The 45,998-nt window shown below is 44.9% G+C and carries 35 protein-coding genes (1 of these 35 only partly in view); 17 read left to right on the top strand and 18 right to left on the bottom strand.

Annotation, left to right across the window (positions count from 1 at the left end; genetic code table 11):
* Positions 1 to 758 precede the first annotated feature (758 nt).
* Positions 759 to 2,003, bottom strand: coding sequence for an NAD(P)-dependent oxidoreductase (locus MJ612_RS18010; RefSeq protein WP_187033945.1), 1,245 nt, complete (start codon positions 2,001 to 2,003; stop codon positions 759 to 761).
* A 282-nt stretch (positions 2,004 to 2,285) separates the two neighbouring features.
* Between MJ612_RS18010 and gcvP the strand changes: the two genes are divergently transcribed.
* From gcvP to MJ612_RS17995, 3 genes are all read left to right on the top strand, one after another.
* Positions 2,286 to 5,204: an aminomethyl-transferring glycine dehydrogenase gene (gene gcvP / locus MJ612_RS18005; RefSeq protein ID WP_187033944.1), complete on the top strand. Its 2,919-nt coding sequence runs from the start codon at positions 2,286 to 2,288 to the stop codon at positions 5,202 to 5,204.
* 435 nt (positions 5,205 to 5,639) lie between these two features.
* Positions 5,640 to 5,927 (top strand): hypothetical protein, encoded by a 288-nt coding sequence (locus MJ612_RS18000; protein ID WP_250419239.1) that lies wholly within the window; start codon positions 5,640 to 5,642, stop codon positions 5,925 to 5,927.
* 81 nt (positions 5,928 to 6,008) lie between these two features.
* Positions 6,009 to 6,626, top strand: a complete 618-nt coding sequence (locus MJ612_RS17995) for a DUF4136 domain-containing protein (protein ID WP_187033942.1) — start codon at positions 6,009 to 6,011, stop codon at positions 6,624 to 6,626.
* A 2-nt stretch (positions 6,627 to 6,628) separates the two neighbouring features.
* On the opposite strand, the gene MJ612_RS17990 is transcribed toward MJ612_RS17995, so the two are convergent.
* The 6 genes from MJ612_RS17990 to MJ612_RS17965 form a co-directional block, all read right to left on the bottom strand.
* Positions 6,629 to 8,926: a TonB-dependent receptor gene (locus tag MJ612_RS17990; protein ID WP_187033941.1), complete on the bottom strand. Its 2,298-nt coding sequence runs from the start codon at positions 8,924 to 8,926 to the stop codon at positions 6,629 to 6,631.
* A gap of 155 nt (positions 8,927 to 9,081) precedes the next feature.
* Positions 9,082 to 11,058 carry an OmpA family protein gene (locus MJ612_RS17985; RefSeq protein ID WP_187033940.1) on the bottom strand — a complete coding sequence of 659 codons (1,977 nt, stop codon included), beginning with the start codon at positions 11,056 to 11,058 and terminating at the stop codon, positions 9,082 to 9,084.
* A gap of 18 nt (positions 11,059 to 11,076) precedes the next feature.
* Positions 11,077 to 12,012 (bottom strand): PorP/SprF family type IX secretion system membrane protein, encoded by a 936-nt coding sequence (locus MJ612_RS17980; RefSeq protein WP_187033939.1) that lies wholly within the window; start codon positions 12,010 to 12,012, stop codon positions 11,077 to 11,079.
* A gap of 37 nt (positions 12,013 to 12,049) precedes the next feature.
* Positions 12,050 to 15,253, bottom strand: coding sequence for an ice-binding family protein (locus MJ612_RS17975; protein ID WP_187033938.1), 3,204 nt, complete (start codon positions 15,251 to 15,253; stop codon positions 12,050 to 12,052).
* 448 nt (positions 15,254 to 15,701) lie between these two features.
* Positions 15,702 to 16,613, bottom strand: a complete 912-nt coding sequence (gene lipA, locus MJ612_RS17970; protein WP_250419238.1) for a lipoyl synthase — start codon at positions 16,611 to 16,613, stop codon at positions 15,702 to 15,704.
* Positions 16,614 to 16,719: 106 nt separating this feature from the next.
* The gene (locus tag MJ612_RS17965; protein ID WP_250419237.1) at positions 16,720 to 17,460 is read right to left on the bottom strand and encodes a hypothetical protein; all 741 of its coding nucleotides are present in this window, start codon (positions 17,458 to 17,460) and stop codon (positions 16,720 to 16,722) included.
* 66 nt (positions 17,461 to 17,526) lie between these two features.
* Here MJ612_RS17965 and MJ612_RS17960 point away from each other — a divergent pair, with 66 nt between their 5' ends.
* Positions 17,527 to 17,937: an OsmC family protein gene (locus tag MJ612_RS17960; RefSeq protein ID WP_187033937.1), complete on the top strand. Its 411-nt coding sequence runs from the start codon at positions 17,527 to 17,529 to the stop codon at positions 17,935 to 17,937.
* A 21-nt stretch (positions 17,938 to 17,958) separates the two neighbouring features.
* Here the strand turns inward: MJ612_RS17960 and ytxJ are convergent, their stop codons facing one another.
* The 4 genes from ytxJ to MJ612_RS17940 are packed head-to-tail and all read right to left on the bottom strand — an operon-like array spanning position 17,959 to position 20,928.
* On the bottom strand, positions 17,959 to 18,306 hold the full coding sequence (gene ytxJ, locus MJ612_RS17955) for a bacillithiol system redox-active protein YtxJ (RefSeq protein WP_187033936.1): 348 nt from the start codon (positions 18,304 to 18,306) through the stop codon (positions 17,959 to 17,961).
* A gap of 28 nt (positions 18,307 to 18,334) precedes the next feature.
* Positions 18,335 to 18,667: a hypothetical protein gene (locus MJ612_RS17950; protein ID WP_187033935.1), complete on the bottom strand. Its 333-nt coding sequence runs from the start codon at positions 18,665 to 18,667 to the stop codon at positions 18,335 to 18,337.
* Positions 18,668 to 18,711: 44 nt separating this feature from the next.
* Complete coding sequence (locus MJ612_RS17945; protein ID WP_187033934.1) at positions 18,712 to 18,921, bottom strand: hypothetical protein; 210 nt, start codon at positions 18,919 to 18,921, stop codon at positions 18,712 to 18,714.
* Between the two features lie 27 nt (positions 18,922 to 18,948).
* On the bottom strand, positions 18,949 to 20,928 hold the full coding sequence (locus tag MJ612_RS17940) for an alpha-ketoacid dehydrogenase subunit alpha/beta (RefSeq protein WP_187033933.1): 1,980 nt from the start codon (positions 20,926 to 20,928) through the stop codon (positions 18,949 to 18,951).
* A gap of 209 nt (positions 20,929 to 21,137) precedes the next feature.
* On the opposite strand from MJ612_RS17940, the gene MJ612_RS17935 reads away from it, so the two are divergent.
* A complete protein-coding gene (locus MJ612_RS17935; RefSeq protein WP_187033932.1) occupies positions 21,138 to 22,403 on the top strand; it encodes a M16 family metallopeptidase in 1,266 nt (421 codons plus the stop codon).
* A gap of 643 nt (positions 22,404 to 23,046) precedes the next feature.
* Here MJ612_RS17935 and MJ612_RS17930 read toward each other — a convergent pair.
* Positions 23,047 to 23,805 carry an OBAP family protein gene (locus MJ612_RS17930; protein ID WP_187033931.1) on the bottom strand — a complete coding sequence of 253 codons (759 nt, stop codon included), beginning with the start codon at positions 23,803 to 23,805 and terminating at the stop codon, positions 23,047 to 23,049.
* Between the two features lie 188 nt (positions 23,806 to 23,993).
* Here MJ612_RS17930 and ispF point away from each other — a divergent pair, with 188 nt between their 5' ends.
* The 3 genes from ispF to MJ612_RS17915 all read left to right on the top strand — a co-directional run bounded on the left by ispF (position 23,994) and on the right by MJ612_RS17915 (position 27,565).
* Positions 23,994 to 24,479: a 2-C-methyl-D-erythritol 2,4-cyclodiphosphate synthase gene (gene ispF, locus MJ612_RS17925; RefSeq protein ID WP_187033930.1), complete on the top strand. Its 486-nt coding sequence runs from the start codon at positions 23,994 to 23,996 to the stop codon at positions 24,477 to 24,479.
* Between the two features lie 32 nt (positions 24,480 to 24,511).
* A complete protein-coding gene (locus MJ612_RS17920; RefSeq protein ID WP_187033929.1) occupies positions 24,512 to 26,062 on the top strand; it encodes a M28 family peptidase in 1,551 nt (516 codons plus the stop codon).
* Between the two features lie 132 nt (positions 26,063 to 26,194).
* Complete coding sequence (locus MJ612_RS17915) at positions 26,195 to 27,565, top strand: LutB/LldF family L-lactate oxidation iron-sulfur protein (protein ID WP_187033928.1); 1,371 nt, start codon at positions 26,195 to 26,197, stop codon at positions 27,563 to 27,565.
* A 78-nt stretch (positions 27,566 to 27,643) separates the two neighbouring features.
* Here MJ612_RS17915 and MJ612_RS17910 read toward each other — a convergent pair whose 3' ends face one another.
* From MJ612_RS17910 to sdaAA, 4 genes are all read right to left on the bottom strand, one after another.
* Positions 27,644 to 28,903 (bottom strand): pyridoxal phosphate-dependent aminotransferase, encoded by a 1,260-nt coding sequence (locus MJ612_RS17910; protein WP_187033927.1) that lies wholly within the window; start codon positions 28,901 to 28,903, stop codon positions 27,644 to 27,646.
* A 176-nt stretch (positions 28,904 to 29,079) separates the two neighbouring features.
* Positions 29,080 to 30,255 (bottom strand): DUF4407 domain-containing protein, encoded by a 1,176-nt coding sequence (locus tag MJ612_RS17905; RefSeq protein ID WP_187033926.1) that lies wholly within the window; start codon positions 30,253 to 30,255, stop codon positions 29,080 to 29,082.
* Positions 30,256 to 30,412: 157 nt separating this feature from the next.
* Positions 30,413 to 31,147: a hypothetical protein gene (locus tag MJ612_RS17900; protein WP_187033925.1), complete on the bottom strand. Its 735-nt coding sequence runs from the start codon at positions 31,145 to 31,147 to the stop codon at positions 30,413 to 30,415.
* Between the two features lie 333 nt (positions 31,148 to 31,480).
* Positions 31,481 to 32,386, bottom strand: a complete 906-nt coding sequence (gene sdaAA / locus MJ612_RS17895) for an L-serine ammonia-lyase, iron-sulfur-dependent, subunit alpha (protein WP_187033924.1) — start codon at positions 32,384 to 32,386, stop codon at positions 31,481 to 31,483.
* A 187-nt stretch (positions 32,387 to 32,573) separates the two neighbouring features.
* Between sdaAA and MJ612_RS17890 the strand changes: the two genes are divergently transcribed.
* The 7 genes from MJ612_RS17890 to MJ612_RS17860 all read left to right on the top strand — a co-directional run bounded on the left by MJ612_RS17890 (position 32,574) and on the right by MJ612_RS17860 (position 42,045).
* Positions 32,574 to 33,722: an App1 family protein gene (locus MJ612_RS17890; RefSeq protein ID WP_187033923.1), complete on the top strand. Its 1,149-nt coding sequence runs from the start codon at positions 32,574 to 32,576 to the stop codon at positions 33,720 to 33,722.
* Between the two features lie 10 nt (positions 33,723 to 33,732).
* Complete coding sequence (locus MJ612_RS17885) at positions 33,733 to 34,023, top strand: acylphosphatase (protein WP_187033922.1); 291 nt, start codon at positions 33,733 to 33,735, stop codon at positions 34,021 to 34,023.
* A gap of 58 nt (positions 34,024 to 34,081) precedes the next feature.
* Complete coding sequence (locus MJ612_RS17880) at positions 34,082 to 35,014, top strand: exonuclease domain-containing protein (RefSeq protein ID WP_187033921.1); 933 nt, start codon at positions 34,082 to 34,084, stop codon at positions 35,012 to 35,014.
* Positions 35,015 to 35,331: 317 nt separating this feature from the next.
* The gene (locus tag MJ612_RS17875) at positions 35,332 to 37,986 is read left to right on the top strand and encodes a TonB-dependent receptor (protein ID WP_187033920.1); all 2,655 of its coding nucleotides are present in this window, start codon (positions 35,332 to 35,334) and stop codon (positions 37,984 to 37,986) included.
* A gap of 10 nt (positions 37,987 to 37,996) precedes the next feature.
* A complete protein-coding gene (locus MJ612_RS17870; protein ID WP_187033919.1) occupies positions 37,997 to 39,052 on the top strand; it encodes a DUF4249 domain-containing protein in 1,056 nt (351 codons plus the stop codon).
* Between the two features lie 17 nt (positions 39,053 to 39,069).
* Complete coding sequence (locus tag MJ612_RS17865) at positions 39,070 to 41,490, top strand: MG2 domain-containing protein (RefSeq protein ID WP_187033918.1); 2,421 nt, start codon at positions 39,070 to 39,072, stop codon at positions 41,488 to 41,490.
* A gap of 3 nt (positions 41,491 to 41,493) precedes the next feature.
* On the top strand, positions 41,494 to 42,045 hold the full coding sequence (locus MJ612_RS17860) for a Crp/Fnr family transcriptional regulator (RefSeq protein ID WP_187033917.1): 552 nt from the start codon (positions 41,494 to 41,496) through the stop codon (positions 42,043 to 42,045).
* An 81-nt stretch (positions 42,046 to 42,126) separates the two neighbouring features.
* Here the strand turns inward: MJ612_RS17860 and MJ612_RS17855 are convergent, their stop codons facing one another.
* Positions 42,127 to 42,816 (bottom strand): hypothetical protein, encoded by a 690-nt coding sequence (locus tag MJ612_RS17855; RefSeq protein ID WP_187033916.1) that lies wholly within the window; start codon positions 42,814 to 42,816, stop codon positions 42,127 to 42,129.
* Between the two features lie 225 nt (positions 42,817 to 43,041).
* Here MJ612_RS17855 and MJ612_RS17850 point away from each other — a divergent pair, with 225 nt between their 5' ends.
* On the top strand, positions 43,042 to 43,596 hold the full coding sequence (locus MJ612_RS17850; protein ID WP_187033915.1) for a DinB family protein: 555 nt from the start codon (positions 43,042 to 43,044) through the stop codon (positions 43,594 to 43,596).
* Between the two features lie 121 nt (positions 43,597 to 43,717).
* Here the strand turns inward: MJ612_RS17850 and MJ612_RS17845 are convergent, their stop codons facing one another.
* The gene (locus MJ612_RS17845; RefSeq protein WP_187033914.1) at positions 43,718 to 45,145 is read right to left on the bottom strand and encodes a thioredoxin-like domain-containing protein; all 1,428 of its coding nucleotides are present in this window, start codon (positions 45,143 to 45,145) and stop codon (positions 43,718 to 43,720) included.
* A 756-nt stretch (positions 45,146 to 45,901) separates the two neighbouring features.
* Here MJ612_RS17845 and MJ612_RS17840 point away from each other — a divergent pair.
* Positions 45,902 to 45,998, top strand: partial view of an NADH-quinone oxidoreductase subunit A gene (locus MJ612_RS17840; protein ID WP_187033913.1) — the 5' portion only. It continues 419 nt past the right edge of the window; only the first 97 of its 516 coding nucleotides appear in the window; its start codon is at positions 45,902 to 45,904; its stop codon lies off the right edge, out of view.

Genomic DNA, 45,998 nt, shown 5'->3' with positions numbered 1-45,998 from the left:
CTTTTCTCAACTACCTACCACACCTGTCGTGCGGAAAGCTTTGTTGAAAGTGCCCTGCTATTAAGCAGGCAGGCTATTCTGTCAATAACCCTGTGTTATATACTGTGTTGTTTTTGTTTCCCTTCCGACCGTCTGTCCGATTGGGAGTGCAAAGGTAAGAAGCTTTTTACAATCTGCAATACCCTGCCCGTAATTTTTTTTCTTTTTTTCAGCCCCTATAACTCTTGCAAACTCATGGCGTGCTAGAAGCTTTCCGCTGTCAGCGGCGGCGGCTCTCTGTCAGAACCGGGTTGCAAAGGTAACACCGTTCAGGTGATGTTTGCAAGTACTGGCAGAAAGTTTTTGAAAGTTTTTTTTCAGCGGCCGGCTGCCCTAAAGACCGCCTGAAAGAACATAGAAGGGATTCCCCGCTAACAGCTTTCTTGTTTTTCCTACCCTTTCTTTCCTACCCTTCCTGCTGAACGGGTTGCAAAAGTAGCTGTTTCTTTGCTCTTTGCAACACCTGTAGCCAACCTTTTTTATTCAAGCTGCTTAAGTGGCTGAAACTGTGGTGGAAAAATTTCCTGCAGCCCCTGTTAGCAGTTTCCGCTGCAGCTGACGGGCTCTTCTTCCGGTAGCTTGTCCCCGGCCCTGTTGGCCGGACGCAGAGTAGTAACAGCCAGTCCAGGCACGGAAGTTCCCGCACGTGAAAGGTTTTTTTGATGATACAGCTCCTAATTATTAAGTTTTGGATGGATCATTCTTTATAGCTTTTCGTTCTATACTTTCTCCTGCTCCTCTTTCACATTCACTGCACTACCTGCATACTCCTGCAGGTATTTGAATTTCTGAGTTAATTCTCCATCCCTGGCTATTGTTGCGCGCTCCAACATACCGCCCTCATCGTTGTTAAAGAACTGTGGGAATACATAATCTATAATATTGCGTCCAAAATCGCGGGAGGCATTGCGAGGTAGTTCGCATGGGAGGTTGTCTACCGCCATTATAGTTATGTTATCTTTTGACGTATAAGCTGACTCTAGTTCTCCTGTTTTGCGGTTGTAGTCATAAACAGGGTCTGGTATAGTGGTAGAGCGCTTTGTTGTAGGTATAGATCCATCTACATCACAGGTGATGTCGGCAATGGTGTCTATTTTAAAATCTGCCTGACTAGTTTCCTCTTCTGTGAAAAGCTTTGGTGCTTTTGGATTCCAGTAGGCGCAGGCCATTAACAGATCTGTTACTTTCGTAAATTTCCGGAAGGTACTATTATATAAGTGTGGATTGGCGTAAAAATCTGGCGAGTCCCATACTTCCACATCTGGCCTTACATTATAATCTCCTGAGTGTAACTGTGCATAAACCGGCTCTGTGAACTGTTTATATAAGTAATCGAACACACTTACCTTCCGGATCCCCATTTTATTAAGTACCTCCATGGCACCACCTGCCACACGACCGCCTCCGGTTACTGCTATTTTAATGGGAGGAAGCTTTACTTTAAAAAACTCTTCCTGCATGTCGTCCATGTCGTGGCAAAGGTAGGCTGGTTTAAGGTCGAAGAGTTTATGCTTTTTGCCATAGGTAAGTATACCATTATATGCACCCACTATTCCGGCATATCTGCCAAAAGCCACAACACGGTGTCCTTCTTTGTCGGTCAGCAGCTCATAATCTATTAGAGTAATTTTTTTGTCAAGTATAGCCCGCAGCAGTTTGGCGTTGTGGGGCTGCTTTTTTATAGTATGCGAGAAAAAGAAGTAAGTTTTGTTCGGGATCAACAGTTCAACAGGTACTTCCTTTACTCCCATCAGCACATTGCAGTCACTAAGGTCATTTTGTAACGCTATACCTAGCTCAGCATATTCTTTATCAGAAAAGCACCTTACCTCACTTGGCTGCACAACCAGTGTAGCATCCGGGAACTCCTGCATGGCTTCCACACACTTTTTTGGTGTTAGTGGCACCCGTTTATCTACAGGCACTTTCCCTTCTTTTATAATGCCTATCTTAACTTTATTCATCTGCAGGTTCTTGAATTGTTCTTTACTTTTTAGTGTTAAGCTGTATACTTTCCACAAATCGGAGACATGATTAACTACTTCTGCCGGAAGACTTTTGTCTGAAGTTCTACTTATATAATATATATAGTGTAAACGGCACCGGAAGTGCGCATAAGTATTTACCTTTCATGGTTCAATATAAAAACAATTACTATTACTTTTGTGGAAAATCATAAAAGGCTTAACTACCTTTTACTTACTTTGAAAAATTAACCCAAAGTTCCCAATCAATATTTCATCGTTATGATATTTAAAACCAAACCTGCAGACGTGTTTAAGGAGCGCCATAACGGCCCTGACAAAGAGCAGATGCAGGACATGCTTAAAACCATCGGGGCAGACTCGCTGGACCAGCTGATTGAGGAGACCGTACCGGCCGCCATTAGACTTAAGAGACCTCTGGACCTGCCAGCAGCCCTGACAGAGACAGAGTTCCTGAACCAGTTCTCGCAGATCGCGAAGCAGAACCAGATATTTAAGTCGTACATCGGCTTAGGATACAACGATACGATTATACCTCCGGTTATACTTCGTAATATTATGGAGAACCCGGGTTGGTATACAGCTTATACTCCTTACCAGGCTGAGATCGCGCAGGGCCGCCTGGAGGCGCTGATCAATTACCAGACAATGGTAATGGACCTGACAGGTATGGAGATTGCCAACGCATCGTTGCTGGACGAAGGTACTGCCGCTGCTGAAGCAATGGGTATGTTCTTTGCAAACCGTAAAGGTGCACGCAAAACTGCAAACCGCTTCTTTGTATCAGAGCTGGTATTACCACAAACTATAAATGTACTGCTTTCGCGTGCTATTCCGATCGGTATAGAGTTGGTAATTGGTGACCACCGCGAAGTAGACTTCTCTGATGAGACCTTATTCGGTGCCCTGGTACAGTATCCTGCTGCCGATGGTGCTATCTTCGACTATACAGACTTTATCGCGAAAGCGCATGCTAACGAAGCATTTGTAGCTGTTGCTGCCGATATCCTTTCGCTTACATTATTAACACCTCCGGGTGAGATGGGCGCTGATGCTGTAGTAGGTACTACGCAGCGCTTTGGTGTACCAATGGGCTACGGTGGTCCGCACGCAGGTTACTTTGCTACAAAAGATACCTTCAAACGTGTTATTCCGGGTCGTATCATTGGTATTTCTGTGGATGCTGAAGGTAACAAAGCTTACCGTATGGCCCTGCAGACACGTGAGCAGCACATCCGCCGCGAGAAAGCTACTTCTAATATCTGTACTGCACAGGTACTACTTGCTGTTATTGCTGGTATGTATGCCGTTTACCATGGCCCACGTCGCCTGAAGTATATCGGCCTTAACACACACGCCCTGGCGCAGCAGTTAGAGAAAGGCTTAAAAGAATTAGGCTTTGAGCAGCAGAACGAGCAGTATTTCGATACGTTGAAGATAGCTGTAGAAAGTGCTGACATGCAAACGGCCATCCGTACTGAAGCTGAAGCAGCGGGTATCAACTTCCGTTATTTCGGTGAGAATAACATCGGTATCTCGCTTCACCAGAACACAAACCTGGCAGATGTAAAGGCTATACTTGCTGTATTTGCGAAAGTAGCCGGCAAGTCTGCGGATGTATTAACTATAGATGCCCTGCCGGAAGAGACTGAAGTAACCTGGGCTGACAGCCTGATCCGTAAGAGTGAGTACCTGACACACGAAGTGTTTAACAAGCACCACTCTGAGCACGAGATCCTGCGCTACATGAAGCACCTAGAGAATAAAGATATTTCTTTGGTTCACTCGATGATCTCTCTGGGCTCTTGTACTATGAAGCTGAATGCTACTGCCGAGATGATTCCGGTAACATGGCCAGAGATCGGGCAGTTGCACCCGTTTGCTCCAGCTGATCAGACAAAAGGTTATGCACAGATATTTAAAGACCTGGAAGCATGGCTATGCGAGATCACCCGTTTCGATGCGGTATCGCTGCAGCCTAATTCAGGTGCGCAGGGCGAGTACGCTGGCCTGATGGTTATTCGTGCTTACCATGAGTCTCGTGGCGATCATCACCGTAACATTTCACTTATTCCATCTTCTGCACACGGTACTAACCCAGCTTCTGCGGTTATGGCCGGTATGAAAGTGGTTATAGTTAAGTGCGATGAGAAAGGTAACATTGATGTAGCTGACCTGCGTGCGAAAGCTGAGCAGTATAAGAATGAGCTGTCTTGCTTAATGGTAACGTACCCATCTACACACGGTGTATATGAGGAGAGCATCATCGAGATCTGCCAGATCATACATGACAACGGTGGCCGTGTTTACATGGACGGCGCCAACATGAACGCTCAGGTAGGTTTAACTTCGCCGGCACACATTGGAGCTGACGTTTGCCACCTGAACCTGCACAAGACCTTCTGTATCCCTCACGGTGGTGGTGGTCCTGGCATGGGCCCAATCGGTGTGGTAAAAGATCTTGCTCCTTTCCTGCCGGGTCACGCTGTAGTTGATTTAGGTCGTAAGGATGCTATCAATGCAGTTTCTGCTGCGCCTTGGGGTTCTGCATCTATCCTGCCTATCTCTTATGCTTACATAGCTATGATGGGCGGCGAAGGCTTAACAGAGGCTACGAAGATTGCAATCTTGAACGCGAACTATATCAAAGCTCGCCTGGAGCAGCATTACCCTGTACTTTACGTTGGCTCTAAAGGCCGTTGCGCACACGAGATGATCCTGGATTGCCGTGAGTTCAAGAAGTATGGCGTAGAGGTTGAAGATATTGCTAAGCGTTTAATGGACTATGGTTTCCATGCGCCGACTGTATCGTTCCCGGTAGCTGGCACGCTGATGGTAGAGCCAACTGAGTCTGAAGCACAGGAAGAACTGGACAGATTCTGCGACGTGATGATCTCGATCCGTGAGGAGATTCGTGAGATTGAAGCGGGCAAAGCTGACCAAAAGAACAACGTGCTGAAGAACGCACCACACACGCAGAAAGTAGTGCTGGTAGAGAACTGGGAAAGACCTTACTCTCGTGAGAAGGCGGTGTTCCCGATGCCGTTCCTGCGCGACAACAAAGTATGGCCAACTGTTAGCCGCATCGACAGCGCGTACGGCGACCGTAACCTGGTTTGCTCTTGCGCACCAATAGAAGCATATAATGAAACTGGTAATGAAATGGTAGCCGTAGGTTAAACCATTCTAATTATACTTCTAAAGCCTGACCATGTGGTCAGGCTTTTTTATTTTAACACCTTTATAAAATTCATCGACAAAGCCCTGAAATTCATCGACTAATCGTTGTAAATCTACAGAAAGTGTATTTTTTTAATAAAAGTTTAGCCATTAAATCACAAGATTTAACTTTTTTGAAATTTTTTTAAAAAAATTTTGCATTCAAAAACTGCGTTTATGGACACTAAATGCACTTTTATCACTTTGCCAATAAAAATATTAAAAAAATATTAGGGTATTTAGATTTTTGTATATATAAAATCCATAACTTTGCGACCGTCAAATCGTAATAATAGACAAAAATTTATAAATGATATGAAAAAAACAGTATTACTACTTACTCTTATTACAATTTCGGTATTTAGTTATACTTCTGCGTCAGCACAAGTAGCTACTATGGGAAGCCTAGCCCTAAGACTAGCTCAAGGTGCTGCACAAGCTCCATCAGGAGCAGCAATGCTTACTTCAGGTGGTATAGTTGCTACAGCTGCTGCCAAAGTTCATGTTGCAGTTCTTCCAATTTTTGCTCAGCCTGCTCAGGGTGCGATTGTAACACCTGCAGCAACTCCATTTACAGTTGAAAACACTTCTACTTCTACAGCTACAATGGCACAGGAGTTAACAGTTTTTATTGAGCAGGAGCGTGCTCTTAAACAGCGCAGCTGGTTCCGTAAAAAGAAATAATCCGGCATAAGCATCAGGCTTATGCTACCATTGCAGCAGGAGTGCGTATAGTGAAAAAATATCGCCACAAACTCCAAAGCAATGCACCACGCCACAAGAATTACCTTTCACTTATTGCGGCAGTTCCTTCCAGCCTTTTTGCTGCTGCTTCTCACAGATTGTACAGTTGGGCCAGTTATTAGCAGCAGCTACGACCGGACTGCCAATTTCGGATCTTACCAAACCTACGCCTGGCATAAAGCCGAATTACCTACCAGGCTAACAAACAGCGGTCTTACTTATAGCACCCTGATAGACCAACAGGTAAAAGCAGCCGTAGAAAGCGAACTTGTAAAACTGGGCTTCCGCCCCTCAGACACTACCCCTGATCTTATTATTGCTTATGACTTAGCATTACCGGCGAACCAGGCAGCGGAAACTGACACAGCCTTTGCTCCGGGTTTTGGGTATGGCTATAGTTACTGGTATGGCTACAGGTACAGGTATAATACAGGAGCATTACCCGGATTTAGAAGTATAACCGACATGCAGCCCGGCACATTGGTTGTAGATTTAATTAACGCTTCCAGTAACCAGCTTGTGTGGCGGGGTTGGCACGAAGCCGAAATTGACCCTAGTGCAGTAGGGGAGCATGACATAAATAAAGCGGTAGCCAATATTCTGTCGCGGTATCCACCAGTTCCGGTAACTACACAATAACTTTACTGTAAACTATACTTCAGACTGATGCCCGTATAATAGTTACGATCCGGAGCCGGTTGATAAAAACGACCACCGAAAGCATTCATGTCGTTACCCAGGCTATACTTTTCATCGGTGAGGTTATCCACTCCAGCAAAAACATCTAGTTGCAGTTGCTTTGCTATACTTCTGCGGATACCAGCTTTAGTGCCTATAACAAGATACTTATCTGCATAAGCTGTGTTCTCATCATTCAGGGGGATATCATCAACATAATTAGCTATAGCGTTTAAGTATAAACCAAAATTAGTTGCTGCATCTATACCTACTGTGGCACTGTGTGGAGCTACGCCTGTTAAGTGGTTTCCGCTCAGGTCAATTTCTTTTTGCTGAGCCTCTCTGTATATAGTATAATCTTTAAACCGAAAATGATTATAAGTATAGCTTCCCCATACTTTAAACAGGCTCAACCAATCTTCAGGCGCATCTACAAACGTATAACTTAATGCGGTTTCTATACCTTTTTGTGATGTAGACCCAACATTTCGGAAAACAGCCACACTGGATGCATCCTGGCGGCTAACAATCGTTTCGTTTAACCTGAAATAAAAGCTTACCACATCAAAGCTCAACCTGTTTTGTAAAGAGTAGCCACGGATACCCAATTCGTAATTTGTTCCTTTCTCAGGTTCCAGCGCTGTATTCAAAGATCCATTTGATGTCAGAATTTCTTCTTCGGTAGGAGGCGAAAAGCCAGAGCTTATACTTGCATGTGCTGATAGCTGGTTGGTTAATCTTTTGAGTAATGCAATTCTGGGCGAGAGTACGGCATCAAAATCTTTTGTATAGGTATAGTTTCCTGAAGTGGCCTGTGCCAGCCGGATGATCTCATATTGGGTATCGTTCAGGCTAAGGGCTGTGGTAAGTATAAAATCGGCGGGTAGCTCAAACTCTGCCTGCCCGAATACAAATCCGGTTTTAGCCGTTACTTCATCATCGGTACGCAGCGCACCTACCGCACTACTGTTGTTATCATAAGTACGGGCTGCTTCAAACCCATGCTGAAACTCCCCACCAAAGATATACCTAGCACCTACGCTACCAATAGTTGTGTTATACTCTAGACTGCTGCGCACTCCATATTCCTGGTTGGCATTACGCTCATAATCAGTATTAAAAGGATGATCGCGAAAGCGGTGCGAAGTATAAACAGCAGTAGTGTTGCTCCAGTTATCTGTAAACTTGTATTCTTGCTTCAGGCCAATATTTATACTTTCCTGATTCATGGATGCATTTTGCTTCACACTGCCAAACTCCCCGCCGCGTGCCTGCCGTGGGTTTTCGTTGTACTGCTCCAGTGTTAAACCACCCGGTAATTCGTAGTATAAATCAGAGTAGATAATGTGGGAGTTGATGGTTTGCTTATCAGAAATGTAGAATTCCGGGGAGATAAGCAGCACCTTACGGTCCAGAGCAGATTGCTCGCGGTAGCCATCGTATTGCTGATGGGTATACTGTACCAATACATTGCTTTTGGCCGAACCTATACTTGCTGCTGCTCTATACTTTTGATAACCATACGAACCTATAGTTGCCCCAGCCTGTAGTTCTGTGCCCACGGTGGCGCGCTTTGGTTCTAGCAAAACGGTTCCGCCGGTTCCGGCTCCATACACACTGGCTGTTGGTCCTTTCAATATTTCTATACTTCCTATACTTGCTGCGTCCAATAAATTAAGCGCTGTGGTACCGTTTGCTTCTGTTAGTGGTATACCGTTAAAGTATAGCTTCACGTTACGGATACCATAAGGCGAGCGCAAGGTACTCCCGCGGATAGAAATGCGGTAACTGGCAGGAGCGCGTTCATCCATTCTTACCCCAGGTACGGTATTCACGGCACGCACTAACGAGCTCTCATCTGTACGCTGTATCACTTCACTATCCAGTATACTTATGGCGCCTGCGGTCTGCAACAAGGGCCGGTTGGTTTCATAGCCCTGCACCTGTACCTCCCGGAGCATGTTTTGCTGTGGCTGCAGCGGGGTCATGTACTCAATTCGCTGGTCTTTAAGTATAGCTACCGTATCAGGCACGAAACCAACATGCGAGATAACAAAATATAAAGCCTCTGCTGATACCGTTAGCTGATACCTACCGTCGGAAGTTGTTTGAGTGGTTTCGCCAGTATTGGCACGCACCACTGCGCCCGCTATAGCTTGCTGTGATTGTGCATGATACACCTTACCGGTAACTATAGTTTGGGCCACAGCCGCTGCTGGCAGGTAAAGTATAAACAGGCAGAAGAATAAAAGCTTTTTCATGTGCAGGTATAAAACAGAATTGAGAACGTGCAGGCGCACACAATGTTTATAATTTTAGGGGCAAGTATAAAAGAAAAAAGGCTCCGTAGATACTGCGGAGCCTTTCCAAACTATGAAAGCTAATGAGATTTTTATATCAATTGAATTGATCTGCCTTATTTGATCCTGAACTCGGTTCTGCGGTTCAGCTGGTGCTCTTCTTCAGAACATTCCACGTTATCACTGCAACCGTTTACAAGCTTGGCTTTACCGTAGCCTTTTGCTTTCAGGCGGCTTCTGTCTATACCTTTCGATACCAGGTAATCTACAGCGGCATTGGCACGTTTTTCTGAAAGCACCTGGTTATAGTTCACGCTCTCGCGGCTATCGGTGTGGGAGCTCATTTCTATTTTAATCTCCGGATTGTTCTTCAGCACTGTTACCAGTTTGTCAAGTTCGGTGGCAGCATCCGGGCGGATATCCCACTTATCCAGGTCGTAATAGATGTTTTCGAGCACCACTGCGCGGTCCAGTTCATTCTTATCGAAAAGCAGGGCTACCTGCACAGTATCGCCGGCTGTTTCCGGTATTTTAGCAAGCGCCTCCTGGGTTAGGTAACCGGCTTTGGTACCAAGCAGCGAATAGTTGTTGCCTTTAAAGCCATCCATAAAGTACTGGCCGTTCTCGTCAGATACAACCACCAAAGAATCGGCTGAGTTCTCCTGCGATACCACAACTTTTACCTGTGGCAGCGGCACTTCCATGTTCTTCTTCTTATCGTTCTGTTTACGCTCCAGCGTTTTGATAGCAATTACTACCGGCTTCTTCAGCACTTTAAAACTATAGATGTCGTCAGTACCGTTATTAGCATCGCGGTTAGAAGACAACAGGCCACTTTCGCCCGGCTGTGTGAACATGATACCGTAATCGTTTTTAGCAGAGTTGATCGGCTGGCCCAGGTTGCGTACACCTGCCCAGTTGCCATGCTCGCCTTCGGCAGAGAAAATATCCAGGCCGCCCATACCTGCATGGCCATCCGATGCAAAGTATAGTTTACCGTTGGCATCCACATACGGGAAGCTCTCGCGGCCCGGCGTGTTTATAGTTGCACCTGCGTTTACAGGCTGGCTCCAGCTACCATCCTGCTGGCGCGTGGTATAAAAAATATCAGTGTCACCCAGGCTACCAGGCATGTCAGAGGCAAAGTAGAGGATTTGCCCGTCACGTGACAGCGCCGGGTGACCTACTGAAAATTCAGTAACATTGTTGTAGGTAAATGGCTGGATGTTGCTCCAGTTGCCATCTTGTTTCTGTGCTGAAAAGATCTCCAGGCGGTTAATGTATTCCTGTTCTTCTTTTGGTGCTTCTACCCAACTGGTAGGGTCTGGGTTAACGTTGTTGCGCTTGCGCACCATGTGGGTGCGAGTAAAGTATAGCATCTGGCCATCTTCGGCAGCCGAGGCGGTAGCATTGTGGTATTCTGAATTTACAACATCCTGTAGCGCTGTTGGTGCACCCCAGTTGCCCTGCTCGTCCTGCTCAGCAGTAAACAATTGCAGGTATGGGCGACCTGTCCAGCCATACACATCTGTTTTTTTATCAGAAGAAATGCCACGGTCAGAAGTAAAGATGATGCCCTTACCTAACTGCATCGGGCTGAAGTCTGAGAAATCTGTGGCATTTATACCTGCCAGTTGCTGTACTTCTGCTGTCGGCTCCTGCTGCATCCACTTTTCTGACTGCTCTGTAGCTGCTATCAGTTTCTGTGCTTTTTCAGCATTTTCAGGAGTTGCTTCGCCCCACTTCATATACTGGTCTTTTGCCTCCGCAAATTTACCATTGCTACGAAGTGCTTCCGCATAGTAGTAATGATTCATGGGGTTGCTACCCGGCAGCTGCACAGCTTTGGCATACCATTCTTCCGCTTCTTTTGTCTGGCGGGTCATGCGGTAAGCATCGGCTATGCGTTGTGTTGTTTCAGCATCCGGTTCGCGTTTGCTGATAGCAGATTTGTAATGCTCCAGCGCCAGGGCATAAGCATAGTTATCAAAATGCCGATTGGCTTTACGTAAATCTGATTGTGCCTGCGCCACAGAGCCGAAGCTTAACATGGCAGCTGCAACTAAGTATAAGGGTGTAAATTTATAGTTCATATGCTTTCAGGCTATCGGTTAAAAGTATTGTGGAGTAAGCATTCTGGTATCAGACTTCTTAAAGAAGTAATAGCCAACAGATATTTCGTGTGTGTTAAAAGAATCCAGGCCATTCAGCATCTTATCATAGGCATACCCTAAGCGCAATGACTTGTGAATCTGTAGTTCACCGATAAGGGCAATGGCTGTGCGGTTCTTCATACCATTCATATCCGGAGATTCGTTGAACAGGTGCATACTGGTGCGGTAAGATCCACCTAACCATAACCTGTCGGCTAGCAATACAAAGGCATTCAGGTCTACGGCCGTTGGCGCGTTAAAATCCTCTTTTACAAGCATGCTTGGCTTAAGCTTTACAAAAGGACCTATGTCAAACACATATCCGGTTGTAAAATAGTAGTGGCGCTCCGGTTCAATAGTTTCCATATCCTTATACTGCAGCAGGTCTGATGCTGAAAGGCCTGCATAAAAGCGCTGCGTATGGAAGTAGGCACCGATCTTTATATCCGGACGGATATTGCTCTCAGAACCAGAAGGTATAGAAGGGTCGTTCTCTACCTCCAGCTCGTTACCGTCGATCTTGGTTTGCACTAGTCCCGGCGCAAGGCCCAGGCTAAATACACCAGTTGCACTAACCGGTAGCTTTACGGCAACATTCGCATATCCTGAAATTACCGATTGTGCACCGATCTGATCGCGGGTAAGGGCAAGGCCTAAGCCAAGCTTGTTGCTGGCCGAGATGCCATCTATGCTTAGCGCCTGGGTGGTAGGCGCCCCTTCAATGCCTGTCCACTGCGAGCGGTGGAAGGCATTTACGTTGAGCACATTCTTACTACCAGTATAGGCAGGGTTAATGCCCATACTGTTGAAGATGTATTGTGAGTACTGTGGGTTTTGCTGGGCGCTAGCCGAGAAGGCTAAAAGCAGGGCCAGCAGGGTGTAAACTATTCTCATTTTCTTAAATGTTTTTATCCTTTTTATGGCCTGATGCTTAGCGGAAGATGGTTACGTAACCTGTAAACACCTGATCTTTACCGTCGCATAGTTTCACGTTTACTTTATAGAAGTAAGTACCTTGTTCCAGTCCGTTACCGGCCCAGTCGTTCTGGTAGTTTTTCTTCTTGTATACTTCCGTGCCGTAGCGGTTAAAGATTACTACTTCGTTGCTGGTGTATTTCTCCAGGTTAGCAATCGTCCAGGTATCGTTGGTACCATCACCGTTCGGGCTAAAGGCTTTCGGGAATTTCAGGCTACCATCTACTTTAGTCATATCCAGTGCGATCAGCGCTTCAGGGCTGCTGCAACCACCAGTCATCGCGATCACTTTAATGTCACCGATGATGTTTGCGTTAGCTGCTGTTACTTTGATGCTTGTTGTACCCTGGCCTGAAGTAATGGTGCAGCCCGCTGGCACTGACCAGGTATAGCCTGTAGCTCCTGCTACTTCTGCAATGCTGTAAGTAAGACCTTCGCAAAGCGTGCTGTTATCTGTAATTGGTCCTGCATTTGTTGGCGGTGTAGTTATTGTAGCGTTAAATACTCCTGCTTCGCTGTCGCCGCAAGCATTTGTAACAATCACGCTTACTTCACCGCCTGATTCGCCGGCATCTACAGTTATGCTGTTTGTGTTATCACCTGCTGTTATTGTCCAGCCGATTGGTACTGTCCAGGTATACTTAGTAGCACCTTCTACAGCTGGTATACTGTACACATTGTCTTCGCTGCCTGCACACGTTTCAGCTGGGCCGCTTATAGTTGGTGTAGCTGGTTTAACAGTTGGCGCTACCGCTAATTTTGCTGTTGCACCGGCTCCGCAGCTATTGCTTATAGTTACTGTTACATCACCTGCCTGGTCGCCTACAGTTACTTCTATAGTTGGAGTGTGGTTTCCGCTTACTATAGTCCAGCCTTGTGGCACTGTCCATTCATAATCTGTAGCACCATCAACAGGCGTTACACTATAAGTTAGTGGAGCTCCGATACATGCACCTGCACTTCCATTTATAGTTGCTGCTGCCGGTGTGCTGCTGGCCGCTACTGTAAAGATTGCTGCTTCGCTGCTTCCGCATTCGTTTTCGGCTGTTACCGTTACGTTCCCAGAAGTCGCACCTGCAATTACTGTTATCTTGGTTGTGTTTTGACCTGATGTGATCGTCCAGCCTGCTGGTACTGTCCAGGTATAGCCAGTGGCACCTGGCACTTCAGCAATCTCATAAGTTGGAGTGCTGCCTGCGCAAAGCTCGCTTGCACCTGCCAATGGTGTTGGCTTAACAGGAACCGGAAGTATGGTTATAGTTGTAGTTGCCGGGTCGCTCTCGAAGCAGCTGTTCTTTACTTTAACTGAGATCGTACCGCCTGTTGCGCCTACATTTACAGTTGCCGTTGCTGCGCCTGGCTGGCTTACTAAGGTAACACCACCTGTTACAACCCATTCATATGTAGCGCCTTCACCGGCACCAACTACGTTATAAATCAGGCCTTCTGAGTTAGCACAAGCCTGCGCCGGGCCGTTTATAGTTACTACTGGCTTAGCTGTTACAGCTACTGTTTTAGTTACTGTGTATTCGTTGCCGCACAGGTCTTTTACTTCAACTTTCAGCACACCACCAGCATTTCCTGCTTTTATAGTTATAGATGTAGCTGTTCTGGATACTTCTGTAAAGCCGGTTGGCAAAGTATAAGTATAAGTTGCGCCGATAACTTCTGTTATAGTATAAGTAGTTTCTTCACCCTCGCACAGATTGCCGTTGCCATTTATAGCTAATGTTGGTGCATCGCAGGTTACGTCAATCGGTTCTTCGTCTGTGTTGTCGCCTGGGTTAGGGTCCGGAAGTGTAGGGCTTGTAATGGTAGCTACGTTTACTATATTACCTGCTGCTACTATTTTAGCAACTATAGTTAAGGTTACACTCTCGTCTTTACCCAGATCACCTACCAGATAGATTCCTGTTATTGGATCGTAAGTCCCTTTGCTTGTGGTGTGGCTCTGGTACTGCAGTCCAGCTGGCAATACATCGGTCACAATTACACCTGTAGCTGCATACGGGCCACTGTTGCTGGCAACTATAGTATAGGTTACTAATCCACCAACTTTATATGGTGCACCGCTTGCTGTTTTAGTGATGCTCAGGTTATGCGAAGGCACTGGCACGTCAATTGGTTCTTCTTCAGTGTTATCGCCTGGGTTCGGATCCGGATCTTTACCAATTACTGTTACTCCGTTTTTGATCTCGCCGGAAGCTGTTACTTTGAAGACAAGTTTCAGGGTTGCAGTGCCTGTGTTTACTAAAATGCCTACGTTCCAGGTATGGGTGGTTGCATCATAAGTACCCTGTGAAGCCGACTCAACGCGAACAAACTCCAGACCAGCCGGAATGTTCTCTTTTACCTGCACATCAGTTGCTGTGCCTGGTCCGTTGTTTACTGCTGTTATAGTATACGTTACTTCAGAGCCTATCACATAATCGCCTTCGGCTGCTTCTTTGGTAACTCCCAAGTCTGTAACCACCACGTTTGGCAGGAATACGTTATTAGAGTTCAGGTTTATCTGTCCGTTAAGAGACATTATTCTACCGATCACAACCACGCCTGCATCAAGTGTTATATTGTTTTGGGCTATAATGGTACCCTGAAAACCAGTTGAACCACCCAAGTGTACATTACCTGTTACGATCCAGAAAATATTGCTGGGTTGAGCACCGTTCATAGCAAGCACACCCGCCGCCGGAGCATCCGTTAGCAGGTCACCATCAATTATAAACACGAATACGGAGTTTACATCTCCGCCACCATCAACCGTAAGTACCCCTTTAAAACTGGCATCGCCGGTAATTTTATAGGTGCCGGGCCCTAATGGCAAAGCACTTTCTCCGAGGTTACCACCTATATTTTTTACAGGCGTGCGGGCATACAACGCATTATAAGCTACCAATGCATCTTGCGCAGCGCTGGTAGCTGATGGCGTATTATTTTCAATCTTTCCAGATTTCACAACAAGCCCCGACTCGCCGTTAATGGTGTTACCGGGGCTAACGCCTACGTTTCCGGTAATACCTGTCTGGCCGGTGTTGTTGATTTGGGAGGAGGCGAGCACTGCATAACTACTTGCATTGCCCAGCACATCTTGCGTCTGCCCATAGCTAAGGGTGATGCCGACAGAGAAGATGGCATAAATCAGCAGTAGAAGTTTATTCATGTGGTTATATTGAAATGAGATATTCGAAGAGTATTATATATAGACATTCGACTATACATATTGAACAATTTCATTTACTCAAAACACATAAATATGTTGTGCTCAATTCAAAAAATTATATCATAATATATAAAAAATTACAAATATATGTCTTAAGTTATATTTTTAGCTAAATTTTATTAATCCGGTTATATATAACACACCATGCACTTCAGTCAAAAAATATATAGTAATATTACCATATAATTAAGATTGTTTATTACTCTATAAGCTCGTTAACAATCTGGTAACTAGCCTGAAATGGATTTATGCCGGAAAGAAATTCGCAGAATAATGTCCGGTAGAAACGAACAACAGAGTGTCCTGCCAGAAATTAAATAAGCTATACTTACAAAAAAAGCCCTGTTACCATTGGGCAACAGGGCTTAATTAAATTTCTTAGTTAGAACTATACATGCACATGGCGCTCAGCATGGTATGATGAACGCACCAGCGGACCTGACTCCACATACTTAATGCCTCTGCTTAAACCTTCTTCACGATAATGGGCAAATAGATCCGGATGTATGAATTCTGCCACCTCAATATGCAGTTTGGTTGGCTGCAGGTACTGGCCTAAGGTTAAAATATCACAACCATTAGCAGCAAGATCATCCATCGCCTGGTATACCTGCTCACGGGTTTCGCCAAGGCCCAGCATTATACCTGTCTTCGTGCGTTTGCCATACTCTTTGGTACGCTTTATCTGCTCCAGGCTACGCTCATACTTGGCTTGCGGACGTACCTGACGGTATAGTTCCTTCACTGTTTCCATGTTATGCGATACTACTTCCTGGCCCGGCGAGATCATCGTGATCAGGGCGTCCCAGTTAGCCTTCACATCCGGAATAAGAGTTTCTATAGTTGTAGCAGGAGAGAGTTCTTTTACCAGCCTTACTGTTTCATGCCAGATGGCAGCACCACGGTCTTTCAGCTCATCGCGGTTAACAGAAGTTATAACGGCGTGCTTTACACCCATTAGCTGTATCGCTTCCGCTACACGGCGTGGCTCGTCTTCATCATACTCATTAGGTCGGCCTGTAGCTACAGCGCAGAAAGAGCAGCTGCGCGTACAAACGTTACCCAGAATCATGAAGGTGGCTGTACCTGCGCCCCAGCACTCACCCATATTCGGGCAATTGCCGCTTTCGCAGATGGTATGCAGTTTATATTCAGATACTATGTTGCGTACTTTAGTATATTCCTGCCCTACAGGCAATTTAACACGAAGCCAGTTTGGCTTACGGATTTTGCCATTTTCACTCAGCTCTGCGGGTGTTGTATTAGGCTGTATTACCGGAAGTGATATTAATTCATCCATGTTGCAAAGATAGGAAGTAATGTGTTAAGAGACATTAGCGTACAGCTAAGTTTTACACATCTTCTACTTGCAACAGACAGTAAGGCGGATTTGTTCGGAGATGATATTATTTACGGCGACCGTAGTAGATATTAAGATATACAGAAGTAAACCGGCTGTAATTTTTAGCATCAGGAATCATAACCAGCTTCTTGGTATAAGCTTCTACCATTACACCAACTTCTATACCGGCTATACTTTCGTTATACCGGCCATACTCAAAGCTCAAACCGCCTTTTAAATGGGCACCTAAGTTTATGTCACCTTCACCTAAGCCTGTAAATACGCCTGCACTACCCTGTACTTTTTCTAAACTTTTATGATCCTGCGGATCATACTGCTCTGTGCGCACATCGTTTGGCGTGCCCAGCTGGCCATAGTTATACCGGATGTAATAAGGAACCAGGAAACCCAGAGAAGGGCCTATGGCGCCTAAGGCATTTACCTGAACGCCAGACTCAGCAGCTTTTCTGAACAGTACCAGCTCGCGGCCATAGTGCGGGCGAACCACAAAGAGGTAATTCTGTTTTCCAATGATAAACGAATCGCCTGTTTCGGAACTGTAACCACGCATCTCTCTCGGGTGCTTTACTTCAACTATCTCCACGGCACCAAACTGCAGCATGTTGTGGTCCATGGTATAAGCCGAACGAATAAAAGCGCCACCAATAAGGCCACCGTTAGAGTTCAGGTTCACACCATAGCTGAGCTCATTCTCGAACTCTTCTTCCTCTTCAGATTGAGCAAGCGCAGGCAGGGCTATACTTGCAAAAGCGAGTGTCAGCACGAAAGCGATGTATCGTATCACTTTAATTAATTTATAGTTTGTTTAAAAGTAACTAATTTCACGTTCTGTTCAAATATTATAATTCTAATGGCAACTATCCAAAATAAATACCAGGGCGAACTACGTACAACCGCTCAACACCTGGCTTCAGGCAACACCATTATTACCGATGCCCCTCTTGATAATAATGGTCGTGGCGAAGCTTTCTCTCCTTCTGATCTTGTATGCGCCGCATTAGGCAGCTGCATGATGACCATTATGGGAATTGTGGCACAACGCAACAATATCGCTATTGAAGGAATGGAAATTGAAACCACTAAAATTATGGCTGCCGAGCCACGTCGTATTGCTGAGGTAGTACTAACGTTTAAAATGCCGGCAATAACCTATTCTGAAAAAGAAAAAGCTATGTTGGAGAACGCGGCACGCACCTGTCCGGTTGCGCTAAGCCTTCATCCGGAAATAAAGCAATCGGTAAGTTTTATTTACCAGAACTAAAAAATAAAATTGCTGCTTCTGTTAATTGGAAGCAGCAATTTTTTTCTTCAGCTCGTCAACGCTTATACTTAAATGTGACGCATTATACGTGCACATGCCATCCTGTACCAGTAATAACTGCGGCGACTGGTGCTGCACATGCAATACTTCGGCTATTTCATTAGAGACCGGGCGGTAAGCCAGCAGGTCGAGGTAATAAGGTTTAATATGATCCAGCCCTTTGCCATCCCATTGGCGCTCCAGCCGGCTTTTAGCTGTTGAACTGATCGAGCAGGCTGTGCTATGTTTAAATATAACGATAGGCGTCTGCTTCGATTCTTCTAATATTACATCTAACTGCTCTGTACTGTTTAGTGGGTGCCAATTCATTGTAAGCGTAATTTGGTTGAGTAGTATTTTACCCGGTAGCCTGCTTCTTGGTTGCCTTCTTCCGGATTAATGATTTCTTTTTAAGCGGCTTACCTGTTTCATCAAACTTGTATTGCCTGCGCTCGTCACGTTTTTTTACTCTTTTACGGGCAGCTTCACCTTTTTTAAAAGTATAGGCATCCGTATTCAGATGTGTTTCTTTGTAAGTAGATTCTGTTTTTTCAGCTTCCCTTAGATATTGATTACGCTCCTTTTTATGCTTCTCTTCTGTTTGTTGCTTTATCTGCGACATGGCAGGCATTGTACCTATAAAAAGCATAATCAAAAAACATAAAGCCCATTTTACAAAAATCTTCACCATACGCTCTCTTTTAAATTATACTTTTTATTCTACGCAGACAAGCATTAGAAGAACAAGAATCTTTTGCGTTTCTGCACCCGCCCATCTTTGTTGTAAGGCACCTTAATGGCTTCCATACTTCCGGAGCCTTTTGCTGACACCTTCATACTTTTACCATTAGGCGACGGGCAGGGTATGCCTTTTTTACCGCAGCCTGTTGCAAAAGACAGCGCCACACAAAGTAATAAAAGGTAAAAAACACGGGTATATGCCATAACTGTTAGGTTAATTAATGGAGCTGTTTAATATGCAAGTATAGCTTCAACCTTTTCGCGGAGACGCTGTTTTGGCAAAAACTCTGCTTCGAGCGGCGGCGCAAAAGGCACGGCAGTATCCAAGCTGGCTACACGGGCTACTGGTCCATCAAGGTGCTCAAAGCAATTCTCCCCGATCCAGGCTGCTATTTCGCCGCCAATACCGCCCGTTAACGTGTCTTCGTGTAGTATAATAACGCGACCTGTCTTGGCTACAGTATTTTTAACAGCTTCTTTATCCCAAGGCAACAACGAGCGTAAATCCAGTATTTCTAAACTGATCTCCGGCATTTCCTGCTGCAGTTGCTTGGCCCAATGCACGCCCATACCATAGGTGATGATTGAAATATCATCACCTTCTGCCACCGTTTTCGCTTTGCCAATCTCTATAGTATAATAATCGTCCGGAATATCCTGCGAAATAGAACGGTAAAGCAATTTATGCTCGAAATACATCACCGGGTTCGGATCTTCGATAGCGGCATTCAACAGGCCTTTGGCATCGTATGGAGATGACGGGTAAACTATTTTTAGGCCAGGTGTGTGGAAGAACCACGCTTCGTTGCTTTGCGAATGGAACGGCCCGGCCGCTGTGCCAGCACCTGTTGGCATACGCACCACTACATCGGCATTCTGTGCCCAGCGGTAATGGCTCTTGGCCAGGTTATTCACGATCTGGTTAAAGGCGCAGGTCACAAAATCAGCAAACTGCATCTCTACCATGCTTTTCTTGCCCTTAACAGACATACCCAAACCAATACCAACTATAGCCGACTCGCAAAGCGGCGTGTTACGCACCCGGTCTTTCCCGAATTTATCAACAAAGCCTTCTGTAATCTTAAATACACCACCATACTCGGCAATGTCCTGGCCCATAAGTACTAACTCAGGATAACGTTCCATGCTCTGGCGCAAACCATCCGAGATAGCGTCTACAAAACGTTTTTCGGTTTTTGCTCCCGAGGCTGGTGCTACCGGCTGCTGCACGTATGGCTTATACATGTCGGCAATTTCTTCCTGACGGCTGGCAACTGGCATTGGTGTTGCAAAAGCTGCCTGCAATCCTTCTTCAATTTCAGCCTTCAGTTCTTCGCGTATACTTTCTACGGCCTTTTGTGTAAGTATAAGTTCATCCAGCAGATACTTCTCGTAATTCTCTACCGGATCTTTCTTCGCCCACTTCTCGAACAATTCCTGTGGCACATACTTGGTACCACTGGCTTCTTCGTGTCCGCGCATTCTAAAGGTCATCGCCTCGATCAGAACCGGGCGCGGGTTTTTGCGCATGCTGGCAGCTGTTTGCTTTACGGTATGGTATACTTCCAGCAAGTTGTTACCATCTATCTGTAAGGCATCCATACCATAAGCAGGGCCTTTATCTATAAACTGATTGAATTTGAATTGCTCGTTGCTTGGCGTAGACAAACCATACCCGTTATTCTCTATCATAAAAATAACCGGCAAACCCCACACCGCCGCTACATTCAGTGCTTCATGAAAATCACCTTCCGAAGCTCCGCCATCGCCACTATACACCAGTGTTACCTTTTCTCTTTTATCCAGCAGGTCAGCCAGCGCTATACCGTCCGCTACAGCCAGTTGCGGGCCCAGGTGCGAGATCATACCTACAATGTGATGCTCGTTTGACCCGAAGTGGAACGAACGGTCGCGACCTTTGGTAAAGCCGGTCTTCTTACCCTGAAACTGTGCAAACAACTTATCTAAAGGCACATTCCGGCTTGTAAAAACACCCAGGTTACGGTGTAGCGGAAGTATGTATTCGTCCTGCTCCAAAGCCATTGCCGACCCTACAGAAATAGCTTCCTGGCCTATACCTGAAAACCATTTACTTACTTTGCCCTGTCGCAGTAGCACCAGCATGCGCTCTTCGATCATGCGGGGCTTAAGTATGCCTCTGTAAAGAGAGATTAGTTCGTCTTCGGAATATTCTTTGCGGTTATAGTTCATCTCAGAAATTAGAAACTTCGTTATAGGTAGGCAAGTTACTATATTAGCCGTAGCTACAAAATAGCTCGCTAATTTATACTTTTGTTCTTAAAGCAGATATTAGAATTTAGACAATAGATGTTAGACTTTCCTTGGTCTGGACTATTAAAGAAAGGTCATACATCTTAATCTAAAATCTAACGTCTATAATCTAACGTCTTAAACAAACAATGATACAGTTTAAAGAATTTACGCTTGATAACGGATTGCGCGTGATCGTGCACGAAGACCATACATCGCCAATGGCAGTTTTAAATGTGCTGTACGATGTAGGTTCGCGCGATGAAGTGGAAGAACACACCGGTTTTGCCCATTTATTTGAGCACCTGATGTTCAGCGGTTCTAAAAATATACCTGTGTATGATGAGCCCTTACAGCGCGTAGGTGGTGAAAATAACGCCTTTACCAGCCCCGACATCACCAACTATTACCTGACTGTGCCGGCCCAAAACATTGAAACTGGCTTCTGGCTGGAATCGGACCGCATGATGGACCTGGCTTTTAGCGAACATGGTTTAGAAGTGCAGCGCAAAGTGGTGGTGGAAGAATTTAAACAGACTTACCTGAACCAACCGTACGGCGATGTATGGCTGAAACTGCGCCCGCTGGCATATAAAAATCACCCGTACAAATGGGCAACGATTGGTAAGGAGATCAAGCACATTGAAGATGCGACTATGGATATTGTAAAAGCTTTCCATAAAAAGCATTACTCGCCAAGCAATGCTATACTTGTAGTTGCCGGAAGTATAACTTTTGACCACGCCAAAGAACTGACCGAAAAATGGTTTGGCCCCATACCGGCCGGCGAAAAGTATACCCGCCATATCCCGAACGAGCCAAAACAGACAGAGCCGCGCGTACTCGAAACCAGCTCTGATGTGCCGCTTAGCGCTATCTATAAAACCTACCACATGCCGCACCGAACCCACCAGGACTATTATGCGATCGACCTGATCAGCGATATTCTAGGCCGTGGCAAGTCGAGCAGGTTATATGAGCAACTGGTAAAAGAGCAGAAGCTGTTCAACTCAATCTCGGCATCGGTTACCGGAAGTATAGAGCCAGGCTTGCTGATCATACAAGGTAAACTGAACGAAGGTGTAGACCTGCAGGATGCCAACGCTGCTATCGAAAAGATAAACCAGGAACTGATGGATACTTTAGTAGATGAGCACGAGCTGAACAAGGTAAAGAACCAGGCCGAAACCAGTTTAGTATTCTCGGAAATCGAGCTATTGAACCGCGCCATGAATCTGGCCTATGGTAAATTGCTTGGCGATGCCAACTTTGTGAATACCGAAGGTGAAAAGATACAGGCCGTAACGCCACAGGATATTCAGCGTTGTGCCAAACAGGTACTTGATCCGAATAACTGCTCTACACTACTTTACAAAGCCGAGAAAAAGAAAAAAGAAGCAACTGCAGAAGTGTAAACTATACTTGATGTAAAGTATAAAAAGGCGTGCAGGCTTAGGTTTGCACGCTTTTTTATTAGCTTGTAGTGCGCGCAGCTCCTACGATTGTCTTATCTTCTATAGTTTTATCTCTGTCATTTAGGGCATTACCGAGAAACCTATCTTGGCTCACATCTTATACCTTTTTTGAAACAAGCTATACTTTCATAATTGCCTTTATTCCTAGGAGCTTTACTTGCCTATAGTTTCATTTCAAGCTTTGGTGCGCTCACGGCGGGGGCAGGGGCCCTCTTTAAGCGAGGCCTCGTCTTCGGGCATCCCGCGGTGTACATTTCCTTTGCTCCTTACGTTGCCATGCCTGCGGCACCAGATATTTACAAGGCGCTCAACCCAAAGACTGTGATCATTTCGATAGCAGAAGGTATAGTTGTTTAGAGGTATTATAGCTCTTCCTGATGAATGTTCCCGTTGGGACAGGTAAACCTGTCCGTTCGTAAACTGTAACTATAAAATTAAAGCTTCTAATAAACCTGTATTGGGATTGTCCCCTTGAGGGGACTATAGGGGTGTTGAAATGGAAACTATAGAACTATAATGCCAACTATAGCAACAACTCACCCTACTAATTCACCTAATCCTATTAATCTATGGCCTTGACAGTTCAATGCCCCATACTCTTCATATCAGGTTCTTTATTGGTGATCTGAAACTGGCGTATCTCTCCTTTTTCCCAGGCATTGGCTCCGGGCACTACCTGCGGCATCGGTATGTCTTCGCGCTGCTTTCTCTTTTCTGCTGTAGATACATCAAAATTTTTATCCCGCTCTGCCACTAATTCAGGTTTCAGTTGGCCATCTTTAGTGAAGCCCATCATTAGCATAGGGGCACCCATAGGTAGTTCTAAGCCCTGGTCGGTGTTCCAGGTATGTATGGTTTTACCATAAGTGCTCACTAGTTTTTCCATCAGTTCATGCTCTGCCACATCAGGTATACCCGGCGCAATAAGGGTTCCGGACTTTACTTCATGATGATGGCTGTGCCATAGTTTCTTCTCCTCTTCTGGCAGCTGCTTAAACAATCTTTCTGATATGATGTATTCCACTCCCATTAGCTTGGCATTTTCACCGTTGCCATCAAAGATCACCGCCTGGTGCATATCTTCGTTTAGCTGGGTTACATAATGGTGCGCCTCCATCTGCCCTTCCATATGGCCATTATAAAAGTGGAAGCCATCCAGGTACATGTCTATCTTTTTTAGCGGAGTTTTATCCTGAAGCAGATCGGCTCCAGCCTCCAATACTTTAGATTTTCCTGTTTTCTCTGTTCCCGGAGCCTGTTCATTAGAACTTGTATTTTCACCTCCGCAACCAGTTGACATCAATCCGGTTAACAGGCAGATATTCAGTACAATTATTTTCATAGTGTTATAGTTAAAGCATGTTACAGGTTTTACGCCGCACTAGTAGCGTAGTTTGAATTATACTTCCGTTAAACCAAAGGCAGCTACAAACGTCAAAGAAACGGCATCTATAGTAGCACATAATCGTATTTTTCGATTAGATTTACCTTTACGATACTTCGCTTTGCACAAAGCGCTTACCTATACCTATGAAATTAAAGATCAGAACCGGCTTCGGCTACGATGTGCACCAACTGCAGGAAGGGCTTGACTTCTGGTTGGGCGGCATTAAAATTCCACACACACATGGCGCGCTGGGCCACTCCGATGCCGACGTACTAATACATGTTATTTGCGATGCCCTTCTGGGTGCTGCCAATATGCGCGACATTGGCTTTCATTTTTCAGACAAGGACCCGAAGTATAAAGGCATCGACAGCAAGATTCTGCTGAAGGAAGTGGTGCACATGCTGGCCCGCGAAGGCTACGACATCGGCAACATCGACTCCACCATTTGCCTGCAGGAGCCTAAAGTAAATCCGCACATACCGGAAATGAAAACCTGCCTGGCAAAAGTGATGGGTATACCAGAAAACGACATCTCTATTAAAGCCACTACAACAGAGCATCTCGGTTTTGTTGGCAAAAAAGAAGGTGTTGCTGCCTTCGCCACTGTACTGATAATCAAACAATAACCTGACTAAACTATAAACTTCACCTTTATCAAATGAAACATCTCCATACCTATGGTTTTGTGTTGGCTGCACTGCTCGCTTCGGGTTGTGCCTCTACCAGCAGCACTACTTCTAAAGCACCTGTTACAGATGCTGAAAAACTTCGCGGGTTAGCAACAACCTATGGCCAGACCATCACAGCCGCCGACCTGTCTAAACACCTGAACATTATAGCTTCGGATGCATACGAAGGTCGTAACACAGGCGAAAAAGGCCAGAAAATGGCTGCAGAATATATCTCGAAAGAGTTTAGAGAAGATGGCCTTACAGGACCTGTAACAGCAAACAGCAACCCATATTATCAGCCTGTTAGTTTAGAAAAAGGCACCTGGGGCGATGGCCACATTATGGTAGGAACAAGAAAATTTGCCATGATGCAGGATTTCTTCCCGATGGGTTCGTCGGTTTATACAACCGAGCAAAGCGCTATGCCTGTATTTATTGCTGATAATGCTGCCATAGATACTGCCAGCCTGAAAGGTAAAATGCTGGTAGCGATGGTTACCAACCTGGCAGAAGCCGAGAAGAAAATGAACGACATTGGCCAGCTCGCCCGTAAAGCAGAGGCAGCCAGCGTGATGTACGTACTTGGCGCCGATGCCTTCACCATGATGAACCAGCGCTATGCAGGCCGTCTGCGCCAGGCTTCGATTTCATTACCTGGTAAAACCAACAGCCGCCGTACCACCACTTTTATAGCATCACCGGCGCTTGGTGCAGCAATTCTGGGTACTACTCCTGATAAGTTGACCGCTACCACTACCAACTATAAACCAGTAGCCAGCATACAGGTATTAACAAAACGCAACACTACACCACTGCCCTCTGAAAACGTACTGGGCTTTATTGAAGGCTCGGATAAGAAAGATGAAGTAGTAGTAGTAACAGCACATTACGACCACGTAGGTATAGAGCAGGACGCCGAAGGCGAAGACAAGATCTTTAACGGTGCCAACGATGATGGCTCTGGCACTGTGGCTGTAATTGAATTGGCAGAAGCATTTGCACAGGCTAAAAAAGCGGGTCATGGCCCGCGCCGCAGCATTTTGTTCATGACAGTAACTGCCGAAGAGAAAGGCTTGCTTGGTTCTGAGTATTATTCTGAGAACCCAATCTTCCCGCTGGCTAACACAGTAGCTAACGTTAACATCGACATGATCGGCCGCATGGACTTTGATTATGAGAAAACCAACGACAGCAACTATATTTATGTGATCGGAGCAGACAAGCTTTCTTCGGAGCTGCACGCGATAAACGAAGAAGCAAATCAGAAATACACCAACCTGAAGCTGGACTACAAGTATAATGACGAGAACGATCCGAACCGTTTCTACTATCGCTCAGACCACTATAACTTTGCTAAAAACGGCATTCCGATCATTTTCTACTTTAACGGGGTGCACGCCGATTACCACAAGCCAAGCGACTCAGTAGACAAGATCTTGTTCGACAGCGCTGAAAAAGTGGCTCGTCTGGCATTTTATACTACCTGGGAGCTAGCTAACCGCGATAACAGAATTGTTGTAGACAGCAATAAAAAATAATACGAAACCAGCGGTACAAGCCGTTAGTTTATAAAAAAGCTACAGTTTTCAGAAAACACCCTAACTTTAGGGTGTTTTCTTTTTTATAGTTGAGGCAACTATACTGGCAAGAAGTCAGTAGGCGAAATAGTTATGAGTAAACTTAAACAGTTTCTGCTGGATGCGGAAACAAAATCATTCGACCCTAATCACCGCGCTACCATCAGGTTTAACATCGGCAAGTATAATGCCGCTGTGCAGCGTGGCCTCACCCAATATTCTGACCATGAACTCGCTCGCGAGCGTGCTTCCTATATCAAAACCAACACCATTAAGGACCTGGATAAGTACCTGATGGAGTTTGAAGCCAACTTTACTGCCCGTGGCGGTAAGGTTATCTGGGCACGTGATGCGCAGGAGGCTTTAAAAGAGATTGGCGAGATCATGAAACGTAAACGCGCCCGCTCTGTTGTTAAATCCAAGTCGATGATAACAGAGGAGATCCATATGAACGAGTTCCTGGAGAAGAACGGTGTGGAAGTAGTGGAAACTGACCTTGGCGAGTACATTGTGCAGCTAGCCGAGCAGCGCCCTTACCACATTGTAACACCGGCTATGCACATGTCTAAAAAAGATATTGCCGAGCTGTTTGTACGCAAACTTAACATAGCCCCTACCGACGATGCCCAGGAACTGGTAAGTGTAGCCCGCAGACTTTTACGCGACAAGTATACTTCGGCTGAGATAGGAATAACCGGTGGTAACTTTTTGCTTGCCGACGTAGGTGGCGTGGCTGTAACCGAGAACGAAGGTAACGCACGACTTTCTACTACCTTTCCTAAAACGCATATTGCTATAGTTGGTATCGAAAAGATGTTGCCGTCTATCATGGACCTGGACCTTTTCTGGCCACTACTAAGCACCAGCGGAACAGGACAGAATGTAACGGTATATAATACCATATTTACTGGTCCGCGCCAACCACACGAAAAAGATGGCCCGGAAGAGATGTATGTAGTATTGCTGGATAACGGCCGCACCGAACTTCTGGCCCAGCCTGAGAAGCGCGAAGCCCTGAATTGTATCCGTTGCGGTGCCTGCCTGAACATCTGCCCGGTTTACAAAAACATTGGTGGCCATACTTACGAAAGCACCTACAGTGGCCCGATCGGGTCTGTGCTTACGCCACATTTTAGTGGTATGGCCGAGAACAAACACCTGAGCTTTGCCAGTTCGCTGTGTGGTGCCTGTACCTCTGTTTGCCCGGTTAAGATCAACATACACAACCTGCTGTTGTTAAACCGTAAGCAAAGCGTGGACATGGGGTTGGCTGATAAGCAGGAAAAGACAGCCTTTAAGTTCTGGTTAAAAGCCATGAAGAGCCGCAAACTGATGAATCTGGCACCCTCTGGTATTAAAAATTATGTGGTTAAGTATATTCTGAAAGATACCTGGAGCAAGCGCCGCGAGCCAATGAAAATAGCTCCTAAATCCTTTAACCAACTTTGGAAGGAGAGGAAGTAATTGTTGATTGCTGACTCAGCAACTATAAAAAACAAGAGCCTGCTAAAGTTAGCAGGCTCTTGTCTTTTATAGTTATTCTTACTTTAGTTTCTCCAACGCAACACGTAATCTGCCAAGCGAGTTTTTAATTTCCTCTAAAGAAGCACCGCCAACCGATAACCGGAACCAGTTAAGATCAGGTGCAGAACCGAAAGCAGAGAATGGTACGACCGCCAGTTTTGCCTCTGAAAGAATATAGAAGGTAATGTCTTTACTGGTTTGTAGCACATCGCCATCCGGAGTTGTTTTACCCGCCAGGTCCATCTTCACCGACAGGTAAATGGCACCCATCGGCTCAATGACATCCACGGCAAAACCACCTGCTTTCAGGTCCTTAAAACCTTTGTAAAGCACATCCAGGCTCTCCTGAATTTTGTGCTTCAGGTTAGTCATAAAGGAATTTACATGCTCCGGTTGTTTCAGGTAGGCGGCAGTTGCTATCTGCTCTGCTTTTGGTGCCCAGGCGCCAACGTGGCCAAGTATAGCTTTCATTTTATCCATTACTATAGCCGGGCCATAAGCATAACCAACACGCACGCCAGTTGCTGCAAAGCTCTTCGAGATGCCGTCAATGTAGATCACATAATCGCGCAGCTCAGGGCGCAGGTTCACCGGGTCGTAATGCTGGTGCTCTGTACCGAAAGTCAGCATCCAATAGATCTGGTCGTATAGTATGTAAAGTGGCTTTTCGCCTTCGCTGCGGCTCTTGTTCTCTTCTATTACCAAGTCGCATATTTCCTGCAGGTCTTTTTTAGAGAACATGGTGCCAGTCGGGTTCAGCGGAGAGCAAAGTGCCAGCATAGTAGCTCCTTTCAGGTGAGGGGCTATGTCAGCAGCAGTCGGCATAAAGTTGTTCTCTGCTCGCGTTTCTACCATTACAGGTGTAGCTCCCGATAAGTGGCAGTAATGGTTATTGTTCCAGGATGGCGTCGGGAATACGACTTTATCACCCGGGTCAACTAAAGCCAGGTATGTTGCATAGATCAGCGGACGTGAACCACCGGCTACCAGTATATCATTCTCGGGGTACTTCAGGCCCAGGTTGTTTTCTGTAAACTCGGTTACGGCTTTGCGCAGCACGGCTACCCCGTTTGCCGGTGGGTAATTGGTATGTCCTTCGTTGTACGCTTTGGTTATACCTTCTTTCAGCTCTTCCGGTATTGGATAGATGCTGGGGTCAAAATCCCCGATGGTCAGGTTACAGATCTGTTCTCCACGTGCGATCATGGAGTTTACCTCGCCGGCTACCTTTATAATTTCGGAGCCGATCAGGTTTTGCGCCATTTTTGAAACGGTCATGCTACTTTGGGTTTGGTTACTGCAAGTTACGATTTCCGGAAAAGTATAGCTCACATTACCAGCAAAAACCTGCAAAAGCAAACCGCCCGGAAAAGCAGCCTATACTTATCCGGGCGGTTAGTTTATACTTTAAACTGGATGGCACAAGCAAAGATACTCGCATAATTTATACTTGCTTACCACTTATAGTAGCCGTTCTCTTCACCATCATTCAGTATCTCGGAGGCGGTGTTAGGGCTTCGGTTAATGTCTGCCAGCTTGCGATGCTTCCATACAGCTGCCGATTCGCGAACAGCATCCAGGTGTGCATCAGATTTAAGCTTTTCCTCTTCGCGCTTGGCTTCAATTTCAAACTCTTGCCGGGATGCGAATTTAGCTTCGGCTACGGCTAACCGTACATCGTACTGCTTCTGTCGCTCAGCTACGCGCTGCATTTCCTGGGTAGTTCGCTCATGTTCTACCCCTTTCAGAATATCATCATAAGGACCTTTGTTGGTAATAAGTTTGGTAAAGATCGGAGCTGTTTCGAGGCAGATGAACAGTAAGGTAATAAAGAATACCGGCAGCCAGGGCAGTTTATCCAGTGCATCAATTCGCGCCATCAGGCCATCATAGTTCGAGAAGCTTTCCTGCCCTTCCGATACCGTCTTGTCATACTGTTTCATCAGCTCCGCTATGCGTTGCTCTTTCAGTTTAATACGGTCGCCTGCACTTGCCTGCAGCATTTTCAGCTCTTCGTCTACTTTATCATACTGGCGTTTCTTTTCTTCGTAAATAGGGCCTTTACCTACTTTACCTGTACCTCCGGTTCCATCGGCTTCGGCTGCTACCAGCTCGTATAGTTTGTTACGCTCCTGCATCTTGGCTTCAATTTCTGCTCGGATGCCAGCAATCTCAGATTTTACAGAATCTACTTCGGCAAATTGCTTACCTACCAACGTTTTATGCTGAATAGCAAGCTCGGCCTGCTTCTCCTTAAGTATAGCCTGTATCTCTTTGTCAAATATCTTCAGCTCCAGTGGTTTTGAGATAACCACAGCCAAAACCAGCGCCAGCAGTATACGCGGTGTTACCATCAGCAGCTCTTTCCAGAAACGGCCTTCCTTGCGGATGGTGGAAACTATAAAACGGTCGAGATTGAAAATAACCATACCCCAGAGCAACCCGAAGGCCACCGCCATTAACGCAGAATCGAAAACAGTAAATAGGGCGTAGCCACCCGAAATACTGGCCAGCAGTCCTGTAAAGAAAACAGTAGCGCCCACGCCGGCATATTTTATGTGCTCCGATTTGGAGCACTTTTCAAGGATGGTGTCGTCGGCGCCGGCGCACCACCAAAAAAAATTCTTCATGAAATAATTACCTGAACAGATTAAAGCTGACCTCAGCTAATGTCAGAGATTTTACAGGCTGCAAGTTACTGACTTTTATACTTTTAAAGCCTAATTTGTGATGAAAAGCCTGCAAAATGTGATGAATTTGCTGTTACTGCGGCAACAGCAACCATACTTAATTAAGTTCAAAGCTTTCCACTGATTCGTTTAGCTTGTCGTAGAGCAGCAAAGAGGCCATAGCACTTGCCAAAACCATACGGGTGTCTGTTGTTAATTCCGGCTTCATCCATGCTTTACCATTATTAACCACCTGCACTGCTCCTGCTACACCGTTTTCATCCCTGAACTCATACCCGATAATCTCAGACATGGGCAGCGTTTTACCTTCGAACTTGTAAACAGGAGCTATTTTATAGGTGGTTTTCCCGTTCGACAGCTCGCCTTCAAACTTTTTACGCTCCAGGTAATGGCGCGGGTCTATGGTTAGTAAATGCCATTGCCCGCTCTCCGGCGATGTAAAATGGCTGGCATAATACTCCATGTTCGGGGCTACTTCTATGGTTACCCCGGTGTTATCCTTTAAAGATTTCTCCTGCAGTTTACTTGCTCCAAAAACAAACCATTCATTGCCCTCTGTGCTCTGCAGGCTAAACTGGTACTGCTGACTTGCTTTCACATTGTTGTAACTGAAGATAGAGAAGCCGCCCATGTTGACCCAGCCACGCTTTACATTTGCCACCGTATAGTTTCCAAGCCTAAAGCTGCCATTGGGTTTAAATACTTTGCGTCCTTCAACAGGTAGTTCTTCGGCCTGCTGCTTAAAATCTGAATCTACAGCCATAGGTGGTACAGAGCAGGAAGCAAACGCAAGTATGCCCGCCAAGGAGGCAAGCAATAGATATTCTTTCATGGTTTTATAGTTAGCGGGTAATTGGTGTTGTTAGAAATTTATAGTTAGGGTGACTTTCGGGGAAGGTATTAACCCACCCCGAACCCCTGCGAGGAGGGGAATTTCTGTTTGTCATCTCGACGTAAGGAGATACCTATTAAGAACACTCCTATACGTATCTTACTTAGATTTCTTACTGTGTTCGAAATGTCAATAATGAACTATAGTTACCTACTACAAAGAGCCCTAAACTATAAGAACCGTTGCCTGAACTATAAAATAAAAAAGGGCAGAAAACCGATTGGCTCTCTACCCCCTTTAATTCTTTAACTCACTAACTCTTAAACTCCCAAACTATTCACTGTCTTCGTCAGGTAGTATCTCCACATCCTGCACCAGCACAAAGTTTTCTATCTCGCGGGCTTTCGGTGTGTTGGCCAGTCCGCCTTCGGCTGTTTCTTTATACTTGCGTTCCATACTTTCGCCTACTTCGCCGAGGGCTGCTACGCACTGGTCTACAGGTATAACAGGGTCTACGCCGGCAATGGCCAACTGCGACGATGAATAAGCAATAGCTGCCGCACTGGCATTTCGGACAATACAAGGCACTTCTACCAGGCCGGCTACCGGGTCGCACACCAGACCAAGCATACACTGTATAGTTATGGCCACAGCATTAAATACCTGCTGCACATCGCCGCCCAGGCAATAAACTATAGCACCAGCCGCCATGGCTGCCGCACTACCTGTTTCGGCCTGGCAACCACCTACGGCACCGGCCAAAGATGCATTTTGCTCGATAATTAGCGCGATGCCAGCAGCAACCAGTAAGCCTTCGTGTATCTTTCTATCCTCAAGCCCGTGCAGTTCCTGCAGTGTAGTAAGTGTACCCGGCAAAATGCCCGATGCGCCAGCCGTAGGAGCAGCTACCACACGACCCATACACGAGTTTACTTCCTTTGCACCCAAGGCACGCGATACCAGCATCTGGAACTCCGGCGACAGCACGGTAACCGGTGAGTTGGCTACTTTTTTAGCACCATTGTTTACCATGCCCGAGCGCGACGTCATGTTTTCGGTGAGGCCGGTTTTCACGGCATCTTTCATCACTTCATAGGCTTTGGCTATGTTTTCCCAGATAAATTCTTCTGTGCGACCTTTCTGCTCAATTTCGTAGCCGAGCACTGGTTGGTATAGTGGTTCGCCGGTTTCAGCGCAATGCTTTTCCCAGCTCTTAAAATCGTTGAATAATAATGACATAGTTCTGATTCTGTTCTAAACTGGCTCCCATAGAGCGCCAGGGCGTTAAAGATAGCTACAATTTTTACACGCAGCTATACTCACCCCTCCTTAACATCACCTGGTACCTTAATTGTTCTAAATTCCCAACTTAGTTTAAGCTAACTCCTTCTGTTATCATCCGTTTTTAAAGAAGATATAAAAAGCCATGGCAGACCTAACAGAAAAACTGAAAGCAAACCTCCTGATTGCGCTTGAACGGGTAGAACACAGCATTCTTAAGACAAAACTTAAGGTAAAAGATGCGTCACAAGCCTTCGATCCGATAAATATTATGCCCTACCATGGCTTTGGCAACCCAAACTATGTTTTTGTAAAAGGCAGGGTGCTGGAAGATGAAAAAGTAAAACAACCCCATAAAGGCGATGGTATACTGCACCACCTCAAAGACACTTACAAACGGTACGAATCAGATGAGATACCGGGTATTAAGATAAAGGCAAGCTTTGCAGGCCAGGAAGTAGAGACAGAGACTGACGAGGAAGGTTATTTTACCATTGAGTTCAAATCCGACACTCCTATTGACTTTAGCACCGCCGGCAACAAGGTAAAATTACAACTACTGGGCCATAAAACAGATAAAGACCGACTGGAAGCAGAAGCCAATGTGTTTGCACCAGGCAAGGATGTAGAGTTTGGTATCATCTCGGACATTGACGATACAGTTTTAGTCTCTGATATCAAGCATTTTCTGGGACGGCTGAAACTGATGCTGATGAAAAATGCGGTAGAACGCAGCCCGTTTCCGGGTGTTGCCGGTTTGCTGAGAGCATTATGCAAAGGCTCCGATGCAAAAGGAAATAACCCGCTCTTTTTTGTATCCGGCAGCGAGTGGAACCTCTATGACCTGCTGATCAGCTTTTTCCGCTCGCATGACATTCCGGAAGGCCCTCTGCTGCTCCGCGACAAAGGCATTGGCCAGGGTAGTTTAAAAAAGCATCTTATAGCGTATAAACTGGATCAGATACGGCATATCTTAAATACTTTCCCTGATCTTAAATTTATCTGCATCGGAGACAGCGGGGAGCATGACCCGGAAATTTATGAGAAGGTAGTACAGGAATTTCCGGGCCGTATACTTGGCATCTACATCCGTGATGTGTCTGCAGAGGAGCGCGACAAGGAAGTAAAAAGTATAGCAGCCAGGTTAAAAAAACAGCATGTAGAAATGGTGTTGGCAGAAGAAACACTTTCTGTAGCCAAACATGCTGCAAAAATGGGATGGATAAACCAAAACCAGTTAGAGGATGTGCGGAAGGCATGCGAAGCAGATAAGCAGGCAAAACAGACCGACTAAACTATAAACTATGAGCAGCAACTATAAACGGGTATCCATGAAAGTTTATGGCAAAGTACAGGGCGTATTTTTCAGGGCCAGCACCCAGGAAAAAGCCGAAGAACTTGGCCTGAAAGGCTTTGTACAAAATGAGCCTGACGGCACTGTTTACCTGGAAGCCGAAGGCAATCCCGAAACTATAAAACAACTGGAAGCCTGGGCACACCAAGGGCCAACCCATGCAAGAGTAGACAAAGTAGAAGTGAAGGAGTTTAGTAAGTTGGAAGGATTTGAGAAGTTTGAGCAGCGGAGGCAGGGTTAGTATTATATGGCTTTTTATATTTTATTTAATATATTTATAATATAAAGTATTGAAAGCTATGAAACCTAACTATATACTTGACTTACTCTCCGAACTCAATTTCACTGCCATTGACTTTGAGACAGCTAATGAAAAAAGAGCTAGTATCTGCTCCATCGGATATGCAAAAGTTCGTAAAGGCGAGATTGTAGAAACAGATAATATTTTAGTAAAGCCGCATGAGTTAAGGTTCTCTACTATAAATATAGACATTCATAATATCACCGATGAGCTAGTTTCTTCACAGCCTGAATTCTGTGACTTATGGCCTTCTATAGAGCCTATCTTCAAAGATGAAATTTTGGTTGCACATAATGCTGATTTCGATATTAGTGCTTTAACACAAACTCTAGATCTATATAACTTACCACATCCTAACTTCAAATACATTTGTACACATAAGCTTGCACAAGAGGCTTTCGAAGACTTATTAGATTATAGGCTAAAAGATATTGCAAAATATTTTGGATTAGAATTTGAACATCATAATAGTCAAGCTGATGCTGTAGTTGCCGCTATTATTGCAATCACAGCTATACCACGTTTTCCAATCTCTACCTTTCAACTTCATCATCAAGAGCTAACATCTTCTATCACTAAAAAAGGATCTTTAAATTCACAGTCATCTTTTGATATTATTTATCAGGATAAAAGAATAGAGAAGAACCTTCTTAAACCTGTTCTTGATGTAGCAGAAAAAGACGATATTTTTTACAATCAAAAGCTTGCTTTTACAGGAGATTTAAAGTCTATTAGCCGAGGAGAAGCAGCCAAAATTGTGCAAAGCAAGGGTGCAGACATAAATACTTCAATTAGTGCTAAAACTAATATCGTAGTTGTGGGATCTAATGCTGGTCCTTCTAAAATGGCTAAGATTGAGAGCTTGATATCAAGTGGTAAAAGTATTAGGCTTATCTATGAAGAAGAATTTCTTACTTTGATAAATTATTAAATCAGAGAAGAAGTTTACCCCATGCTCCGCACCCTCCTTCAGCAGATTCCATACTTTACTCCGGACGACATAGCTGCGTTTGAGCTGCTCGGCCCCAAACAAGTATAGATAGCAAATCATTTTTCTATTCCTATAATATTAACATAAATTAATATTATTAAATTTAGGCTGCTTATACTTTGGCAGAAGACTAATCTTTTATAGCCTTTATACTTGCCGGCAAGGTAAACCCAAATTATAGCTGCTTATGCCGTTCCTTTCAGCTCCTGTTGGTCAGTTAAATAGTTCATAAATAGGATTCTTAAACATCGTTATAAATGAGGTATATTTTTACCGCTTTACTGTTTTGGTGTATTACTGCAAATAGCGCATCTGCACAGCAAATACCTGAAAAATTGGTTACCGGCACGTATGCCCAAACACCGTTAACCCAGGTACTGCAAGCGTGGCAAGCACAGCAAAACGTCGCTTTTTATTATAACCCCGAATGGACGGACACAGTGCAGGTGGCTGCCAGCTTTACCAATGAGCCACTACCGCAAGCCCTGGAGCAACTACTGAAAAACTCTGGGCTGGAATTTATACTTTATGATGAAGGCTCTGTGGTGATTTTACCTTCCAGAACGAAACTGGCACAACAAAAAGCGAAGGAAGAAGCGGCAAAAGCTGTTGCCCGCAAAATAAAAGTAACCGGTACTATAAAAGACGCTAAAACCAACGAAGCCATTGCAGGAGCAAGCATTTTGCTCGAAGGCACACAAAACGGAACGCTTTCGGATGCCAATGGCAGATTTAGCTTAACTATTCCTGCCGGTGAGAGTAACCTGATTATTACTTACCTGGGGTATGAAAAAGATATCCGGAATGTATATTCACAAAAAGACGTAGACCTGCCAATTGGCATATTTACCACTTCAGAACAACTTAAAGAAGTAAAGATATTTGGCGACCGAGCCCCTGACCAGAATATAGAAAGTGTACAGTCCGGCATTACCAAAATGGACATTGCCGGCTTTAAGAAGATCCCTGCTTTTTTAGGTGAAGTAGATGTAATTAAAGGTATAAAACTGCTGCCTGGTGTTAGCTCTATTGGCGAAGCGGCAACCGGCTTTAACGTACGCGGCGGCAGCGTAGACCAGAATCTGGTGCTCTTAGATGATGCTCCCATCTTTAACAGTTCGCACCTTTTTGGCTTTTTCTCGGTGTTCAACCCCAACGCCGTAAGCGATGTTACTTTATACCGTGGTGGTATTCCGGCACAGTATGGTGGGCGTATCTCTTCGGTGCTGGATGTAAAACAGAAAGAAGGTAACTATAAAAAATTTGCAGGCAATGGTGGCATCGGTGTAGTATCAAGCAGAATGGCCCTGGAAGGCCCGATCATAAAAGATAAAACATCTTTTGTAGTAGCAGGCAGAGCATCCTATTCTGACTGGTTATTGGGGTACATGCCAAACATTTCGTTGCGTAACAGCACAGCTTCGTTCTACGACCTGTCAGCTAAATTAACACACAAGATAAACGACAAGAACAAACTATCGATTTCAGGTTACCGCAGCCGAGACGAATTTGGTCTTGCCGGCGACACCCTGTATAACTGGACCAGCACTACCGGCACCATAAAGTATTCCCGTTACTTTACCGATAACCTGGTAATGGACCTGAGCGGCGTGTACAGCAACTACGACCTGCATTACCTGAATCAAGAAGAAAATAACGCTTCAGATTACAGCAACGGCATCGAGTATAAAAACATCAAAGCTGATTTTCTTTATACCCGCGAAAAACACCAGGTAAACTTTGGTGCATCATCCATAAAATATTCTTTTAGACCAGGTGAGATAAAGCCAAATTCTGGGGAGTCGCAGATACAGCCGCTGGCTTTACCACAGGAGCAATCTGTTGAAACAGCTTTATACCTGAACGACGAATTTGCGATTTCTCCGAAGGTTACCCTAATGGTGGGGTTACGCTACTCGTTGTTCGCTAACATTGGCGCAGGCGATGTTTATACTTATGCTCCGGATGAACCTAAAAAAGAGCGAACTATAACAGATACCACCACTTATACTTCTGGCGAAATCATTAAAACTTACCAAGGGTTAGAACCGCGATTCTCGTTAAAGTATAGTCTTGATGATCAAAGCTCTGTTAAACTTGGCTATAACCGCAACCGCCAGTATGTACACCTGATCTCTAACACTGCATCCGTATCGCCGATAGATATCTGGAAAACAAGCAACACGCACATTGCCCCGCAGATCGGCGACCAGGTAAGCTTGGGTTACTTCCGCAATTTCAGCAACAACAACTTCGAAACATCTATAGAAGGCTACTACAAGCACATCAGCAACATACTGGATTATAAAGATGGTGCTAATCTTTTCCTGAACGAGACACTGGAAGCAGATCTATTACCCGGCAAAGGAAAAGCTTATGGTCTGGAAGTAGCCCTCAACAAAAAATCAGGTATAGTATCAGGGTGGATGAGCTATACTTACGCGCGCACGATGATCTCTGTGAATGGCAACGCACCTTCAGAAAAAATTAATGATGGCAATTATTATCCGGCCAGTTTCGATAAACCACATACATTTAACTTTGTAGGTAGCTACCAGGTACGCAAACGCATTGTGTGGTCCGCTAACTTTACATACAGCACCGGCCGCGCCATTACAGCCCCAACATCTTATTATATTATAGATGGCCATTTTGTACCTAACTATGGCGAACGCAACCAGTACCGCATTCCGGATTACCACCGCCTGGATCTGTCGCTAGCCATTTACACTAACTATAAGCGCGATAAGAAATGGGAAGGCAACTGGAACATCTCTGTTTACAACGTGTATTCGCGCAAAAACCCATACTCTGTGTTCTTTAAGCACAGTTATGGTTCGCCAGCACGCATGCAGAAACTATCGGTGGTAGGTGTGCCGCTTCCTTCTGTTTCTTACGACTTCAGGTTCTAACTACATAACCATGAAAACAAAGATCTATACTTTACTTCTGTTTATAGTTGCCAGCTTTACTGCCTGCATCGAACCGTTTGATATTACAGCTGAAACAGACATTTCGCGCCTGGTGGTTGATGCCCGCATTACAGACGAACCCGGTGTTAAAACAGTGCGCTTATTCTATACCGTTACCAGCGACGCCGAAGCGACGGGTAAGTTTCCGCCGCTTCGCAATGCCACAGTTGTTATCTCTGATGACAAAGGCAACACTGCAACGCTCGCAGAAATGCTACCCGGTACTTATCAGACTACCGCTATACAAGGCATAGTTGGCAACACCTATACGTTAACCATAACCACCCCCGAAGGCAAAGAATATAAGTCATCTCCGGAATTAATGGCTGCAACGCCTGCTATGGATAAACTTTATTGGGAAGTAAAGAGAAAGCAGTACATAAACGAGAACGGCAATGTTGCCTATTTGCCACCCGTGTTACAGGTATTTGTAGATACGAAAGATCCCGCCAACGAAAAAAATTATTATCAATGGAAATGGCAGGGTGTATACCAGGTTAAAACACAACCAGAAGATTATAAAGTGTTGGTCGGGCCTAACTGGGTATCGAGACCTAAAGACTGTTGCGAAGATTGCTGGGTAACCGACGACAAAACCACCACCTTAAATGTACAGGATGACCGCCTGATAAACGGGCAGGAGGTAAAACGAAAATTAGTTGCCGAGGTACCTATGAACGAATTTACCTTTGGAATAAGGCACTATATTGAGATACACCAGTTTTCGCTTTCAGAAGGAGCATATGATTACTGGAGAACCCTGAAAACACAGATATCAACTGGATCTGATGTACAGGCACCGCCACCGGCAACTGTAGTTGGAAATGTAGTTAATATCAATGATCCGAAAGAAAAGGTACTGGGTTATTTCGGAGCCAGTGCTGTTTCCAAAAGTTCATTTTTTATAACGCAGTATGATGCCGGAGTTTACTTCCCGACACTTGTTTACCCTGACGATTGCCGGGTAATACCTAACAGCACAGCTGAACGACCACTTTATTGGTAACCAACCAGTTTCTAACTATGAAATTATCTGCAAATCGCATATTAATACTGCTGTTTATACTTCTGGCTGGCACCGCTTCGGTTGGTTTTACAACTATAAGTAAGTTAGCTAACGGCGACCCAATTCTAACAGCTTTAATCGAGAAGTTCACCCGTTTTCAAAAGGCTAACCCACAGGAGAAAGTATACATCCAGACAGATAAACCTTTTTACCTTCCCGGAGATACCATCTGGTATAAAGCTTATGTGCTGGATGCTACAGATCTTACACCCTCCACAATTAGTTCTTACCTGAATGTGGTAGTTAGTGCAGCGGGTCAGTATGGTATCAAAACTCAGAAAATTAAGTTAACAGCTGGTACAGGGCAAGGCCAACTGGCTTTACCAAAAGATTTAAAAACAGGAAACTATACCCTACAAGGCTACACCAACTGGGGACGAAACTTTGCGCCAGAGTTTAGCTACTCCAGGACATTTACTGTCTACAACCCTGAAGAGAAAGAAACTACTGCTACCAATACCAGCACCCCAACTATAACTTTTTACCCGGAGGGTGGCTATCTGGTAAATGAACTTGAGAGTAAGGTGGGTTTTAAAATTACCGATATGCATGGCAATGGAACAGCATTATCAGGCAAGATAGTAGACAGCAACAACCGCCAAATCGCCACTTTTACCAGCAATGAAAACGGTATCGGTAATTTTGAATTTATCCCCAAAAAGGGAAGAACTTATAAAAGCATAGTTTATACTTCAGATGGAAAAACCATAGAGGCTACTTTGCCTACTCCGCTGAATGAGGGCCTGGTAATGCAGGTAGATAATTCAGATGAAAGTGTATGCAGCGTATCGGTTAAAAGGAGTAACAATGCCAGCAACACAACAGACAAAGTCCATTTACTGCTGGAGTCCCGCGGGGAGCTATACCTATCCGCCTCTGCGGAGTTTAAACGCTCATCGGCAATCATTCTGAATCTACCTAAAACTGAAGTACCGGAAGGAGTTGCTAAACTTACGCTCTTTAACCAGGAAGGCAAACCTGAAATAGAAAGGCTTATCTACATCAACAAGAAACAGCGCTTATCAATAGAAGTAACACCAAAACAGAAAACCTATACTTCGCGCCAACCAGTTACAGTAGATATTCAGGTAAAAGACCAGCATGGCAACCCGGTGCAGGCAAATTTATCAGTAGCAGTTACAGACCAGAAAGCTTTGCCAGCACCTGACGAAACTATACTTTCCGGTTTATACCTGAGCTCTGAAATAAACGGACTAATTGAGAAACCAGCAGCTTATTTTTCTGCGCAAGGCGATGTGAATGTTGCTGCTGTTGATAACCTGTTGCTTACGCAGGGCTGGCGACGCTTCACATGGAAACAGATAACAGAAACTGTAAACTTTGCTCCCAAACTATATCCACAGGAAAAACAGCATTTGTTTTATGCCACAATAGTAGATGCTTCAGGCAAACCGATTCCGGATGCCGTGGCGATGCTTGTATTTACTGGCCCCGGATTTATAAGTGCAGCCGGTGCTGACGAGAAAGGAAATATAAGTATGCTTTTACCTGACGCTGAGAAGAGCGGTGGCATTATCTACAATATCCTGAAGGATGACAAGCCTGTAGTTGGAGCAAAACTGGCAGTTGCACACACAACCGACCCTAGTCTTACAATAACACAAGCAGGCACAAATTACTTAACTATAGCGGCGGCCTATACTCAAAAAGCAAATGAATGGCATCGCATACAACAGGCTTTTTACGGAGATCTACCTAAACCCGAAGTTCCGGCAAAACCAACTTTTACTGCCAATTTTTCTAAGCCGACTGTTAGCTACAACATGAGCGAATACATCCAGTTCAAGAGCCTGACGGAGCTTATAAACGAGACTTTAGATCCTGTATCGCTTAGAACTGATAAAGATGGAACAGAGATTTTACTGTATAACCGCGATACCGGTAAGCGCTTTCCTAATTCACCTTTATTTCTCGTGGATGGTTACCCTACTTTTGATAACAAAACGATACTTAATATACCGATGAGCAGCATCCGTAAACTGGAGGTATATAACACTGTTCAGGACCTGAAGCTGTTTGGGCACGTGCAACTGGTTGGAGTAATGGCGCTATATACCAAGCCTAATTCGTATAATGCAGCTCGTCTGGTGCAAAATGCTTTTCCGTTCGAAGGTATTTATACTTCGCGCGAGTTTTACCAGCCAACTGCAGATATGGCCAAACCTAATAAACCGGTTTTCAGACCAAACCCTTATTGGCAAGCCTCTGTAAAAACCGATAGCAACGGCCGGGCAAGCATTACTTTTAATACCCTTGACGATCTTTCTGATTTCAGGATTATAGTAGAAGGTATAAGTATGACAGGTACTCCGGGAGTGGGGGAAGCAACATATACTGTAAGAGCAAACGAACTATAGTTTATGCTCCGCACCCTATTCCAGCAGATCCCATACTTCACCCCGGAAGACATAGCTGCGTTTGAGCCGCTCTGGAAGAAGCAGGTGCACCTTAACCGCTATGATTTCCTGATACGGCAGGGGCAGGTAGAGCAGGGGTTATACTTTGTAACCAGCGGTGCGCTCCGCATTTACTACCCCTTACCCGACGAAGATATTTGCGTAGGCTTCGGTTACCCGAATACGTTAATGATCTCATTTCCGTCTTTTGTAGATGGCAACCCCTCGGCATACTACATTCAGGCACTTAAAAGGAGCGAACTGCTTGGCATCAGTAAACCCGACCTTATGAAGCTGATGGAAGAACGGCTAAATATAAAGCGTTTCTGGTATGAGCAACTGGAGAAAGCCTTAGTAGGCAAAATAGAGCGCGAAGTAGACCTGCTGCTGCCCGAGCCGGAGCAACGCCTGCAACGGGTAATGCAACGCAGCCCGCACCTGTTCCAGTACATCCCTAAAAAGTATATTGCCTCATACCTGCGCATGTCGCCCGAAACACTGAGCCGCATTAAATAAAGTATAGGCTAAATTTTAAAAGCATAAAAAACCGGAGAACAGCTGTCGCCATTCTCCGGTTTTACTTTTAATTGTTAAATCTTAAATAGTATTGGCGTAAGTTACCAGTTTAGCCAGATCATTGTCTTCACGGATGTTTAGCTTATTGTCTTTGATATACTTATCAAGTGCAGCTGTATCTTTTCCTAATGCCTCAAATACAGCTTTTTTGTTTTTGCTAATTTTGGTAAGCTTACCATCTGTAGCTAAATAATATCTTACACTCTCCTTATACATCTTTGTCTTTGTTATAGAGTTGTCTTCACGCTCTTCTACAATAGACTTCGATATTCTTTTTAATAGTTGCGTTTTACCGTCAGCTAATACTTCATAAAAAGCGGCAGGGCCAATACCATCTGTTAGCGGGTAACCATTACGGAAAGTGCGCTCGTCTACAATTACATTATTAACTTCTTCCTGAAGGATAAATTCCTGAACCGGGTGAAGGAACTTCTGCCTCTGCTCACCATCAGCTTTAAAGATAAGCATATCCTTTGTTTGGTCGTACATCAGGTTCATACCTTCATATACTACACCATTTGTTAATTTAACTGAACCCTTAGACCAATCTTTGTATAGGTAAGGAGAACCTTTTACTAGCAGATTGCCTTTGCCAAATGCCTGCATTGACTCACCATCAAGAGAGATATTGATACCCTGAGCCATTGATGTACCAGCGAAAGCGCAGATTGCAATAAAAGCTAGTGCTACTTTTGATAAAAATTTTTGCATTGCCGTTTAGTTTAAAGTTGTTTCATAGAAATGACAAGAAAGGTATAAAAAAACCTTCAATTTTACTAAACAAAAATAGAGCCAATACTATATTTTAAAAGTTAATTTTATTGAGAATTGATACAATATTTTATTTTAACTGTTATATAAATCTTGATCTCAGTCAAGGACTGGCACTTGTAACCTGCAGTAACTTTGTGGTGTACAAAATAAAACCATACCGCCATGACTACATTAGACCAACTATCGCAAACCATCAGCAGCCTTGCACAAGTAGTAACCGCAGAGTTCTCAACTATAGATAGCAGCGCTCTGAACTATAAACCGGCACCAGAAAGCTGGAGTATACTGGAGTGCCTGGAGCACCTGAACCGCTACAGCCGCTACTACAACCCTGTCCTTGCCAAAGCCATTGCCAATAACTCTGATGGCAACTATGTCCCAAGTATAACTTATAGTTGGCTCGGCATAAAATCGTTGGATATGGTGCGCCCGCAGAACGGCAAAAAGCATAAAACCGTGAAGCATATGAACCCAGCGAACAGCCAGCTAAGCCAGGCAACTATAGATGAGTTTCTGAAGCATCAGCAGGAGTTACAGCAATTGATTTTACGTGCTAAAAGTGCCAACCTGAATAAAAAAGCTGTTCCGGTAGAGTTTTTTAAGTTGCTGAAACTCCGCATTGGCGAAACACTGGAGTTTGTGGTTACACACCAGGAGCGCCACGTGCAACAGGCTTTAAGAGTAAAGCAGGAGTTAAGCAGTAAAGCTGCTGCATAAATTCAGTGATCGGTTAACACTACGCAGCAGGCAGGGTATGAGTGTAATTGTTTCTACACTCAAATAACAGCCAATCTGAGCGCAGCAAGTTGCAGCATTAAACGCAGTTGCTGTTAAATGTTTATTGATAACTGTTAACTGTTATTACTACTTCTTCCTTTTCGCCGGTATTCATATCTACTTTAAAGAGTTGGTGGCTGTTGGTACTGGTTACCCATAGGTGCCCGTTCAGGAAGATCAGGTCGTTTGGTTCGTGCAAATTATTGGCTAAAGTATGGATGCGGCCCCGGCTCATATCCAGTACTTTTATTTTGCCGTTGTAAGTATCCGCAATATATACGTCGCTGTCAATTATCTCTAAACCTACGCAGTGTTGCAGCAATGCATCATCTACATCACCATCCACATCTCCAAAATCGAAGAGTCCTCTGCCCAATGGCGTTAGCACCATACCTGTATCCAGGTTAACTGTTCTGATGGCACTGGCTTCAGCGTCGGCAACATACAGTACATGGCCATTTATAGCTAACCCACTAGGTTGATTAAAAGCTGCCTGACGTAACGGGCCGTCTGTTAAAGCTTCGCGGCCGGTACCGGCAAATCGGTATACTTTGTCTGTTTCCAGGTCCATGCGAAGTATCTGATGGTTACCGGCGCTGGCTATAAACATACTTTGCCCATAAATAAACAAGTCCCAGGGACTGTTGGGGTTTACCGGTTCGTCATACCTTTCATCCAGGAAATAATACTCCAGCTCTCCGGTGCCTGCTGCTGTAGTTACCATCCTGTGTTTTAGGTCTACTTTCCGGATGGCGTTGTTCTTGGTATCGGCAATGTAAAGTGTACTGTTGTGCAGGGCCAAGCCATGAGGTTCGTAAAATGTAGAATCAGCATAGCCTCCGTTATTAAACCCTTGTTCACCGCTCCCTATAATTTCCAGCACCTGCCCCTGCTGGTTTAGTTTGAGTACACGGTTGTTTCCACTATCCGAGAGGTAAATATTACCTTCACCGTCGCTAATGAGTTTGGATGGAAAGTATAAAACTGATTCTGGCTTACGCTCCACGTGGAAATTAATTGGCTCATAGTTCAGCACATCCTTAAAGTCATTTTTCAGGCGCTGTATGTATGGGTGCACTGTATCATAAACACCTTCGCCGGCATGTTGCCCTACTACTTTTCCGTTCGGGTCTATTAAAACTATAGTTGGCCAGGCCTTCACGCCATATTGGTCCCAGAGTTTATAGTTTGCATCATTTACCACCGGGTGCTCTATTCCGAACTTAAGTATAGCCTGCTTTATAGTTTCACTTCGTTTCTCGGCATCAAATTTCGCTGAATGCACCCCGATTACCACCAGCACGTCTTTATACTCTTCTTCCAGGCGCTTCAGGTCGGGCACAATATGCTGGCAGTTAATACAGCCAAAAGTCCAGAAATCCAGCAGCACAATTTTACCCCGCAGCTCTTTAATAGACCAGTCCCGGTCGGTGTTCAGCCAGCCATGGCTAGTGGTAAGATCCGGAGCATTTACACGACCTGTCAGCATAAGTTATAGTTGGTTGGTGTTTTATAGTTACAGGGTTGTAAGGGTAAAGGTTATTGGCTATATTTTATCTTTAGAGTATAGTTTATACTTCTTCGTTACAAGCTATCTTTTCATAGTCTCCTTTAATCCTGGGAGCTCTATTCACCTACAGTTTTATAGTTCCCTTTGGTGCGCTCACGGCCGCGAGGCCTCGTCTTCGGGCATCGCGCTGCTGATTTGAAGCTTCACTCGCCCTGCTCGTGATGCCTTCGGCACCGCAACAAATCAAAGGCGCTCAACCCAAAGACTGATATCTTTCGATAGCTAATTTATAGTTCATCTGAACTGTTGTTGCCTTTAGCTTTGCTCGTGGTTATAGTTCCGTAGGGACAGGTCGCGACCTGTCCGCTCATGGTCTGTAACTATAGAACTATAATGCTAACTAAAGCAAAGGCAGAAAGTCCCCCTTTGAAGGGGGCGGGGGGATGACCAACAGTAACTATGAAACCCAGATTTCTCCCGCTGGTCGAAATGACAAAAGAAGCAGTAGCATAAACTCCCTCTCCTGTTTTGGGGGCAGGGGCCCTCTTTAAAAGGAGAGGGCTGGGGTGAGGTAGAACTCCCCGCCTTAGACAAGGAGGGGTTGGGGGTGGTTGGATAACGGCAATTATAAACTCAACTATAGCTAAGGCCAAATCCTGAAAATCCTGATTCTGATAATCAGCAACCAACAATCACAATTTATTTTATCGTAAATTTGTGTAAACAGTGGCAACTATGGCAGAAACCTATACTTCAGATTTTGGAACGATCCTGCTCTTTTTGGTGGGTGGTGCCATATTTGTGGTGATTGGTCTGCTTACGGCAAAGCTTA

It is taken from the genome of Pontibacter deserti (assembly GCF_023630255.1).
Classification (GTDB): domain Bacteria; phylum Bacteroidota; class Bacteroidia; order Cytophagales; family Hymenobacteraceae; genus Pontibacter; species Pontibacter deserti.
This window is presented reverse-complemented; position numbering and strand designations above follow the sequence as displayed.

Bases quoted from the DNA above. Each gene is read 5' to 3' on its own strand.
- MJ612_RS17885 (WP_187033922.1), top strand. From the start codon at position 33,733: ATGAGCAGCAACTATAAACGGGTATCCATGAAAGTTTATGGCAAAGTA.
- MJ612_RS17980 (WP_187033939.1), bottom strand. From the start codon at position 12,012: ATGAGAATAGTTTACACCCTGCTGGCCCTGCTTTTAGCCTTCTCGGCT.
- ytxJ (WP_187033936.1), bottom strand. From the start codon at position 18,306: ATGAATTGGCACCCACTAAACAGTACAGAGCAGTTAGATGTAATATTA.
- MJ612_RS17905 (WP_187033926.1), bottom strand. From the start codon at position 30,255: ATGAAGAATTTTTTTTGGTGGTGCGCCGGCGCCGACGACACCATCCTT.
- MJ612_RS17945 (WP_187033934.1), bottom strand. From the start codon at position 18,921: ATGGCATATACCCGTGTTTTTTACCTTTTATTACTTTGTGTGGCGCTG.
- MJ612_RS17865 (WP_187033918.1), top strand. From the start codon at position 39,070: ATGAAATTATCTGCAAATCGCATATTAATACTGCTGTTTATACTTCTG.
- MJ612_RS17985 (WP_187033940.1), bottom strand. From the start codon at position 11,058: ATGAACTATAAATTTACACCCTTATACTTAGTTGCAGCTGCCATGTTA.
- gcvP (WP_187033944.1), top strand. From the start codon at position 2,286: ATGATATTTAAAACCAAACCTGCAGACGTGTTTAAGGAGCGCCATAAC.
- MJ612_RS17975 (WP_187033938.1), bottom strand. From the start codon at position 15,253: ATGAATAAACTTCTACTGCTGATTTATGCCATCTTCTCTGTCGGCATC.
- MJ612_RS17915 (WP_187033928.1), top strand. From the start codon at position 26,195: ATGAGTAAACTTAAACAGTTTCTGCTGGATGCGGAAACAAAATCATTC.
- MJ612_RS17870 (WP_187033919.1), top strand. From the start codon at position 37,997: ATGAAAACAAAGATCTATACTTTACTTCTGTTTATAGTTGCCAGCTTT.
- MJ612_RS17850 (WP_187033915.1), top strand. From the start codon at position 43,042: ATGACTACATTAGACCAACTATCGCAAACCATCAGCAGCCTTGCACAA.
- sdaAA (WP_187033924.1), bottom strand. From the start codon at position 32,386: ATGTCATTATTATTCAACGATTTTAAGAGCTGGGAAAAGCATTGCGCT.
- MJ612_RS17995 (WP_187033942.1), top strand. From the start codon at position 6,009: ATGCACCACGCCACAAGAATTACCTTTCACTTATTGCGGCAGTTCCTT.
- MJ612_RS17935 (WP_187033932.1), top strand. From the start codon at position 21,138: ATGATACAGTTTAAAGAATTTACGCTTGATAACGGATTGCGCGTGATC.
- MJ612_RS17940 (WP_187033933.1), bottom strand. From the start codon at position 20,928: ATGAACTATAACCGCAAAGAATATTCCGAAGACGAACTAATCTCTCTT.
- MJ612_RS17900 (WP_187033925.1), bottom strand. From the start codon at position 31,147: ATGAAAGAATATCTATTGCTTGCCTCCTTGGCGGGCATACTTGCGTTT.
- MJ612_RS17845 (WP_187033914.1), bottom strand. From the start codon at position 45,145: ATGCTGACAGGTCGTGTAAATGCTCCGGATCTTACCACTAGCCATGGC.
- MJ612_RS17910 (WP_187033927.1), bottom strand. From the start codon at position 28,903: ATGACCGTTTCAAAAATGGCGCAAAACCTGATCGGCTCCGAAATTATA.
- MJ612_RS17875 (WP_187033920.1), top strand. From the start codon at position 35,332: ATGAGGTATATTTTTACCGCTTTACTGTTTTGGTGTATTACTGCAAAT.
- MJ612_RS17880 (WP_187033921.1), top strand. From the start codon at position 34,082: ATGAAACCTAACTATATACTTGACTTACTCTCCGAACTCAATTTCACT.
- MJ612_RS17990 (WP_187033941.1), bottom strand. From the start codon at position 8,926: ATGAAAAAGCTTTTATTCTTCTGCCTGTTTATACTTTACCTGCCAGCA.
- MJ612_RS17890 (WP_187033923.1), top strand. From the start codon at position 32,574: ATGGCAGACCTAACAGAAAAACTGAAAGCAAACCTCCTGATTGCGCTT.
- MJ612_RS17960 (WP_187033937.1), top strand. From the start codon at position 17,527: ATGGCAACTATCCAAAATAAATACCAGGGCGAACTACGTACAACCGCT.
- MJ612_RS17930 (WP_187033931.1), bottom strand. From the start codon at position 23,805: ATGAAAATAATTGTACTGAATATCTGCCTGTTAACCGGATTGATGTCA.
- ispF (WP_187033930.1), top strand. From the start codon at position 23,994: ATGAAATTAAAGATCAGAACCGGCTTCGGCTACGATGTGCACCAACTG.
- MJ612_RS17860 (WP_187033917.1), top strand. From the start codon at position 41,494: ATGCTCCGCACCCTATTCCAGCAGATCCCATACTTCACCCCGGAAGAC.
- MJ612_RS17950 (WP_187033935.1), bottom strand. From the start codon at position 18,667: ATGGTGAAGATTTTTGTAAAATGGGCTTTATGTTTTTTGATTATGCTT.
- MJ612_RS17920 (WP_187033929.1), top strand. From the start codon at position 24,512: ATGAAACATCTCCATACCTATGGTTTTGTGTTGGCTGCACTGCTCGCT.
- MJ612_RS18000 (WP_250419239.1), top strand. From the start codon at position 5,640: ATGGGAAGCCTAGCCCTAAGACTAGCTCAAGGTGCTGCACAAGCTCCA.
- lipA (WP_250419238.1), bottom strand. From the start codon at position 16,613: ATGGATGAATTAATATCACTTCCGGTAATACAGCCTAATACAACACCC.
- MJ612_RS17855 (WP_187033916.1), bottom strand. From the start codon at position 42,816: ATGCAAAAATTTTTATCAAAAGTAGCACTAGCTTTTATTGCAATCTGC.
- MJ612_RS18010 (WP_187033945.1), bottom strand. From the start codon at position 2,003: ATGAATAAAGTTAAGATAGGCATTATAAAAGAAGGGAAAGTGCCTGTA.